Source organism: Nostoc sp. DedQUE05 (genome assembly GCF_034530955.1).
Lineage (GTDB): Bacteria > Cyanobacteriota > Cyanobacteriia > Cyanobacteriales > Nostocaceae > Nostoc.
The window spans coordinates 1-45,443 of the sequence record NZ_JAVRCB010000059.1 but is presented as its reverse complement, the minus strand read 5'-3'; the positions used below and the strand labels follow the sequence as shown (position 1 = coordinate 45,443).

At 41.2% G+C, this 45,443-nt stretch carries 47 protein-coding genes; 24 read left to right on the top strand and 23 right to left on the bottom strand.

Annotated elements, in window-relative coordinates:
* Positions 1-419: 419 nt before the first annotated feature.
* Positions 420-1,007 carry a DUF1997 domain-containing protein gene (locus RMZ42_RS30940; RefSeq protein WP_322663547.1) on the top strand — a complete coding sequence of 196 codons (588 nt, stop codon included), beginning with the start codon at positions 420-422 and terminating at the stop codon, positions 1,005-1,007.
* Between the two features lie 281 nt (positions 1,008-1,288).
* On the opposite strand, the gene RMZ42_RS30935 is transcribed toward RMZ42_RS30940, so the two are convergent.
* The 4 genes from RMZ42_RS30935 to RMZ42_RS30920 form a co-directional block, all read right to left on the bottom strand.
* Positions 1,289-1,945 carry a ribonuclease HII gene (locus RMZ42_RS30935; protein WP_322675009.1) on the bottom strand — a complete coding sequence of 219 codons (657 nt, stop codon included), beginning with the start codon at positions 1,943-1,945 and terminating at the stop codon, positions 1,289-1,291.
* A gap of 8 nt (positions 1,946-1,953) precedes the next feature.
* Entirely contained in the window at positions 1,954-4,095 is a 2,142-nt protein-coding gene (locus tag RMZ42_RS30930; protein WP_322675008.1) for an Rne/Rng family ribonuclease, read from the bottom strand.
* 937 nt (positions 4,096-5,032) lie between these two features.
* Positions 5,033-7,714 (bottom strand): TIGR03960 family B12-binding radical SAM protein, encoded by a 2,682-nt coding sequence (locus tag RMZ42_RS30925; protein ID WP_322675007.1) that lies wholly within the window; start codon positions 7,712-7,714, stop codon positions 5,033-5,035.
* A 152-nt stretch (positions 7,715-7,866) separates the two neighbouring features.
* Positions 7,867-8,196 (bottom strand): STAS domain-containing protein, encoded by a 330-nt coding sequence (locus RMZ42_RS30920; RefSeq protein WP_322675006.1) that lies wholly within the window; start codon positions 8,194-8,196, stop codon positions 7,867-7,869.
* 471 nt (positions 8,197-8,667) lie between these two features.
* On the opposite strand from RMZ42_RS30920, the gene RMZ42_RS30915 reads away from it, so the two are divergent.
* The gene (locus tag RMZ42_RS30915) at positions 8,668-8,868 is read left to right on the top strand and encodes a hypothetical protein (RefSeq protein ID WP_094349495.1); all 201 of its coding nucleotides are present in this window, start codon (positions 8,668-8,670) and stop codon (positions 8,866-8,868) included.
* 649 nt (positions 8,869-9,517) lie between these two features.
* On the opposite strand, the gene RMZ42_RS30910 is transcribed toward RMZ42_RS30915, so the two are convergent.
* Positions 9,518-9,883, bottom strand: a complete 366-nt coding sequence (locus RMZ42_RS30910) for a hypothetical protein (RefSeq protein ID WP_322675005.1) — start codon at positions 9,881-9,883, stop codon at positions 9,518-9,520.
* Positions 9,884-10,177: 294 nt separating this feature from the next.
* Here RMZ42_RS30910 and clpS point away from each other — a divergent pair, with 294 nt between their 5' ends.
* From clpS to RMZ42_RS30880, 6 genes are all read left to right on the top strand, one after another.
* Positions 10,178-10,459, top strand: a complete 282-nt coding sequence (gene clpS / locus RMZ42_RS30905; RefSeq protein WP_012410249.1) for an ATP-dependent Clp protease adapter ClpS — start codon at positions 10,178-10,180, stop codon at positions 10,457-10,459.
* A gap of 78 nt (positions 10,460-10,537) precedes the next feature.
* The gene (locus tag RMZ42_RS30900; RefSeq protein WP_322675004.1) at positions 10,538-11,362 is read left to right on the top strand and encodes a type II CAAX endopeptidase family protein; all 825 of its coding nucleotides are present in this window, start codon (positions 10,538-10,540) and stop codon (positions 11,360-11,362) included.
* A gap of 171 nt (positions 11,363-11,533) precedes the next feature.
* Entirely contained in the window at positions 11,534-12,466 is a 933-nt protein-coding gene (locus RMZ42_RS30895) for a S1 RNA-binding domain-containing protein (RefSeq protein ID WP_322675003.1), read from the top strand.
* Positions 12,467-12,614: 148 nt separating this feature from the next.
* Positions 12,615-12,806 carry a DUF2281 domain-containing protein gene (locus RMZ42_RS30890; protein ID WP_322675002.1) on the top strand — a complete coding sequence of 64 codons (192 nt, stop codon included), beginning with the start codon at positions 12,615-12,617 and terminating at the stop codon, positions 12,804-12,806.
* 164 nt (positions 12,807-12,970) lie between these two features.
* Positions 12,971-13,210 (top strand): antitoxin, encoded by a 240-nt coding sequence (locus tag RMZ42_RS30885; protein WP_298911707.1) that lies wholly within the window; start codon positions 12,971-12,973, stop codon positions 13,208-13,210.
* A gap of 9 nt (positions 13,211-13,219) precedes the next feature.
* Positions 13,220-13,624, top strand: a complete 405-nt coding sequence (locus RMZ42_RS30880) for a type II toxin-antitoxin system VapC family toxin (protein WP_322675001.1) — start codon at positions 13,220-13,222, stop codon at positions 13,622-13,624.
* 63 nt (positions 13,625-13,687) lie between these two features.
* Here the strand turns inward: RMZ42_RS30880 and RMZ42_RS30875 are convergent, their stop codons facing one another.
* The 3 genes from RMZ42_RS30875 to RMZ42_RS30865 all read right to left on the bottom strand — a co-directional run bounded on the left by RMZ42_RS30875 (position 13,688) and on the right by RMZ42_RS30865 (position 17,400).
* Complete coding sequence (locus RMZ42_RS30875) at positions 13,688-14,326, bottom strand: pentapeptide repeat-containing protein (protein WP_322675000.1); 639 nt, start codon at positions 14,324-14,326, stop codon at positions 13,688-13,690.
* Positions 14,323-15,720 (bottom strand): DICT sensory domain-containing protein, encoded by a 1,398-nt coding sequence (locus RMZ42_RS30870; RefSeq protein ID WP_322674999.1) that lies wholly within the window; start codon positions 15,718-15,720, stop codon positions 14,323-14,325. Before RMZ42_RS30870 ends, RMZ42_RS30875 begins: the two co-directional genes overlap by 4 nt.
* Before the next feature lie 87 nt (positions 15,721-15,807).
* A complete protein-coding gene (locus RMZ42_RS30865; protein ID WP_322674998.1) occupies positions 15,808-17,400 on the bottom strand; it encodes a photosystem II high light acclimation radical SAM protein in 1,593 nt (530 codons plus the stop codon).
* Between the two features lie 589 nt (positions 17,401-17,989).
* Between RMZ42_RS30865 and RMZ42_RS30860 the strand changes: the two genes are divergently transcribed.
* The 4 genes from RMZ42_RS30860 to RMZ42_RS30845 all read left to right on the top strand — a co-directional run bounded on the left by RMZ42_RS30860 (position 17,990) and on the right by RMZ42_RS30845 (position 20,484).
* Complete coding sequence (locus RMZ42_RS30860; RefSeq protein WP_322674997.1) at positions 17,990-18,385, top strand: DUF1830 domain-containing protein; 396 nt, start codon at positions 17,990-17,992, stop codon at positions 18,383-18,385.
* A 152-nt stretch (positions 18,386-18,537) separates the two neighbouring features.
* Entirely contained in the window at positions 18,538-18,999 is a 462-nt protein-coding gene (locus RMZ42_RS30855; RefSeq protein ID WP_322674996.1) for a DUF4079 domain-containing protein, read from the top strand.
* 117 nt (positions 19,000-19,116) lie between these two features.
* Complete coding sequence (locus RMZ42_RS30850; protein WP_322674995.1) at positions 19,117-19,683, top strand: hypothetical protein; 567 nt, start codon at positions 19,117-19,119, stop codon at positions 19,681-19,683.
* Positions 19,684-19,710: 27 nt separating this feature from the next.
* Positions 19,711-20,484 carry an ABC transporter ATP-binding protein gene (locus RMZ42_RS30845; protein ID WP_322674994.1) on the top strand — a complete coding sequence of 258 codons (774 nt, stop codon included), beginning with the start codon at positions 19,711-19,713 and terminating at the stop codon, positions 20,482-20,484.
* 89 nt (positions 20,485-20,573) lie between these two features.
* Here the strand turns inward: RMZ42_RS30845 and RMZ42_RS30840 are convergent, their stop codons facing one another.
* Positions 20,574-21,347, bottom strand: coding sequence for a response regulator transcription factor (locus RMZ42_RS30840; RefSeq protein WP_094349507.1), 774 nt, complete (start codon positions 21,345-21,347; stop codon positions 20,574-20,576).
* 593 nt (positions 21,348-21,940) lie between these two features.
* Here RMZ42_RS30840 and RMZ42_RS30835 point away from each other — a divergent pair.
* Positions 21,941-22,189, top strand: coding sequence for a DUF6761 family protein (locus tag RMZ42_RS30835; RefSeq protein ID WP_099102685.1), 249 nt, complete (start codon positions 21,941-21,943; stop codon positions 22,187-22,189).
* Positions 22,190-22,535: 346 nt separating this feature from the next.
* Here the strand turns inward: RMZ42_RS30835 and grxD are convergent, their stop codons facing one another.
* The 8 genes from grxD to RMZ42_RS30795 form a co-directional block, all read right to left on the bottom strand.
* Positions 22,536-22,859: a Grx4 family monothiol glutaredoxin gene (gene grxD / locus RMZ42_RS30830; RefSeq protein WP_094349509.1), complete on the bottom strand. Its 324-nt coding sequence runs from the start codon at positions 22,857-22,859 to the stop codon at positions 22,536-22,538.
* 112 nt (positions 22,860-22,971) lie between these two features.
* Positions 22,972-23,229, bottom strand: coding sequence for a BolA family protein (locus RMZ42_RS30825; protein WP_289795312.1), 258 nt, complete (start codon positions 23,227-23,229; stop codon positions 22,972-22,974).
* A 205-nt stretch (positions 23,230-23,434) separates the two neighbouring features.
* Positions 23,435-24,043, bottom strand: coding sequence for a hypothetical protein (locus tag RMZ42_RS30820; RefSeq protein ID WP_322674993.1), 609 nt, complete (start codon positions 24,041-24,043; stop codon positions 23,435-23,437).
* Between the two features lie 659 nt (positions 24,044-24,702).
* Positions 24,703-25,458, bottom strand: a complete 756-nt coding sequence (locus RMZ42_RS30815) for a 1-acyl-sn-glycerol-3-phosphate acyltransferase (RefSeq protein WP_322674992.1) — start codon at positions 25,456-25,458, stop codon at positions 24,703-24,705.
* Between the two features lie 112 nt (positions 25,459-25,570).
* Entirely contained in the window at positions 25,571-26,056 is a 486-nt protein-coding gene (tadA, locus tag RMZ42_RS30810; protein ID WP_322674991.1) for a tRNA adenosine(34) deaminase TadA, read from the bottom strand.
* A 175-nt stretch (positions 26,057-26,231) separates the two neighbouring features.
* A complete protein-coding gene (gene grxC / locus RMZ42_RS30805; RefSeq protein WP_069070140.1) occupies positions 26,232-26,546 on the bottom strand; it encodes a glutaredoxin 3 in 315 nt (104 codons plus the stop codon).
* Positions 26,547-26,828: 282 nt separating this feature from the next.
* Positions 26,829-27,569 (bottom strand): class I SAM-dependent methyltransferase, encoded by a 741-nt coding sequence (locus RMZ42_RS30800; protein WP_322674990.1) that lies wholly within the window; start codon positions 27,567-27,569, stop codon positions 26,829-26,831.
* Positions 27,570-27,915: 346 nt separating this feature from the next.
* On the bottom strand, positions 27,916-28,488 hold the full coding sequence (locus RMZ42_RS30795) for a DUF981 domain-containing protein (protein WP_322674989.1): 573 nt from the start codon (positions 28,486-28,488) through the stop codon (positions 27,916-27,918).
* Between the two features lie 356 nt (positions 28,489-28,844).
* On the opposite strand from RMZ42_RS30795, the gene glpX reads away from it, so the two are divergent.
* The 4 genes from glpX to RMZ42_RS30775 all read left to right on the top strand — a co-directional run bounded on the left by glpX (position 28,845) and on the right by RMZ42_RS30775 (position 32,704).
* A complete protein-coding gene (gene glpX, locus RMZ42_RS30790) occupies positions 28,845-29,882 on the top strand; it encodes a class II fructose-bisphosphatase (RefSeq protein ID WP_322674988.1) in 1,038 nt (345 codons plus the stop codon).
* Positions 29,883-30,122: 240 nt separating this feature from the next.
* Positions 30,123-31,409: a glutamyl-tRNA reductase gene (locus tag RMZ42_RS30785; RefSeq protein WP_322674987.1), complete on the top strand. Its 1,287-nt coding sequence runs from the start codon at positions 30,123-30,125 to the stop codon at positions 31,407-31,409.
* A gap of 100 nt (positions 31,410-31,509) precedes the next feature.
* Positions 31,510-32,070, top strand: a complete 561-nt coding sequence (locus tag RMZ42_RS30780) for a metalloregulator ArsR/SmtB family transcription factor (RefSeq protein ID WP_322674986.1) — start codon at positions 31,510-31,512, stop codon at positions 32,068-32,070.
* Positions 32,071-32,113: 43 nt separating this feature from the next.
* Positions 32,114-32,704 carry a Uma2 family endonuclease gene (locus RMZ42_RS30775; RefSeq protein ID WP_322674985.1) on the top strand — a complete coding sequence of 197 codons (591 nt, stop codon included), beginning with the start codon at positions 32,114-32,116 and terminating at the stop codon, positions 32,702-32,704.
* A 195-nt stretch (positions 32,705-32,899) separates the two neighbouring features.
* Here RMZ42_RS30775 and RMZ42_RS30770 read toward each other — a convergent pair whose 3' ends face one another.
* Entirely contained in the window at positions 32,900-33,682 is a 783-nt protein-coding gene (locus RMZ42_RS30770; RefSeq protein WP_322663497.1) for an ABC transporter ATP-binding protein, read from the bottom strand.
* Positions 33,672-34,805: a branched-chain amino acid ABC transporter permease gene (locus RMZ42_RS30765; RefSeq protein ID WP_322674984.1), complete on the bottom strand. Its 1,134-nt coding sequence runs from the start codon at positions 34,803-34,805 to the stop codon at positions 33,672-33,674. The genes RMZ42_RS30770 and RMZ42_RS30765 overlap by 11 nt, the downstream gene beginning before the upstream one ends.
* Before the next feature lie 232 nt (positions 34,806-35,037).
* Between RMZ42_RS30765 and RMZ42_RS30760 the strand changes: the two genes are divergently transcribed.
* The 3 genes from RMZ42_RS30760 (at position 35,038) to RMZ42_RS30750 (ending at position 37,550) form a co-directional block, all read left to right on the top strand.
* Positions 35,038-35,235, top strand: a complete 198-nt coding sequence (locus RMZ42_RS30760) for a hypothetical protein (protein WP_322640603.1) — start codon at positions 35,038-35,040, stop codon at positions 35,233-35,235.
* A 174-nt stretch (positions 35,236-35,409) separates the two neighbouring features.
* Complete coding sequence (locus tag RMZ42_RS30755) at positions 35,410-35,667, top strand: cytotoxic translational repressor of toxin-antitoxin stability system (RefSeq protein WP_251959737.1); 258 nt, start codon at positions 35,410-35,412, stop codon at positions 35,665-35,667.
* A gap of 296 nt (positions 35,668-35,963) precedes the next feature.
* Positions 35,964-37,550, top strand: a complete 1,587-nt coding sequence (locus RMZ42_RS30750) for a glucose-6-phosphate isomerase (protein ID WP_322674983.1) — start codon at positions 35,964-35,966, stop codon at positions 37,548-37,550.
* 224 nt (positions 37,551-37,774) lie between these two features.
* On the opposite strand, the gene RMZ42_RS30745 is transcribed toward RMZ42_RS30750, so the two are convergent.
* Entirely contained in the window at positions 37,775-38,434 is a 660-nt protein-coding gene (locus RMZ42_RS30745) for a Nif11-like leader peptide family natural product precursor (RefSeq protein ID WP_322674982.1), read from the bottom strand.
* A gap of 676 nt (positions 38,435-39,110) precedes the next feature.
* Here RMZ42_RS30745 and RMZ42_RS30740 point away from each other — a divergent pair.
* A complete protein-coding gene (locus RMZ42_RS30740) occupies positions 39,111-39,428 on the top strand; it encodes a hypothetical protein (RefSeq protein WP_322674981.1) in 318 nt (105 codons plus the stop codon).
* Positions 39,425-39,787, top strand: coding sequence for an aspartyl protease (locus RMZ42_RS30735; RefSeq protein ID WP_322674980.1), 363 nt, complete (start codon positions 39,425-39,427; stop codon positions 39,785-39,787). Before RMZ42_RS30740 ends, RMZ42_RS30735 begins: the two co-directional genes overlap by 4 nt.
* A 79-nt stretch (positions 39,788-39,866) precedes the next feature.
* Here the strand turns inward: RMZ42_RS30735 and RMZ42_RS30730 are convergent, their stop codons facing one another.
* The 3 genes from RMZ42_RS30730 to RMZ42_RS30720 form a co-directional block, all read right to left on the bottom strand.
* Positions 39,867-41,327, bottom strand: coding sequence for a DUF1802 family protein (locus RMZ42_RS30730; protein WP_322674979.1), 1,461 nt, complete (start codon positions 41,325-41,327; stop codon positions 39,867-39,869).
* The gene (locus RMZ42_RS30725; RefSeq protein ID WP_322674978.1) at positions 41,324-43,237 is read right to left on the bottom strand and encodes a P-loop NTPase fold protein; all 1,914 of its coding nucleotides are present in this window, start codon (positions 43,235-43,237) and stop codon (positions 41,324-41,326) included. Before RMZ42_RS30725 ends, RMZ42_RS30730 begins: the two co-directional genes overlap by 4 nt.
* 63 nt (positions 43,238-43,300) lie before the next feature.
* Positions 43,301-43,990: a hypothetical protein gene (locus RMZ42_RS30720; RefSeq protein WP_322674977.1), complete on the bottom strand. Its 690-nt coding sequence runs from the start codon at positions 43,988-43,990 to the stop codon at positions 43,301-43,303.
* Positions 43,991-44,321: 331 nt separating this feature from the next.
* On the opposite strand from RMZ42_RS30720, the gene RMZ42_RS30715 reads away from it, so the two are divergent.
* Both RMZ42_RS30715 and RMZ42_RS30710 read left to right on the top strand, forming a co-directional pair.
* Positions 44,322-44,804 carry a hypothetical protein gene (locus tag RMZ42_RS30715; RefSeq protein ID WP_322674976.1) on the top strand — a complete coding sequence of 161 codons (483 nt, stop codon included), beginning with the start codon at positions 44,322-44,324 and terminating at the stop codon, positions 44,802-44,804.
* 90 nt (positions 44,805-44,894) lie between these two features.
* Positions 44,895-45,287 (top strand): translation initiation factor, encoded by a 393-nt coding sequence (locus RMZ42_RS30710; protein WP_322674975.1) that lies wholly within the window; start codon positions 44,895-44,897, stop codon positions 45,285-45,287.
* The last annotated feature ends 156 nt before the right edge of the window (positions 45,288-45,443 follow it).

Here is a 45,443-nt window from a genome sequence, read left to right as displayed (position 1 = left end):
CCTATAGGACTCATATTTGATTTTTGAAAAAAACTCAGTACAGCTTTATTCCTTCTTCCCAGTCCCCAGTCCCCAGTCCCCAGTCCCCAGTCCCCAGTCCCTAGTCCCTACGATTAATTCAGAAATCAAATCAGATTGCTATAGTAGTTTTTTTACTAAATCCCTCTGAAGATTTAAGAGCAATGATATTGGTTTCTACCCAAAACAAAAAGCACATTCTTGTTTTTGTGTCAAGAGTGAAATCCTAATCTTATATTTCTCGAACTCAAGATAGAATGAGCGTAACAACTTTGTGCTAGTGACGTATAGCTGATAAGCAACAATCGTTTTTATAATCAATAAATTTTGTACTTTTCTAATAATCAAAACTAAGTTGTTAAAAAATATTAAAATTAAGAAACAGATATTTTTATTAGCTCATGGCTACCCGGTTTACTGCCTCCCAATCGGTTGAAATAGCTGTCCCAGAGCAGCCTATTCCCATTCAGCACTACTTGCGTCAGCCTCAACGTCTGGTTAAGGCTTTGGTTGACAATAGCCGGATTCAGCAGCTTTCTGAGGAAGTATTTCGCTTGAAAATGCGTCCACTGACTTTTATGTCATTGAGTATTCAACCTACTGTAGACATGAGAGTCTGGGCAGAATCAAATGGAATAATTTATTTGCGATCGCTAAACTGTGAAATTTTAGGTTTCGAGTATATTAACCAGCGCTTTGCTCTCAATTTAAAAGGCTATTTGTCTCCCAAAGAGTTTAGCACTGGCACTCGCCTGCAAGGAAAAGCTGATTTAGAAGTAGTGGTGGATTTTCCACCGCCATTTTCCTTTACTCCTAAGCCGATTTTAGAAGCTACTGGCAATGGTTTGCTCAAAAGTGTACTGTTGTCGGTTAAGCAACGGTTATTGAATCAACTTTTGACGGATTATCGTTACTGGGTGATATCACAAACCAAAGATAGAGGACTTGACAGTGATAGTACTGAATTACCAATCCTGAATGCTGAGTAACTATTTAACTAATTTGTAATTCGTAATTCGTAATTCGTAATTAGAAACAGTTACACAAGGGACTTCCAACAAATAAATTATCCAATCTTGTGGGGTGGACATCTTGTCCGCCCAAGGCTTGGGGCGCTCGTGTCGCCCACCCCACAAAAAGTAGTTGAGTATTTTTTTATTTGGAGTTCCCTAAGTGGATTTAGACCCCCGATGAAAACTTAGCCAACTATAAACGTAGATTCCGTATCCGCAGGAAAAGGGAATTATACCCGAAAATTACGAATTACGAATTACGAATTACGAATTATTTTGATTTGGCAAGGACGAAAAGACTGACGATGTAGGGGCGAAGGCCCGTATTGTTGCAAAGCCAGCAAATGCCGGTGGCTACCATAACCCTTGTTACACTCCAGGTTGTACATAGGGTATTTTAATGCTAAACGCATTATCAGATCGTCACGCCAAACCTTAGCGACAATACTAGCAGAGGCAATAGCGAGCGATCGCTCGTCTCCTTTAACTATTGTTTGTTGCGGCAATAGCAAATCTTTGATTGACTGATTGCCGTCAATCAAGCAGAGCGCAGGCTGTACCTTTAACTTCAGCACAGCCCGCTTCATTGCTAACAGCGTCGCTTGCAAAATATTTATCTTGTCAATTTCGGCAGTAGAAGCAAACCCAATTTTCCAGTCTATAGCCAGCGCACAAATTTGCTGCGCTAACTGAGTTCTCCGAGAACTAGACAACTTTTTACTGTCTTTGATTTTAGCTGCTATCAATATTGGCAAAGCGCGATCTGGTAAGATCACTGCTGCCGCCACGACAGGACCAAATAGAGCACCTCGCCCTACTTCATCCACACCTGCAACCAGCTCTGGAATCCCTAACAAGGTAGAAAACTCCAACCAAGTGGATTGTTCCAAAGGCGTTGGCAATATTTCTACCATAAAGCAAATTAATTATCCTCGATCGCTGAAGAACGACGGCGGCGGCGACGGCTGGCTGTGGCGCTACTATTAGCTTCACTTTCATCTGCAATTTCGTTCGCGGCAGCTTTTGCAGACAAGCGTCCCGAAGGATTCACAGTTAACTCCGATGGTGGTTCAGTTGTCTCTTCGATCAAAGATTTTTGTTCTGGCTCAATAACTTTTGGTGTCAGTATTTTGCTTGCAGTTATTTCAGGTGTTGCCTTTTGGGCAATAGTGATTATTTCAGGTGTTGCTTTTTGGACAATAGTTGATTCTGAGGTTGATTCAATTGGGGTCGTTGGTTTTTGACCGGGCTGAATCACATTAATAATCACAGACTTGGTATTTTTAACCTCTTGCTCTAACTTCACTAAGGGAGATATTCCCATCAAGGCAAATATATCCTGTTCTTGGAGGCTCATTTCTACAGTTCTAATCTCCGGTGGTTCGACCACTGGTTTAACTGGTTCTGCCTTGATAATTTTAGTGCGCTCTACTCTTTCACTCCAGCCTGGTTTACCAAGGGTGGGTGAGGGAATTTCTGGCGCAATTCCTAGTTCTGGTTCTATATCCAGGTCTAAATCTGGCTCGTTAACAAAAGTCAGGGGACTGGGAACAATCCGAGCTTCATCTTTCCCGTTTAGCCCATTGACACCAATTCGACTGCGGCGAGTCCGGGTACGGCGCTTATCATTAAGTTCTTGATAACTAGGATGATTGATCAGATTTAGGTTGCTCAATTCCGAGTCGCCGTCAAATCCTTCCCCAAATCCATCGTATGTTTCTCGTGGTTCCGGGATACGGGCAGATGGCTGACGTGGTTCTCGGTGAGGCAAGGATACAAAACGTTCGCGCTCTGGTGTTTCTGCCGGTATTGGCAATCGGTTTTCGATTTCTCCAGGCAGACGCACAGTATGCCCTAAACCGCCACAGGTGGGGCAAGTTTCACCAAACAATTCATAAATATTTTGACCCTGACGTTTGCGGGTCAATTCTACTAAACCCAGTTCGGTAAGTTGGGCAATCTGGGGACGAGCTTTGTCTGCTTTGAGTGCTTTATTAAAGTGTTCGAGAACTTGTAGTTGGTCGCGTCGCGATTCCATATCGATAAAATCAACGACGATCACCCCAGCGATATTTCGCAGACGCAACTGGCGAGCAATTTCTGTTGCTGCTTCGCAGTTTGTCCACAAAACTGTTTCTCTAGCTGTTGCCGATCGCGTAAACGAACCTGAGTTAACATCGATTACGGTTAATGCCTCCGTCGGCTCGATGATAATGTAACCGCCAGAAGGTAGGTCTACCCTTGGTTTCAGGGCTTCTCTAATTGCAGCAGTGATCCGAAAGTACTCTAAAATTGGGGAGCGATCGCGATGATGGTCAATCAACAATCCCTGCGGTGTTTGACCGCCACTCCAATTCTGCAAGTACTGTTTGACGCGCTTCAAACCAGTACTGGAATCTACCACAATCCGATTGACATCCGCGCCGTACATATCCCGCAATACGCGTTGGATAAAGTCATCGTCTCGGTTGAGCAGTGCTGGGGCACGGGTGGAATGGGCTTCCTGCTGGATAGCCTCCCATTGCTTTTGCAGCAATTCCAAATCTTCCATAATCGCTTCTTCGGGTTTACCTTCTGCTTCTGTACGCACAAGCAAACCCATTCCCGCCGGCTTAACCAAAATCGCCAGCGCTCGTAAGCGGTTGCGCTCACTTTCACTTTTAATCCGTCGAGATAAGTTTACGCCCCGACCGTAAGGCATCAGTACTACATAGCGTCCAGGTAAGGTGATATTACCTGTGAGCCTGGGCCCTTTTGTCCCCGTTGGCTCTTTCATTACTTGCACCAAAACTTTCTGTTGTGGTGTAAGTAGTTCTGTAATTGCCGCTGCGGTACGCTTGAGCTTCAATGGGCCCAAGTCGGTAACATGAATAAAACCGTTGCGCTCTGGGTCGCCAATATTAACAAAAGCCGCATCTATCCCAGGCAATACGTTTTCTACCACTCCTAAGTAGATATCGCCTATTTGATGATGACCCGTAGCAACAACGAGTTCCTGTATTTGATCTTCAGAAAAAACCGCAGCAATTTGGTGCTGCTCCGCGATGATAATTTGTTTCGGCATTCAATTTCCTCAAAAATTGGCAGCACTTACAGGTTTGAGGTTTGTTATATCAAGTCCGGTTAATTACTTAATAATTCAAAACTAATTGCGTGTCCGCGTCAGTTTTAATTACCAATGTTTTCTCGGTTTGATATTATACTTTCGCTGCCCTCGCAACCCTCAAAAGGCGCTACTGATAATAAAAATCGCAAATCTGAGCTTCTAAGTTAAATAGCTATTGGCGCTCTTAAGAGCGTTTTTACGGCTGATTATTCCAGAACTGCTGCATATCGTTTAAGCTATTAAATCAACCGTTCGTGGTTGATTTGTGATGCAATACTCTCAAATCTTGAGAGTTCTGAGTTGAAGTTCTAAATCCTGAGTGAGCATTGTAACTCAGGATGTTTTCTTTGAGAGTAACCTACTGAATTCGTTAAGAAAAAGAAACTATTTCTATTTTCCATTCCCTGGATTTATCTTAGGGTTATACTCAGCAGCCACAGTTGCTACCTTGCCTTGAGCCGCTCTAAACTAAGACAAGCACCGCTTGGCGCGTCTCGCGAACGTCTACAAGTAGGCAGAACCGACAGCAGTTGCTTTAACTCTAAAAAAGTAATGCACTAGCTCTTGGGCACTACGTGGATTAGACATTCAGCAGTTGTTTAAAAAGGATGAATTTAGAGAAACTAACCGAGCCTGCTGTTAGTTACTGATTCACAAGGTAGCTACATAGAGAGTGTGCATTCTTTAATCTGCTTTTTGTTTGTCTAGGATTTTATCCTAGAAGTTGCACTCTAATATCTTTGCTTTCGCCCCCTGAATACAGGGTAGTGAACCAGCTAATTCAATGCAGCGCCAGAAAATTTCTCTTCACCCTATTCTAACGCAACCTTGCTAAAAATCAATTCCTGTGAGCTGCCATCTATAGGACAACTACTAGCAAGTTGCCCTACAGGGATTATACCCCTAAAATTAGCCGATTGCGGTGGATGTGCAGGAGTTGAAATTCTACACCAGCCACTGTCTCTAGCATAAACAGGATTTGTTCGGGACGCAACAGCAAACCGTCCTGGCGATAGCTACCTAAATAACGGATTACAGATGACATACATTCTGCAATGCTATTGTGGGTTTCTACTAATTCCAGTTCAAATAAGCGATCGCGCAGATTTATTAACTGGCTCTTGCCTGATTTAGTTGTTTGCTCGTACCAAAGTTCCTCTTTTGCTTTGATTGTATCAATCCAGGTTTGCCATTGTATGGGTGTTGTTTCTGCTAGTGCTGCTACAGTAATTAAATACTCTGCGGACTCTAGCAGTTGGGTAGCGGCACTAGCTTTTAAATCTATTTGCTCCACATTATATATAGGTATGTCTGTGGGCATTTCACTAGCCAACTTTTCGCGGAAAGTATCAACTTCCACTGGCACAGTTAACTCAAAATCTGCAATTTCACCGCTGCTAGTAGCCCCTAGAGCCAAAGCGGTTGCTAGAGAAATCCGTGGCATTGGGTGAAACCCACCAGTAAAAGCAATTGGTAAGCCGGATCGCCGCACAACTCGGTCAAACAGACGGATTAAATCAAGATGGCTCATTAAAGCCATATTACCTTGTTTCCCAAACCAAACTCGCAGTCTTTGCGCCTTAGTTGTGTTGGGGACAAATTCGCCAGCAAATTTTGGGATAGCAGGTGATTCAATCACCACGTTGTGCCCAAAATCGGTGCCACAGACGCCACAATGAGAACAACCTTCAAAAGAGCAGTCTGGTACGATTGCAGCTTCTAGAGCGCGTTGCAAGTCTTCTTGGAGCCACTTTTTGTCAATCCCGGTATCAATATGATCCCAAGGTAGGGGAATATCGAGAGAGTGGGGAGTGCTGAGTGAGATGTTCTCCTCTGCTTCTGTGCTTTTTTGCGCCTCTATATGAAATAAATTCCATTCGCCATTTTCTACTTGGCGGTATTTCCAATCTAAATCAGCTTGGGCGATCGCAGATCCCCAAGCGCTAAAAGCTCGATCTAAATTTTCATACCAGGAATCCATACCTGCACCCAATTCCCACGCAAGGCGGACTACTTTGCTCAAATTGCGATCGCCTCGTCCTACAAAATCTTCCATTGCCGAAATGCGGACATCGGTAAAATTTACCTTCACTGCCTTGATTCGGCGGAATTCTTGCCGCAACAGGTTTTGTTTGCGCTTAAATTCAGCCGTAGAAACTGAGTGCCACTGGAATGGTGTATGGGGCTTGGGCGTAAAGTTAGAAATCGTCAGGTTAAAGTTTAGAGGTTTTCTGCCCTTGCCTCGACATTCTCGCTGTAGCCAGCTTACCGTTTCAGCAATGCCCAAAACATCAGCATCCGTTTCACCCGGCAAGCCAATCATAAAATACAACTTTATTTTATCCCAGCCTTGCTCCCAAGCGGTTTTCACCCCTCGCAACAATTCTTCATTTGTCAACCCCTTATTCACAATGTCTCGCATCCGCTGAGTACCAGCTTCTGGAGCAAAAGTCAGTCCACCTTGGCGCGTACCTCCCAGGATGTTGGCAATATTCTCATCAAATCTGTCTACCCGTTGGCTTGGTAGAGTCAGAGAAATGTTTTCATTTTTTAAGCGATTTTTGATTTCCATCCCCACTGCTGGTAGGGACAAATAATCAGAACAACTCAAAGATAGGAGGGAAAACTCATTGTAACCAGTTGCCCGCATACCCTGTTCAATTGCTTCTACAACCTTATCGGGTTCTACATCCCGTGCTGGTCGAGTCAGCATTCCTGGTTGACAGAAGCGACAGCCACGAGTGCAACCACGCCGAATCTCAATACTCAAGCGGTCATGCACCGTTTCTACGTAGGGAACCAAACCAATAGAATATGCTGGTATGGGAGTTGCAACCCGTCGCAGAATTCGTTTTGGTACGTCTGGGCGCAGAGGGTGAACTGAGCCATCCTCTGCCATGTCGTAAAACTGAGGCACATATACGCCTGGTATCTGTGCCAAATCCAGTAACAGGTGTTCCCGACTTAATCCTGCTTGTTTGCCTTGTTCTAAAATCAAACCAATTTCTGGCAGCAGTTCTTCTCCATCTCCAAGGGCGATAAAGTCGAAGAAGTCAGCATAAGGCTCAGGATTTGATGTCGCTGTTTGCCCACCAGCGAAAATCAACGGAAAGGATGACTGGGTATCGGTAGATTCTCTGCCTCCCTGCCCCTCTGCTCCTCTGCTTTCCTGCCTCTCTCGCCACGTCAAGGGAATTCCAGCTAAATCCAACATTTCGAGGATATTAGTTGCACCCAGCTCGTAACTGAGGCTAAAGCCTAAAATGTCGAATTCTCTTAGCGATCGCTTTGACTCTACCGCAAACAATGGCGTATTAGTTTCCCGTAGTTTGGCTGCCAGGTCTTTTCCTGGGAGGTAGGCGCGATCGCACAATTGACGCGGTTGGGCATTCAAGATGTTATAAAGGATGATGTGCCCTAAATTAGATGCACCGACTTCATATACTTCTGGGTAGGTTAAAACCCAACGTATTGCTGCCGTATCCCAAGGTTTGTGTACCGCTAACAGCTCGTTACCCAGGTAACGTGCTGGTTTTAAAATATCTGACGTTATTAATTTTTCAACTGCAACAACCACTGTGCTATCTTCTAGCTACCTTAATTACAGCTACCTAAACCCAACATTAGCATTGAATTAGGTCTTCTAACAGATTTTATCGTTGCAACTTACAACTCCTTTACATAAAGTCCACTTAATTATTGCCCGAACCTTTGTGCTTTTACATAAAGTTATATTTGAAGCAATTTGGCTTCAGCGTCTAATATTTCAAATACCCTATCTAGTTGCGTCAGTTCAAAAATCATTCTAATTTGTGGGGCAACAGCGCTAAGTTGGCAACTTCTTCCTAAAGTAAGAGCCAGCTTGTGTGTAGATAACAATGCCATCAACCCCGCGCTGTCTAACGATTCTACTGCTGCGAGGTCTACTACCAAGGTGGAAATACCATTTTGCGCCAACGCTGTAGCCATATCTCGTTCAAATTCCAAGGCGTTTGCAGCATTTAAGCACCCTTGGGGGCGAATAACTGCAATTTTGGGATAGTTAAGCACTGCCTGCATAGTTACATCCTATTAAGAATTTTGAAGCGTCAAGCTAAGGATTATTTGAACATAAACTCTATCTTGCTGCATCGACCATACGTCTTAGCTCTCTTTGCTGAATCTTTATTGCTTTAGTATGTCTGTTTAAAGATTGTTATAATTCCAGGTTAAAATGTGTTTATATATACTTTTTTTTTATGTCACTTCAAAAAGAATCAACTATAGACGGCCATAAAGCAGACAAATTATCAGTAACTATGCTGAGAAACCTTGCTTAGTCTATCACTAAAGCTAATTTAACCAAGTTTTAACGTTAGGTTAAATCTGCAACTTTAGCGTTGCTGATGGTATACGGCAAAGTCATAGTGAATTATCTCTCTAACTAATAAAATTGTGATATATATCACTACTAAGTTAGTATTTGGATCGCTCTTTATACTGAGACCGATCTGGGATGATTAGTATCATATTACAGTTGGGTTATTATTTATGAGAACTCAGTACGCTATTCGTAAATTGGTAGAAAAAGCTCTTGACATTAAAAAACTAACTCCTGAGATAGAGAATGAAATCAATTCAGAACTGACGGAACTGGGTTATATTTCTGATGTTGATTACGAAGCCTTAGAATTATTAATGGCAGAGATGGATGCTGGACGAATCCAGTTGGTTCCTAGCCTGGGATTTTAAAATAATTCATAATGACGCTTTCTACCTTGGCGCAGGGTGTCGCAGACAGAAGTTATGTGTAGCTTGCTTCTCTGTAAGAAGACGAGGACTCTCTAATGTAATTCGTAATTAAATCTAGCAGGGGGATAAAAGGCTAGTATTTTTCTATGAGGTTGATTATCTAAATACTTAAAGTGGCGTAAACTGTGCTAAAAAACCTCTACATTGTGCATTCTATCGAAAATCCCCATACAGTTCGCTAAACGCCTAAAAAAATTCCTCCCAATCTGTTTGCTGAATTTGTCTACAAGCGGAATGAACTCGTTGCTAAGGGAGTTGATATCATCAATATGGCTACTGGCTCGCCAGATAAACTGACTTCTAATCATATCCTTCAGGTGATGCATCAGGCGATTGACGACGCTGCTAACCACAATTATCCACCTTACGAAGGGACGAAATAATTTCTGGTGCGAAGGATGTAGTAATCGAATTTCACAGTCTTCAATGTATGAAAGATGGTGGTATTCGCTACAGTTGAGGAAGATGCAGATAATTAGAGACTGGGGACTGGGAAGACAAGGGGACAAGGAAGACAAGGAAGAATTATTCAAGAAGTCTCTATATTGTCTATTCCCAATGCCCAATGCCCAATGCCCCATGCCCCATCCTAATACCCAATCACCAATCCCTCTTGATATGCTTGCCAAAGTTGGTGAATAAACTGATTCAGTTGCTGCTTTGCGACTGAATCAGCTTCAGTTTTTGGTTCTTTCGCTAAAAGTTGGCTTAAGAAGGTAATTACTTCTGTGTCTAATGCTGGGCGAAATAAATTGGCAGGCCAAAGTAAGTCAGATGCATCTCGCAAATCGGTAATTAGGGGTGATTCTTCTATGAAAGTAACCATTAATAAAGGACGCACCCAGCACAACTGGCGGGAAACTACAAATTGAATGACTTCTGCATACAGGTTCCTGTCGCCATACTCTAGAGACACAATTTGTCCCGGTTGAAGAAAATCTAGGCTCATGTCCATCTTGGGCAGGGGCAAGGATTATTTTGCTTGCAACTTCTTTAATCTTAAAAGTGAAAATGCGCTACGTTTAAGAAAAGCTTCTGTAAGATTAGGGTAGCACTCTTACGGCAGCCATGTCTTAGACATGTGCCTTATCAAGTGGCTACGCAAAACTAATACAACCAATCCCTGCCAGCAAAGGTTTTCCTCGCATAGTATCTGAGCAGAAATACTATAGAATAGGTAAACAACTGTTGAGCGATCGCTAAACAGAGACTTTGTTGTAGTGAATTAACGAGAAAAGAGCAAAGAGCCGTGTCAGTTGAAACTATTCAAAAGCCTTCCACAACCCGCAAGCTCGCGCCTCGGTATCGCGTTTTGCTCCATAACGACGACTACAACTCTATGGAGCATGTTGTACAGTCGCTAATCGCCACTGTACCAAGCCTTACCCAACCCCAAGCTGTGAGCATCATGATGGAAGCCCATACTAACGGGCTAGCTTTAGTAATCACTTGCGCTCTGGAACACGCTGAGTTCTATTGCGAAACCTTGATAAGTCACGGTTTAAGTAGCACAATTGAACCTGATGAATAGTCATTGGTCATTGGTCATTGGTCATTGGTCATTAGTCGAAATTTAGAGTATTGGCTCCTGATTAGTGACTTATTTAGTATGAAAAAAAACCTTGTCCGTTTAGCTGAACGCCCTGCCCCTATTAGGCTGGGTGCTTTTATTTTGACTTTACTGTTGCTATGGTTGCCATTGGCTACACCGATATACTTATTAGTTCATAATTCAAACTTAGAAAGTATATTGACATTGGCATTGTTATATGGTGTATTTGTTTTTATCCTGAGACTATGGGGTAAATATGTCTACCAGCAGCCCCAAATTCTGCGGCATTATGGCTTAGAATTCACGCGGCAAAACGGTGTGGATTTACTGCGTGGCTTGGCTCTGGGGATAATTAATATTCTGATACTTTTTGGGGTAGAAAGTTTGCTGGGTTGGTTGGTGTGGCAACAACCGAAAGTTTTTTTGCTGAAAGTTGTTTTAGAGGGTTTACTTGTTGGGTTAGGTGTTGGATTTGCTGAGGAATTGTTATTCCGAGGCTGGTTGCTAGATGAATTACAACGAGATTACAGTCTGCGTGTGGCACTGTGGACAGATGCAACTGCGTTTGCTACATTGCACTTTATTAAACCCTTAGAGGCAATTATTCATACACTGCCGCAATTTCCAGCTTTAGTACTGCTGGGGTTAACGCAGGTATGGGGAAAGCGTTGGCGGAGGGGATGCTTGGGTTTTCCAATTGGTTTACATGGTGGTTTAATTTGGGGCTACTACATTATTAATGTAGGTAAATTAGTGAAATATTCTGGCCAAGTTCCTGATTGGGTAACTGGTGTGAATAATAATCCCCTACAAGGAGTGATGGGGGTTTTGTTAATGAGTGTACTAGCTTTGTGGATACGAGGGCGAACAGTGAAAAGTTAAAAATGGTAGTAAAGCCTACGTAGCGTTTTGACGAATACTAAAACTATTGTTATGCCGACTGTTTCCTGAGTATGCAACAACATGAACAATAGCTAAAGTTTAGCTGTTATTGTTGTGATTACACGCTTACTAAATTGTTTCTATAATGGGTTATGTTAAGCCTACTATGCTATGAGCTTTAGTTTAGAGAGCTTTCAACTCGGCGATATAATTACTGGAAAAATCATTAAGCTGGAGCCTACAGGTGTTTTAGTTGATTTTTATACCGATCAACTAGCTTATGTTCCACTACTAGAGCTATCACTCAATGAGATTCAGTCCCCAGAAGAAGCCCTGCAACTAAATGAAATCCGAGAATTCCTGGTTGTAGGAAATTACGATGGCGAACACAGTATTTTCTTGTCGCATTGTTCACCTGAGACACTAAAAGATAGCGATCGCTTGTATGAGACTGCATTCTATCTGGCTTCTGAAAAATGTGGTCATCCCATAAGTAGAGAAGACCTGATTGTACACACTAAAATTCGTGATGTTCATGGAAACGGAGTCTCAGCAACTATTCAGTGGTTCTTGTGTTCTCTAGAGCATCCACCAACTGTTTCTTTTTCAATTCGCAAACTAGAGATACGAAAAGCATGGGAACGGATACGGCAATTACAGACTGAGGACGTAACAGTATATGGAAAAATTCTTAAAAAGACTTCGAGGGGTGCATTAGTGAAAATTGAAGGTTTATATAGCTCAATTCGTACTTATGTTGATAAGCAGAGGGAAGAATTGGTAGTAGGTGAGGAACTTCCACTCAATATTATAAAAGTGCGAGAGGAGGATAATTACTTAGTACTGCTCCATCACTCTGTTTCAGTCAGACTCAGGCAGTTGCAGGTTGGTCAGGTTGTTAGCGGCATTATACGGAGTATCAAAAACTATGGTGTGTTTGTTGATATTGGAGATTTATATGCTTTGTTGCCGACCTCAAAAATGTTCCATCCATCTGTTGACCATCCAAACCAATTCTTCAAAATTAATGACCATTTAAAGGCAAAGATCATCAAAATAGATCCTGAAAACGGTCAAGTTGTTCTAGAGAGTTGTGGAAGTTAGGTATCACAACACAATTCTAGTGCAACGGACTGCTAAAAGCCTCTGATACTAAGTTTAAGTGCTTATCCGAACCGGATTAAAATGTATTTGACATTTAAACAAATATAGCTGTGATGTTTTTCATAAAAATTGCCAAGGGGAAAAAACAATGATACACCCAGTCATTTTAGAAAAATTAGAAGAACTCCCTGAGTCTCTTCAGACAGAAGTGCTTCATTGCATTGAGTTTTTGATAGAGAAGAACGCTAAAAACTCTACCGAAGAAAAGCAGACAAACAAGCGTCGCGTTGCTGGAACAATGAAAGGAATGTTTATTCTGCCATTGCCTAATGTACTTTGATGAGCCGCTTCAAGATATGAAAGAATATATGGAATGAATAGATTACTATTGGATACTCATGCTTTCTGCAAGCACTAACAGATAGTAAAATCTTAAGTAATTGACATGATATTGTAAAGCAACGCACTGCGGCGAAATAATTATAATTTTAAGGAGATTGCTTGATGCCAAACTCATGCCACGTTTACCTCTTACGGGATGGGCAACATCAAGTCCTAACCATTCCTGATGAATTTGCTCTATCCAGCACAGAAGTTTTGTTACGCAAAGAAGGTAATCGATTAATCATTGAACCTATTTCTTCCGGTTCTCTACTTTCGCTGCTTGCCACTTTGGAAGATATTACAGAAAACTTTCCTAACATAGATGAAGGGTTACTGCCACTCGATGACATCGTGCTTTAATCCTGGCCAATGACCTATCAATACCTGCTAGACACCAACATTATTTCAAATTTGGTAAGACATCCTCAAGGTTTGGTGTTTCAGCGGCTTATAGCCGTAGAGGAAAGCTGCATTTGTACCAGCATTATTGTAGTGTGTGAACTGCGATTTGGCGCAGCTAAAAGTGGCTCTCTCCGTCTTCTTCATCAACTAGAAAGCATTCTTGAAGTGTTACCTATTTTGTCGCTATCGTCTCCCGTGGATCAGCACTATGCAGTAATTCGCACACACTTAGAGCAAACAGGAAGACCCATCGGCCCTAATGACTTACTGATTGCTGCCCATGCTCTAGCCCTTAACCTAACGCTTGTTACAGCAAATGTCCGCGAATTTGAACGCGTACCTGGTTTAAGCGTAGAAAATTGGCTACTTTGAAGGCATACATTGGGGTGCTTTAGTATTTATTATTCATTGCAGTTTGTATAAATTAACCCCTATTCAAAACGTAGCCTCCACAACTGTACCCACCACACACGCTTTATTCAAATTAACACCGCTCAAATTTGTACCTTCTAACTCTGCACAAAGCAAATTCGCTCCCGTCAAATTCGCCCCTGCCAAATTCGCCCCTCGCAAGTCAGCTTCTTCCAAATTTGCTTCACTCAATAAAGCCCCTTGCAAATCGGCGCGGCTCAAATCTGCACCTTTGAGATTTGCCCCAGTCAGGTTTGCACCGCGCAAGTCAGCACCGCGCAAGTCTACGCCTTGCAAGTTGACATTCATCAAATTTGCACCACTCAAGAAAGCACCCACCAATGACACATCACTGAGTCTAGCTCCCATCAAGTTAGCACCACGCAAATTGCTACCTCGCAAGTCAGCGCCTGTTAAATCTGCTTGCATCAGGTTCGCTCCCATCAAGTTCGCCCGCAAGTCAGTTGCTTGGAGGTTGGCTCCCATCAAATTTGCCCCCTCCAAATGTCCACCTTCGAGCTTAGAACCAGCGAAATTAGTGCCGACAAGGGTAGCACCAGCAAGATTAATCCGGCTTAAATCCAGTCGGGAGAGTTCCTCGTCTTCTAAATTTGCCCCTGGAAGTTGTTTGAGTTTTCCTAATTTAATGGCTTCAATATTCATGTAAAGTAACTACCAATCTCTTCACTGATCTTGCTGTGGCTATCCCATTGGGAATCAAGTATCCAGATGCCGGCGCTGAATTTGGGTGTCATCAAGGGTAAGTCGAGTCCCTGTTGTAAACCCATAACTAATAAAGTTAGGGTATCTACAAGTTTAGGGTCAAAGCGCGTAGATTGTTGCTGTCTGCACTCATCTAAAGCTTGAGTAAATATCTGTTCCCGGCTTTGATTTGACGATTTTCGCTCATTGACTCGCCACTGAAAATCTGCCAATAATGCCAAAATCCTCGATTCTAAGGGAATTTCATCTCCAGCTAAACCTGCCGGTTCCCCTGTGCCATTCCACCACTCGCTTTGGTGAGTAATAATTTGGGCAACTGCTCGCAGCCGTGGCATGGTTCGCAATACTTGCGCCCCCGGTACTAAGGGACAAGTTAAGGGACAACTGGGGGCATCTTCTTGGTAGCGTGTGGATATACTATCACTGAGAACGCTTTCTGCTTTTTGTAATGGATCTATGCGATGCAACAAAGCCGCCAAGCGCAATCTTTTAATTTGCCATGCAGGAAGATCCAAAAGCTGGGCGATCGCTTCAGCAAGAACTACTATTTCCGCAGCTGCCATTGGATTGTTGACATCTGCCATATCCATTAGTTGCGCCATTCGCAAAAAGGCTTGAATTTCGTTAGAAACCAAGTTGCGATCTAGGGTTTGTTTCTGAAGTGCTGTAGGGATGGATAAATTATCTTGCCCAGTCTGGAGGTAATCTACTACACGGGAGACAACTGCACCTAAATTTTGGGATCTGTCCATTGACGGTACAATTTGCTGTTTATCGCCTGTAAGTTTTTCTGCCAGTTTTGGGTTGTATTTTTTGATGTGAGCGATCGCTATTTCTGCTGTTTCTTGCACTAACTCTGGCTCAAATGTCCACAAGCCATAGAATTTGCGCTCTAAGTCTGATGTCGGTACTCCAGCGCTGCCATAATCAGCCTCAGATAATTCTTGACAAATTACCATTGCTGTGTATTTAGGCGATAAAATAATTAAGTGCCACTCCTGCGCCACTGGATCGCCTGAATCTAATGCCACTAAGTCTACGTTGGATAACTCGCTGGTGGGATGCTCTCCAAAGCCAGATTCAGCAGCAGCCATAATCGCAATTTGGCAGCTGCACTGGGCGATGTCTGCATATCGATCAGCTTCTTGTAGATACCATTTTCCCTGTTGAAAGGCTGTGATGACTAAGGGTGTACCGTCGTCGGTTAAAATATGGTCTTCTAGAGCGTGGCACAGGGCAACTAGGGTATTTTTGTAGTAAACACCGAATCGAATTGGCCTGGTGGTATGGCGATGAGCTGCTTCCAGCTGTTGTAGGATTGAACCTTCTAACATGGGATTTGATAAAAATAACCGCAGAGGCACTGAGGAAGATAGAGGGAGAAATTCAGAATTTTGAATTTCTTCACATTTTAGTGTTTTCTAGGATACACCTGCTAACTGTTTTTCTTTTGTCTCTAATGGTGCTGTCAGTGCTGCTTCTAAGTCAGCACAACCCAGCTTTTCTTCTAAGATTTTCATGACTTCGCGCCCGAAGTCGTTGGGGTTTTGTTGCCAAGCTTGCAAGCAGACTTCGCCAAAGAATGAACCAAGGGGTTCGGGATTCCAGAGAAGTTTTTTGGCTGTCCACGGCATCAAACTCATTGGATCGTACCCTGGTTTGAGGATGCCTTCTTTGAAAGCGTATTCTTCTAAATGGGTATGGGGTTGTAGTCCAATAAAGAAAATGGCAGGTTCAACTTTATCTGCACCAAAAATCCGTTCTAGTTCGCGGTGGTAAGCGATGGTTTGGCGGATGGTTTCGGGACGTTCGTCAATCACATTAAAGGAGTAGTTGACGGAAACCAAATCATTAAAACCAGCTGCTTTCAAGTCGCGGCAGTTTTGCAAGACGGTTCGCAAGTTATACCCCATCCGCATTTTCCGCACAAGTTCTTGAGAACCACTGGTAATTCCGATTTCAAAATAGTTCATCCCCGTTTTCGCCATCAATTCACACAATTCGGGTGTCAAATTGTCGGCTCTGATATATGCTGCCCAGTGGATATCTGTCATACCAGAATCGACGATTTTTTGCAATAGTTCTACAGCATCGGCGATAAATTTTTTCGCGGGGATGAATTGGGCATCAGTAAACCAGAAGTTGCGAATGCCGCGATCGTATAATTGGCGCATCTCAGCAACTACTTCATCTGCTGGGTTGATGCGTACTTGTTTGCCTTCAACGACAGTGTAGACGCAATAACAACAGTTGTGAGGACAACCACGCTTAGTTTGTACACCTATATAAAAGTCTCGATCTTGCAGGTAATAGTTAAATTCTGGCCAGATGCTTTCGATATAATCGTAGTTACAAGCTGTCTTTTCTATTGGGGTGGGTTGTTCGTGAATTAGCCGTTGACGTGGTTGAGTTTCTCCGGCAACGTAACAACGTTCATCGCGAAAATCTCTGCCACTTAAAAGTTTTTCCAGCAGGGTTTCGCCTTCACCCACAGAAATAATTGTCCCTTGGGGTAAGCTTTTACCCAATTGTTCGTAAAATACGCTGACTGCACCACCACCGACAACTACACGAGCATCAGAATTATATTTTTGGGCACGTTTCAAACCGCGTTTGATTAAGCTCTGGTTTTGCCACAACTCTACATAGTAAGCGATGAAGATTCGCAAACCGCCCAATCCGCCGCGTAGTTTCAATAGAGGATTCTTGGCGTAGTAAAATTCAAAAGCATTTTGCAGCGGGTTGCCACCACGTCCACCAACGGGGGCATAAATTTGAATATCCCGCCAAGAAAATACTAGTAGTGTCGGTTTAAATTCATCAATACAGCGATCCAGAGCCGAACTGTAATCTAAAGGTGGTACTGTTCCCAAATCAAAGATGCGCTGTTCAATATTAGGGAACTGCTTGTGGACATGATCGCTTAGGTAGACAACCCCAATAGGAAAGATGGGGTTACAAGGAAGGCGAACGTAAAGAATTCGATTTTCCATCATCTGTGTATTAACTTCCATCTTGCCAATCTGTGGAGAAAGCGAGAAAAACATTCAGTTTTAAAGTGTGTGCTTGTTTTATTTGGTTTTATTTATCACAATCAGGCTTGACATTTAAGCCGATTATTGATACTCGCTCACCTGCCGTTAACAAGTGCGGAAAACGCTAAAATTGCTGTGCATAAAACATACATGGAATCTATAGAGAGCTTTATGAAGACATTTTTTCATATAGCTTTACCATAACATTGAGTTTATTCATTAAGCGATGATCCCAGCCGATTAATCCTGGGATAGATGAAGCAGCAAAACTCACTTCCTCGCTATGCTAAAAGCAAGGGGATCGTTGTTATGTCAATTCCCTAACAATCTGCTTTAAGAGAATTGAAGCTTTTATACCAGCAAAAAATCTCAAAAACTTTTATTTATAGTATATAATTCCGAAAAAGGTGTGAATAATTACAAAATTTTTATAACTGAAAATATATCTTTAGACAGAAATAATCTACAAAGACTCAGTTGGTATTCGCAGTTACAACAACTGGGGATCAGTGGGTGCTAGGCTTGGCTAGTGTAATGTAAAATTGTGGCGTAAAGCTCCTCAGCAGTTATGGCTCAAATATTAGATCCTCTACCACCTGAGCAATCAGGAAAAATTCTCTGCTGCTACATCAATGCCACGAGCAAAATACAGGTAGCTCGCATCTCCAATATTCCCAACTGGTATTTTGAAAGGGTTGTTTTCCCTGGACAACGTTTAGTGTTTGAAGCTCCACGAAAAGCTCAAGTGGAGATTCATACAGGGATGATGGCAAGTGCAATTTTATCCGATAAGATTCCGTGCGATCGCCTGAAGCTCGAAGAACCCAGTACTAGTGAGTTTGATACAGACTCATCAGATGGAGAAGACCCTATTAATACCAAATTAATGGTGCAGCAAATTAATACAAAAATCGGAGATAGTACAAAACCCTTACAAATCGTTGGTTTAGCCTCGGTTGATTAAAAAAAACAATTTTATCTAAATTTAAGGGTTGCTAATTTAGCAGCCCTTTTTGTTTATTATTTATTGGGAATTGGGGATAGGGCATGGGGCATGGGGCATTGGTTATTCTACTTGTCTCTCTTGTTGCCCTCATCTCATTTACAATCATTCTTATGAATCTGCCTTCATTTCTTTGGTTGTGGAAAATAGCCGCCTGGTCTATGGGGTTGTCCCTGTTAGCATATCTAATGTTAGCAATCACCGGCGTTTGGATGTTTCGGGCGAGAACTTCGCAGCAATTTCCTTTTATTACGCCATTTATGGGCGGTAATAAAGGGATGCGATCGCTCCACTATACAATGGGCATCAGCATGGTAAGTTTAGTGCTACTACTGCTAGCGATCGGCATTGTTGGCACTTTAGGGCACTTTGGTTCTTTAGGTCACTCGTCACACCTAATCGCTGGATTAATAGTGGTAGCACTAGTTTTACTGTCTGCTTTCAGTGCCACCCAAATTAGTGTTAGACGACCTTGGGCTAGACCCTTACACATCGGCGTAAATATTATTCTATTTATAGGATTTGCCTGGGTATCCCTGACTGGTTGGATTGTAGTACAAAAGTATTTACCCTAAAAAATTACGAATTACGAATTACGAATTACGAATTATTAAAGTGGCATACCTTATTTGCAACACTCCAGCTAAGACATAGACCTACCCTACAATGAAGAAAAGCATTGTAATTGAGCCGTGACAGCAAACTCAGCCAATATCTCAACTTCTATTTTTCGTCTGTCTCCTTTGATTCGGATAACGTTGCTGAGTCTATACATAGCACTCACAGTCCCATTACCTTTTTTATCGCAGGTAACAGCTGCATCCGTACCTCCAGAATTATTGTGGATAGGGATTGGCATCGGTTTTGTTGCCTTGTACGCGGTATTAACTGAACAAGTAATGGTAGATGACGAAGGAATTCAGGTTATTTACCCCGCCTGGGTGCCAAGCTTTTTTCGTAAAGGCTGGTCTTTACCTTGGTCACAAGTCAAAGAGTTAAAACCCCGCAGTACTGGGCAAGGAGGACTAGTTTATTACTTTCTCAGCCAGGATGGGAAAGCTTATTTACTACCGATGCGTGTAGCTGGATTTGCCCGTTTAGTGCAAATTGTCCAAGCAAAGACGAGCATTGACACCACAGATGTTCGCCCTTTAGCGCAGCCCTGGATGTACCTGATTTTACTAGTACTCACTCTGCTGCTACTATTAGTCGATGGCTGGGCGATCGCTACAGCCTTAACTAGTACACAATTAACTTAGGTTATTTCTCTGCAATCCTCAGTCCCGTTGAATACAGCAAAAGCCACACTCAGGCTAGAGCAAGTTAATCTGTTTACGAAGCTGAAAACCCAACTTCCCGGCAATCAGCAGGGATACCCCATATTGCAGGATATTTCCTTTGAGGCATCCCAAGGCGATCGCATTGCCATTGTAGGCCCAGTAGGCGCTGGGAAAACTTCGTTATTACGCCTCATCAACCGCCTAATTGAACCCACGAATGGTAAACTCTATCTAGAAAATCAAGAATATCGCCAAATTCCCGTCATCCAGCTACGGCAGATGCTTGTACTTGTATTGCAAGAATCAAAACTGTTGGGGATGACAGTTGGGCAAGCCTTGGCTTATCCTTTAGTTTTGCGTGGTTTGCCCAAACAGACAATTGAGCAACGAGTAAATCACTGGACAGACCAACTACACATTCCCAGTGAATGGTTGGGGCGAACAGAGGTGCAACTTTCTGCGGGACAACGACAACTAGTAGCGATCGCTCGTGCCTTAGTCATCCAACCTAAAATATTACTATTAGATGAGCCAACCTCTGCCCTCGATACTGCTACGGCTTCTCATCTAATGCAAATCTTAACCCAGTTGAGTCAAACTCATCAAACCACGATTCTGATGGTAAATCACCAACTGGAACTAGCCCAGATGTTTTGCACTCGGTTATTACACCTACAACAAGGTCATTTATTCGCAAATCAAACAGCCTCAGAGATAGACTGGATTGAATTACGAAAAAGCCTGATTCAAGCAGCAACTCAAGACGATTTTGGATTTTAAATTTTGGATGAGACAGGAATCAGGAATCGTTTTCTTACTCCCCCTCACCCCAGTACTCAATGCTCAATGCCCAATGCCCAATGCCCCATTCACACTTGACTACTAGTAAGTGTTGAACGTTGATTATTAAATCTCTCTCTAGCTAACTTTGTTGTTTGTGACTGTGAAATATTGGTATTCAAAATTTCCATGTTAAAACGGTATCCAACATTGCGGATAGTTTGAATCAAATTGGGTTGCCGGGGATCGAGTTCAACCTTTTTCCGCAGGGATAAAACGTGAGTATCAATGGTACGAGGGTTATCGATAGCGTCAGGCCAAGCACGACGCAGCAATTCCGATCTACTTAGAGGTACTCCTCCAGCTTGTGCTAAAACGTACAGCAAACTAAATTCCTGGGGTGTTAAGTCAATAAACTCCCCTTGGAAGCGGACGCGGCGCTGAACTAAATCGATTTGCAAAGTGCCATAATCCAAATAAGCTGGTGCAGTAGGTGTGCGCTTCCGGCGAATCAATGCCTCTACTCGTGCCAAAAACTCTTGCATCCCAAAAGGTTTGCTCAGGTAATCATCTGCACCAGCCTTTAAACCTGCGACTATATCAGCTTCACTATTACGGGCAGATAGCATTAAAATTAGAGGTTGCTGCTGACGATGCAACCAACGACAAAACTCAATGCCATCACCATCAGGCAGGTCTGCATCTAAAACTACCAGTGTTGGTTGATGGCTTAAAAATACTTCCCTTGCTTGATAAATACTGGCAGCTTGATGCACGCGGTATTCCAGTTGTTGCAAGTGCCAACCCAACAACGACCTCAAATGGGGATTCCCCTCAATGATTTCTATACAAACCGAACCCACGGCGGCAAGACCCCTTAGCGTCGATGACTTTCAAAGTAACAAGCCCATCTCTAAGGTTTTGTAGCCTTTGTTACTTCAATTGCGATTAACTTTACATTTACTAATAAAATAAGTCGCAATATCTTTAATTTATGCCTTGCCAATAGGCGATTAGAAATATTATTAAATTTTTATTAAATTTATCGAAAGTATTGTTAGACTTATAAAAAGTTCTTTTAACTTAACATTTTGCTTTGAGATGGGTGTAATGTGGCAAATATCTATAACCCAACCAGCTAACCCTACTACAACAGCTTTTCAACTTGATTAAACCTGATGGCAAAAGTGGATTTTTTCGCAAAAACTTAGTACTCCCATCCAGGAATATAACATCAATACAATTGGGCTGTGATTGTGAAAATCAAAAAAATAACTTAAGCAGCTAACTAGAATCGATGTTTTCTGGAATAGGATTAAAGTAGCTTGTAGCTGCTATAAGGGTAATACCCAAAGTAGATGTGTTGACTTTGAATTTATGACAAAGTGAAATTACACTTCACTTTTTAGCGTGAATCATTTACAATTCTCATTCCAAAGAGATTAATACAGCAGTTATGCTCCAAGACACACAAACCATCCGCTATTACCAAAGACTCACCGATGCCTTCATCGAGCTATGGAATCGCGGTTATCGCACGGATGATATGCGGATGTATTTGGATGGATATCTAGCCGCACTGCGACATAGCAACGTCATTGAACCTTTTCTGATTCATCGCCTAGAAGAGGAGGCCAGCCGCTTCTTGTACGATGGATCGAACTTTGCAGTGCCGCAACCACAGCCACAACCCGATTACTACTAAGTACTATTTACCTGGTCATTGATAGTAACCGTTAATTACCGCAGATGATTATAGCATATTATCTGTATTGGTCAACGGGTTGTCGTGGTGTGAAATTTTGGAGATATTGTATTGATTGAACGCATCCCCTCAGCCCTATATTGGTTTTGCCAATTAGACTGAGGGGATTGTTGTTTAGCAATAAAATCAAGTCCAACAAAGAGTATTTTTGCCAGAAACCGATTAAAAAATCCTTGAAAGGGGAAATAAATAGTATATCTCCTGTCAAGGATATAAAAAACGGTATATTGCCTTGATGGCAAAGCGCAAATTCAGCAACATACTCTTTAGTTGGGGTAAAAAGAGCTTAAGAAGCTAATGCTACTTCTACCTTTTCTTGCAATTCACCTTTTTGGTACAGTTCAATCAAGATATCAGAACCGCCAAGGAATTCGCCATTAATATATACTTGGGGAATTGTCGGCCAGCTAGAGTATTCTTTAATACCTTGACGAATTTCCGGGTCTGATAGAACGTCAACCGTCTCAAAGGGAACTCCCAAGGTATTGAGAATCTGCACAACGTTGTTAGAGAAACCACATTGGGGCATTAACTTGTTTCCCTTCATGAAAACTAAAATCTTGTTTTCTTGTAGCAAGCTATCAATTTTGTCTTTGAGTTCTGGTGTCATGGTAATTATGTTTCCTATGTTGCATTAATAGAGTGAGGAGTGAGGAGTGAAGAGTGAGGAGTTAAAAATTCATAATTCATAACTCTTAACTTCTAACTTCTAACTCCTAACTTTAGGAACTTGCTGTTGCTTGCCAAGCTTCGGGAGTGTATGTTTTCACCGCCAAGGCATGAATCGCTTCAGTTGACATAGCTTGACCCAACGCACCATAAACTAACTGGTGCTGTTGCACTAGTCCTTTACCTGCAAAGTGCGATGAAACTACTGTCACTTGATAGTGGTCGCCGCCACCAGTCAAGTCTTGCACCTGAACCTGTGCGTCTGGCAGTCCCGCCTTGATCATTTCCTCAACCTGTTGCGGACTAATCATCGCAATTCCTGAAAAAACTTACTTTTCTATTATTAACAGATATAGAGCAAATGCCTGTGCTAACTTCAGGTTTTGGCAAGGTTGTAGATAAACGCGCCTCTGAGGTGTCTTCTTGAGAACGTTTGGTCAAGGCTACGGCGGATAGCTCTATCCTAGCACTGGGGCGTTGCCAAGCGACTGATTAGGGAGATAGGGAAGATATAATTTATTTTTTTGGGGATGAAGAGGATGAATTACCACCTTCTCTGGGATAGGGAGAATCAACAAAACCCAACTCAAACAACTGTTTATAGGCTTTCTTGCCTAAATCTCGCGTCGGGTTTTGACTCTTAATTATTTGAATTAACAATGGTACAGCTAATTCTGGCTGATTTTGTGCCCGATGTACCAATGCTAGCTGAAAGGTGGCTTCATCTCGCTTTTGGGCTGTTAATAGAGCTTTTTGACGCTGAGAATCAGAAACTCTGTTGTCAATTCCCGAAAAGCTAGAATTTAACTCTTGATAAAAATTAGATAGCTGATTATAAACTTGACGTGCTTCTTGGAGTTTCTTGGCAGCTAAGGTGTAGTTTTGAGCAGAAACGGCTTGTTCTGCGTCTTTTACTAAGCGATCGCCACCTGCAATGCTCAAAAGGCTGTTACTTTCGGTTATAGGGCGGAGGTTATTAGGATTGTTGGGGTCAATGAGTTGTGGTTGGCTGGTAGTGCCTGGTGACTGTGATACCTGAGCATTCACAGGTGATAGCAGGCTAAGGACTGCTATAACTGATAAAACAGTACGGTGCATCAAGGTAACAGCGACAGCAGTGTTCATGGGATCAATTAGTGCGACAACTATATAAAAGAGTTATGGAAACTTCGGGTATCTTAACTCTGTTTTGGTCTTGGACAAAGCAAAGTTACATCCTAAGTATCTCTGATTTAGACTAAAAATCAGTTTAATAGAGTTCCCATTACCCCTGTATACCAACAAACTTATATCGCTGTGATGAGCGATACCTACAAGGAAGTGGATCACCATCTGTCTGACTACCGGCTTTCCTCCCCAATAATTATCTCAGGTTAACTGAGATATTTGGCATGATAATTTTCGCAAGGCACTCACTGCTTGAAGTATTTGCGTAGGCGTAGCCCGCCGTAGGCATCAGACCAAACTAGTTCAAAATAGTGATATCTTCAGTCGGCGCTTCCCAACTTTTATTTAACTGTCTTACAAAATAGTGAAAATATTTATCATCAAGTAATTCAGTAGTTTGCAGACAATTAATTAGCTATTGGCTCAAAAAAATGCCAATTTGGCTGAATATATTATTAATAGAGCGTAATCTATATATACATCCTCAAAGGTTGCAAAATACTACTAATCTTTTGTGACTTACTCAGGATGAATATAGCAGTTAGTAATTAGTGTCAAATATTGGATTTTGCAGTTTCTTAATTATGCACGGTCAATGATTATAAGGTTTGACTACATCAAGAATTAGTAATTTCTGCAAATGCGTGATTAGTAACTTTTGTTTCTTGATGGCTCAATTGTTGCAGTGCCTTTGCTAAATCAGTTGTGAGGTTTTTTGCATCTTGTTTTATACAGCCATTCATGTAATCCGCGACTTTAATTGGGGAGCCAATGTCAATACTCACATCTGTACCCCAATTGGGATAAGGTTGGCTGTAGTTAATTCCAATGGGTATAATTTTCACTCCCAGATCGGAATGACTAGATTCAGCACTCAAAGCAAGACGAGCAATTCCCGGTTTCAACTGGTGAACTTGGCCATCACGAAAAATGTTGCCTTCTGGAAAGATTACCAGGGTTTTTTGCTGCTGAAGTAGCTCTACTCCATGTCGTAGCGTGCGGATTGATGGATGCTTAGAATTTACAGGAAACCCCCCCAAACGTTGGACAAACCAGCCTTGCAAACCTTGGCATTCGTCAACTGTTACCATAAATCGCAAGTCTTGCTTTCTCAGACAAGCGGTAGCATAGGGTACAAGCAATGCATCCCAACGCGCCCGATGGGTAGGCGCGAGAATCACAGGCCCAGTTGTGGGGATATTTTTTTGTCCGGTTATTCTAATTTGTCCAAAGAATAATGGTAATAGGCAGTGACGCCCTAATAAATATGCCAGAGGACTTAACCAAGGAGAAACCCTTGAGGTAGTACCAGCTACCTGATGATTTGCTGGTGTGTGCTGGCAGGTATCGGATGAAGAGTAAAATTCCATCATGACGGATGCAGCTGATTGACGGGTAAAATTTAACGAAAAGTCTGATTAGTTACACCGTAGATTCTCTTGCGTGACTTGTCTGGTACTAGATGGACAGTTTTACCTCTGTCCGTTAGTTTACCTTACGCCGCCTAGCAGCAAACCAAGTCTGTAATTGTTGACGACAAGCTGACTCTAGAATGCCTCCGATTACTTGGAGACGGTGATTAGAAGCAACACTATCAGGGATGTTAATAACTGTACGAATGGCGCCAGTTTTTGTATCGTCTACTCCATATACCAGTAGTCCTAGTCGTGATTGGACGATCGCACCTGCACACATCGGGCAAGGTTCGAGAGTTACATAAAGGGTGCATTCATTAAGATGCCAATTTTGTAAAGTTGTTGCCGCTGTCTTGATAGCGAGAATTTCCGCATGAGCGGTAGGGTCTTTGTCACGCTCTTTTCTGTTTTCTCCTTGTGCTAGCAATTTGCCTGTTGAATCAATGATAACAGCACCTACAGGGACTTCACCCGCATCACCTGCTGTTTTTGCTAATTCTAAAGCATAACTCATCCATTGTTGATGTATAAGATATTCTGTGTATTTAGTTAACATATTCTTATCAATATAAAAACTTCAAAATTCCACACATTTTCTAGGATGAGTATCTCGCCTGTCCGACAATAAATAAAAAGCATATAGCCCACAGACTAGAAGTCTGGGGCTAAAAACAAATCAAAATTCTTAAATTTAGCCTTACCAAGTCAGCCATTGGGGGCTAATTTGATTTCTAAATAGCGGCTTGGGCTAAAAGGGGATCGAGTTGACTTTGTGTGTCTAACTGATAGAGGTCATCGCAGCCGCCAATGTGCTGGTTATTGATAAAAATTTGTGGTACAGTACGGCGACCGTTGGCGCGTTCTGCCATTTTCGCTCTGGCTGCTTCGTCGCCGTCGATTTTGTATTCAGTGAAATTTACACCTTTCCACCACAACAGCATTTTGGCTCGAATGCAGTAAGGACAAGTTTGCCAGGTATAAAGTTCGACGTTGGCTTTGACTCGCTCTGGATGGCGATTTAAGAGGGGATTAAGAAAGTCCAGCATATTCTTTTAGCAAGTTTTTAAATATTCAACTCGATGTTACCCTTTGTCAATTGGCTAAAGAATTGATTACAAAATATGATTAATTTCCATCTCTGGCAGCAGGTAAATCTTCCTACCATTTCAATTTCAATTAATCAAACAATGGGCTTAAGCCTATTATTACAAAATAGGCAAACTTCGACCACGATGTACTAATAACCTTGGTTTTGGCGCAGGCTAGTGGAGACATCATAAATTCGGAGGACGCAAAGACACGTAGATGCAATTGGAATGACAATTAGCTTATTTCTTCACCCATGCACAAAATCCATGATTTATATATAAAAACGTATAATAAAAACAATATTCTTCCCAGGAAATATTATTAAACTTATTTCTGATTTTATTTTTAAAAATGGTGTAAGAAACAAATAGACAAATTTTTAATAAAAAATTTGTTGTTTTACTTAAAAATCTAAACAATCTAGGAAACACTCTGATGTAATTGAGTGTTATAATATACCAAAATACAAAACCAAATCCCTGACCTTCTCCAGGAGAAAATATTTTTACCTCCGAAAAATTTTTCAACATCCTTCCAACTTCAGCAAAAGTAAATCTGTGATAGTCCATTTGATCGTGAAAACTCCAAAAAAATGGGACATAAAAAAATGCCTCTCCTTTTTCCTCCAAAATATTATAAATATTATCTATTGCTTTCCAATATTCTTCAACATGTTCTAATATGGCATTGCAATAGATACCACTAAAAGAATTAGGTTCTATTTTAGTATTACAAATATCATCTACAAGGTCTGGTTTATATTCAGCAATAATATCACTAGACACAATTATATTATTGGGATTTTGATTTAATAAATCGATTTTCTTACGACTTAGTGAATAGCTATTTCTTCCACCAATATCAAGCAATCTATCTTTCGAGACTACTCGCTTTTCATATTCTTCTCTAATATGGGGGTTGAAATCAATTTTTGTTTTAAGACCTTGAAAGAAATCCATTGTATTGATTTTATTTGACACTCAATTTCAATGTTTTGGAGGTTCTTTCAAATTTAAAAGATTGATATAGCAATCCTAAATGAGTTGTGAAAAATATAGATTAGGAAACGAACAGCCAACAACACCATCGCAAAGCGTCTTGTTAGAAAAGAATGCCAAGAAAAGAAAGAAAAAAGAGATATCTAATTTTCACGAATGATTTAGGACTGCTATAGATATTCAGTAAACATTTACACCTTTTTAACACGGAATATTTTAACACGAATGTAGTAAAAACAAGTTTGCTATGTGTAAAGTTACTTATACTTAGCTTTAACTCGCTCTGGGTGGCGATTAAAAAGGGAATTAAAAAATCCGCTTGTATTGCTTACCGCATCGGCGCAGGAACCCATTTTTGGAAACCCTCTAAATGATTCCAGTAAGACAAATATCCAGTCAATGCCCAAATTAGAGCGGCTACTATCAGCACTGCTACGCCAATTAGTCGCCAGGTTCGATTGGTTTTCCAGTAGAGAGTTGGTGCTGCAAAAATACCACCTAATCCAGTTAAAATAAAGCCGATTCCCGATAAAAGCGGTTGCTTTGTCAAATTCAAGTTGATGATACGGATACCCACTACGATCGCAACTGCACCAGCAAAGAAGCCGTAAATGGCGATTGTCAACAAATCCCAACCTTGAGCCAGGGCGATCGCAGCCGCCACAAACAAGATTCCAAATAAAATACTCGTCTCACCGAAGGCAATATTGAAGCTACCCATTATTGGCCAGGTGAAGCTCATGTGTAAACCAGTTGTGAGTGCGATCGCACCTGTAATTCCGAATCCTGGAATCCACTGTTTCTGATTAGAACTATCTATACCACGATACACATAGTCAGCCAGTAGAAATAGCCCAGCTACCATATTGATCAACATGAGTGTGATGTAGTCGATAAACACGATTCACCTCTTAATTTGACAAGCTATTTACTCTGCGCCTCGTTTTTCGGTTTTGAGTGAATTCACCAGCTTTTTTCCTTTATTATTTTATACCTAAAGATAAACACTGAAGAAAAGCAATGTTGTATACATAAACTGCTACCCATTTGTGCAAGTTCTTAACTTAGTTGCTTTTAAACACGCTTTATACTGGAGTAGTTAAGAGTAAAAAATAAAGATGTGCTAACTGGCACTTTTGTAACCAGTTAGCAGTAAAACTTAACTTTCTTCCACGTGTATCCGCCCTTTGGTAGACTTGAAAACTGAAATGGCCAGATAAAGCGGCGGAAATTCAAGCAGTTGAGAGGGCAGACTCTGTGGAAAATACACTTGGGTTAGAGATTATTGAAGTAGTAGAGCAAGCGGCGATCGCATCCGCAAAGTGGATGGGTAAAGGCGAAAAAAACACTGCTGACCAGGTAGCTGTGGAAGCTATGCGGGAGCGGATGAATAAAATCTATATGCGGGGTCGCATTGTGATTGGGGAAGGCGAACGCGACGACGCGCCTATGTTATACATCGGGGAAGAAGTTGGTATTTGTACTCAACCAAATGCCGAAGCTCTCTGTAACCCTGATGAACTAGTTGAAATTGATATCGCCGTTGACCCCTGTGAAGGTACGAACTTGGTAGCTTATGGACAACCTGGTTCGATGGCTGTCTTGGCAATTTCTGAAAAGGGTGGATTATTTGCTGCTCCTGACTTTTACATGAAAAAGTTAGCAGCACCTCCCGCAGCTAAGGGCAAGGTAGACATCAACAAGTCAGCCACAGAAAACCTGAAGATTCTCTCTGAGTGTCTAGAGCGCTCGATTGAAGAACTCGTAGTTGTGGTCATGAAGCGCGAACGCCACAACGATTTAATTAAAGAAATCCGTGAGGCTGGAGCAAGAGTCGCTCTAATTTCAGATGGTGATGTGGGTGCAGCCATTAGCTGTGGCTTTGCTGGAACTAATATCCACGCGTTGATGGGTATCGGTGCGGCTCCTGAAGGTGTAATCTCGGCAGCAGCAATGCGTGCTTTGGGTGGACACTTCCAAGGTCAACTGATCTACGATCCAGCAGTAGTAAAAACAGGTCTGATTGGAGAAAGCAGAGAAGCCAACATCGATCGCTTAAAGTCTATGAATATCAATGACCCCGATAAGGTCTATGATGCTCATGAACTGGCATCTGGTAAAACTGTTCTGTTCGCTGCTTGCGGCATTACCAGTGGTAATCTCATGGAAGGTGTACGTTTCTTCAGCGGTGGAGCAAGAACTCAAAGCTTGGTAATTTCCAACCAATCGAATACGGCTCGATTTGTTGATACAATTCACATGTTTGGTAAACCCAAGACTCTCCAACTGAACTAATTTTTAGGGAATGGGGAATGGTAAAAGTAGAGGTGAAGCATTAGGAAATAAATCTTTCTATAAAATGGAAAAATAGTCAACCAAATGCTTCATCGTTACACTAGTTAGTAGTTAGTATTTAGTGATTAGTTATTGTTTATTAGTTGGAAAAATTATCAACCAATAAACAAAAATTCCCCGTTCCCTATTCTCACTCAATGCCCTATTCTCAACTACCAACTAGTAACTACGATTTAGCAAATGAATATAGCAGTGGTGGGGTTAAGCCATAAAACAGCCCCAGTAGAAGTCCGGGAAAAACTGAGCATTCCAGAACCACAAATTGAAAGTGCGATCGCTCAACTGGCCAGCTATCCCCATATTGACGAAGTTGCAATTCTCAGCACTTGTAACCGCCTGGAAATTTACATTGTTACGAGTGAAGCAGACCAAGGTATTCGGGAAGTAACGCAGTTTCTTGCGGAATACAGTAAATTACCCGTGCTTTCTCTACGACAACACTTGTTTATGCTGCTACATGATGATGCAGTGATGCATGTTATGCGGGTAGCAGGTGGTTTAGATAGTCTGGTACTCGGAGAAGGTCAAATTCTGGCTCAGGTGAAGACTACTCACAAACTGGGACAACAATATAGTGGTATAAAAACCATTTTGAATCGATTATTTAAACAAGCGCTGACAGCTGGGAAGCGGGTTCGGACTGAAACGAGTATTGGTACTGGCGCTGTCTCTATTAGTTCGGCAGCTGTAGAGTTAGCACAGATAAAAGTGGCAAATTTAGCAGCTTGCCGAGTGGTAATTCTGGGCGCTGGTAAAATGTCGCGGCTGCTGGTGCAACACCTAATTTCTAAAGGTGCTGTGGAAATTAGTATTGTAAATCGCTCTCGCGATCGCGCCCAAGAATTAGCAAAGCTGTTCCCTCAACAACCAATCAAAATTCATCCGCTATCGGAAATGATGAGCGTAATTGCCGAAAGTGATTTGGTGTTTACAAGCACTTCAGCAACAGAGCCAATACTTGACCGTGCCAAATTGGAAATGGTTTTAGAAGTTCAGCGCTCTTTAATGTTATTTGATATTTCTGTGCCGCGTAATGTCCATGCGGATGTAAATGAACTGGAAAATGTGCAGGCTTTTAATGTGGATGATTTGAAGGCAGTAGTAGCGCAAAACTACGAAAGCCGTCGGAAGATTGCACAGGAAGCCGAGCGACTTTTAGAGGAAGAAGTGGAAGCCTTTGATATTTGGTGGCGCAGTTTGGAAACTGTTACTACTATTAGCTGTCTGCGAAATAAAGTCGAAACCATCCGCGAACAAGAGTTAGAAAAAGCTTTGTCGAGATTGGGTTCGGAATTCGCTGACAAACATCAAGAAATAATAGAGGCATTAACACGGGGAATTGTCAATAAAATTTTACATGACCCGATGGTGCAATTGCGATCGCAGCAAGATGTTGAAGCTAGACGGCGCTGTATGCAAACTCTGCAAATGCTGTTCAACCTGGATGCAGAGGAACAATTTAGTTAAATTTAACAACAAAATCCTCGGCTTCTGTGAGAAGTTGGGGATTTGAGCTTTTCAATTAGATATACTTCTAATTAGATAGATGTCTAATTAGAAGTAAGTTATGCAACCAGAGCAATTTAACATCTTACTCCGCTTTTTCAAGGCATTAGCGGATGATAGCCGATTGAAGATTGTAGGTATCCTGGCAAATCAGGAGTGCAGCGTTGAAGAATTGGCGGCGCTACTGCAACTGAAGGAACCGACGGTATCTCATCATTTAGCGAAACTTAAAGAGCTAAATTTGGTGACAATGCGTCCTGAAGGTAATAGCCGTCTATATCAATTGGATAGTGAGGCTTTGCAAAGCATTAGCAAGGAAATTTTCACACCTGAAAAAATAGCATCCTTGATAGAGGATGTGGATACTGAAGCTTGGGAAAGCAAAGTGTTGAAAAACTATTTCGACGGTGGATACCTTAAGGAAATCCCCGCTAGTCGCAAAAAGCGTCTAGTAATTCTCAAGTGGTTAGCAAACCAGTTTGATATAGGAGTCAACTACCCTGAACGCATGGTAAATGACATTCTTAAACGCTACCATCCTGACTGCGCCACCCTGCGACGGGAGTTCATTGCTTGCAAGTTAATGCAGCGAGAGAATGGGATTTATTGGCGTACAACATAGATATGAGAGATGAGCAAACCGCACAATCATAGGTTGTATTTTTATGCAGTTAGAAACACAAAAGTTTTCTTATACACCTGAAGAGTATTTAGAACTTGAAGAAAAAGCAGAATATAAAAGCGAATACCGTGATGGAGAAATTGTACCGATGACAGGCGGCACTACAAATCATAATAAAATTGCTTTAAATTTAGCTGCATCCTTAAAAATTACTTTAAGGCGTAAAAATTATGATGTTTATATTGGTGATGTGCGTTTATGGATACCCCGTTATCGTCAACATACATATCCTGATGTGATGGTGATTGAGGGACAACCTATTTATACAGGAACCAGCACAACAACGGTTATGAACCCGATGTTAATTGCTGAAGTTTTATCTAAATCGACTAAAAATTATGACCAAGGCGATAAGTTTCTTTATTATCGCTCTATTCCCGAATTCAAGGAATATATTTTAATTGACCAATATCAGTATCATGTGATGCAATATGTAAAAACTGCGGAAAGTCAATGGTCATTCACTGAACTTGAACATGAATCTGCAATTTTATCACTGCAAACGGTTGATTTTCAAATTGAATTGCGCGACCTTTATGAGCAAGTAAATTTTGCAGAAAATAACGAAGATTAAAAAATAAAGCTCTGATTCACCCCGAATGCTGATTCAGTCAAAAAAATTAACTTGAAATTGTTTAGCGATTACTCTAATCTAAACACCATTAATAGTGTTCACTTTAACTTTGGACAAGTCACAGTATTTATGTACTTTTATTTGTCCAAAGTCCGATCGCTAAATACATTGCATAAACAGAAAGTCAATCACACTCTATTTTCCCAAATAAGCTTCTAAAACTTTGGGATTAGTTTGAATTTCTGCTGGCGTACCGTCAGCTAAATTTTGCCCTTCGGCAAGTACCCAAACACGATCGCACAAGGACATAACCACATCCATATTGTGTTCGATAATCAAAAAGGTCATGCCATCTTGACGATTCCAAGTGATAATGCGATCGCAAATATCATCAATCAGTTTCGGATTCACCCCAGCCGCCGGTTCATCCAACAAAATCAACTTGGGATTAGTCATCAGCGCTCGCCCCATTTCTAGCAGCTTGCGTTGTCCACCAGACAAGCCACCTGCGTAATCGTGTGCTTTTTTGGCCAAGCCTACTGACTCTAACAGGAACATTGCCCGCTCTTGCAATTGCTTTTCTTCCTTAGCGACGATGTGCGGTTGCAACTGCACCTGCCAAAAATTTTCACCCGTTTGTTTTTGCGCCGCCAGCAGCATATTTTCTAACACCGATAACCGCGAGAGAGTCCGTGCAACCTGAAAGGTGCGGATTACTCCCTGCTGCGCGATTTGATATGGTTGCAAATTGTGAATCGGTTCGCCGTCAAAAATCACTCGTCCCTTATCTGGGCGGATGAAGTTTGAGAGTAAGTTAAATAAAGTAGTTTTGCCAGCACCATTGGGGCCAATCAAGCCCGTAATGCTGCCTTTAGCAACTTCGATTCTGGCCTCATTAACTGCTTTGACACCACCAAAGCTTTTAGAAAGTCCAGTGGCTGCCAAAAGGGGAAGTGGGGATGAATAGTTATTTACCAAGGGTGAGTTCCTCTTTTTTCCCTAAGATACCTTGAGGACGCCAAATCATCAGTACCATCAAAATTAGTCCGATTACCATGATCCGAAATGCACCCAAACGCGCTTCATCAAGGGTAACGATTCGGGGTAAGACTTCCCGCGTTAGTGCATCGTAAGCAAAGAAAATTACCGCACCTAAGATTGTGCCCACATTATTCCCAGAACCGCCTAAAATCACCATAATCCAAGTGTCAAAGGTGATCTGCGGTTGAAAATTATCAGGGTAAATGGCTCCCAGTTGCCAAGCGAAGAAAGCACCAGCGATACCCGCGATCGCACCGCCTAACATGAGAGATTGTAATTTATACCAAAAGACATTTTTTCCCAGCGCTTTGGGAATTTCTTCATCTTCGCGGATAGCTTTGAGAATTCTACCCCAAGGCGATCGCACCAAAATTTCTAAGCGCCAGTATACAAATGCTAAAACCAAAAGCAACACCAGCATTAAACCTGCTTTTGGGTTGTAGTTATACAATCCGATTACCCCAGAAATATAAATCGCTGCCGCCAAAAGTGCTAACACAATTCCCACACCCAAGCGTGATGCAAATTCTTGCTTGCTAGTCGTCCTTTTGCCCAAATCAGTAGTTCGAGATATTTGAGTGGTGCGAATCCATTGCCACAAAGTAAAGAAAGTGACAGCAGCCAGTAGCGTTAAAAGCCCAATCATTATTAATCTGACAAACAAACTTGGTTCTGTGGATAGGGGTATGGGATAACTTTGCACACCAAACGCCCCAGAAACCCAAGTGTCACCCACAGGTAATTCCTGATTATTTACCACCAAACGAATTAATTCGCCCGTACCAATGGTGACAATTCCTAGATAATCTTCTCGTAAGCGGAGAGTTACAAAACCAATTATCAAACCCAACAAAGCAGCGACAATTGCCCCAACCAGTGCTGATACAAGTAAGGGTACGCCCTTTAAGCTTAACAATACCGTTGTATATGCTCCCAGAGTCATGAAAGCAATATGACCAAAGTTAATTAATCCCGTAAAGCCCCACTGTAAATTCAGTCCTAGTGCGAATAGAGCAAAAAGCGCCGTAGAAATTGCTAAGAAAATGAGATAGTCAACCATATTAAATTATTTGGGAATTGGGAATTGGGCATTGGGCATTGGGCGTTAGGAGTGCTGAGTGCTGAGTTAGGAGTTAAGAGTTTTGTTTATCTCCTTGTCCCCTCATCTCCCCTGCTCCCCTGCCCCTCTGCCCCCCTCGTCGGGCGAATAAATTTTAGCGTAGCTTGAGCGTAGCTAATTTTATGGGAATACTATTTATTGTTGGTGTTTGGTGGTAGGGAATAATTGACGTATGAATTTGCTGCGACTTAGAATGCATCACTTAATTGAGCAATTAGGCGATGACGATTTGCAAGACATTTGGAATGTTCTCGAAGCTTTACATTATGACTTTTATATGCTCAAAGCGATACAAAAAGTCAAGCGATCGCAGCAACCGTGGGATATCTTAACCCATGAAGAAGCGATCAGACTGTTGATGTTTTTCTGATTCAGCAGCGCTTTTGATAGCATAAGTTTGGCGTAAATAAGCCACCCATTTGAAATGTCTAAAACCCTTACGCAATAGTAATTACGAATTACGACTTACGAATTACGAATTACGAATTACGCAAAGCGGTACTAGTGCCAGTGGCCCCTCAAGTTTTGGTGAAGGTAACGCCCAGTGAGTCTGGAAATGCGCTATGCCAGGTCTTTTTTGCTAGACCTGAAGAATTTAGAACCTGCCGCCTACGAGCGGGTACATGATTTTGTTTTTATTGAATTAGCCCAAAAGTGGCAGTTGAGCGATCTAAAAGAACTGCGACAGCTTGATAGTGAAGGCATTTTTCACCGCTTCACCCTAGACAATTATCTGATTGGTATAGAAATTAGGGGTGAAATTGTGAAATTTCTGCGTGTCATCCCTATGCCAGATGTTTAAAGTCAAGAGTCAATCAATTTTGGATTTTGGAATTGCGGATTTTGGATTTGTTCCACCTACGTTCGCTTTCTTGGCACGTTCGCGGTAGCGTCTGGTAAAGAAGTGCGGGGCATCAACCGAAATAATTTTTAATCTAAAACTTGTACTGAGCGGAGTCGAAGTATCTAAAATTTAAAATCTAAAATTGGCACGGTCAAAGGAACACTGAAAACTGTAAACTGTATAAGGCTAGGCAGGGATCGCTATAACCTTACATTAAACTGGTTTTTGAAAAACACTTTATTTGAGATTTCCCTATGGATGCTAGGGCACTTTGGCAACGATACCAAAACTGGTTATATTTCCACGAGGGATTGGGACTGTACTTAGACGTGAGTCGGATACGGTTCGATGATGCCTTTGTGGAATCGTTGCAGCCGAAGTTTGACAAGGCGTTTGCGGATATGGCTCAACTAGAGAAGGGTGCGATCGCAAATCCCGATGAGAACCGCATGGTTGGACACTACTGGCTGCGAAATCCTGATTTAGCGCCAGCTCCAGAACTTACACAAGAAATAGTTCAAACCCTAGAACAAATCGAAGCTTTTGCGGAAAAAGTCCAAACAGGTGCTATCCATCCTCCCAGAGCCAGCCGATTCACGGATATTATCTCCATTGGCATTGGTGGTTCCGCTCTTGGCCCCCAATTCGTTGCGGAAGCTCTCGCTCCTGATTTCCCGCCGCTGAAACTTCACTTTATCGATAACAACGATCCCGCAGGTATCGATCGCGTTCTCAATCATCTACGAAATAGCCTCGCCAGCACTTTGGTTTTGGTGATCTCCAAATCTGGGGGAACACCGGAACCGCGCAACGGCATGATTGAAGTTAAAAAAGCTTATGCCGGACACAATTTGGAGTTTGCCCAATATGCGGTAGCAATTACCAGCGTTGATAGCAACCTCGATAAGCTAGCCAAAGATGAAGGTTGGCTGGCGAGATTTCCGATGTATGACTGGGTAGGAGGACGCACCTCAGAAATGTCTGCTGTGGGGCTAGTACCAGCAGCATTACAGGGGATTGATGTTCGCGCTATGCTAGATGGCGCCAAAGAGATGGATGACGCTACCCGCGTCCCAGATGTAAAAAATAACCCAGCAGCTTTGCTTGCTTTGTCTTGGTACTTTGCAGGCAATGGAAAGGGCGAAAAAGATATGGTTGTTCTACCTTACAAGGACAGCTTATTTTTATTCAGTCGCTATTTGCAACAGCTGGTGATGGAATCCTTGGGTAAGGAAAAAGACTTAGACGGCAACGTTGTCCATCAAGGTATCGCCGTTTATGGCAACAAAGGCTCAACAGATCAACACGCTTATGTCCAGCAGTTACGCGAGGGTGTAGCGAATTTCTTTGCTACCTTCATCGAAGTGTTGGAAGATCGTCAAGGCCCATCCACTGAAATAGATCCAGGAGTTACATCAGGCGATTATCTTTCCGGTTTTCTCCAAGGAACCCGACAAGCGCTTTATGAAAATCACCGCGATTCCATTACAGTCACGATTCCCCAAGTTAATCCTCGAATTGTAGGGGCATTAATTGCTTTGTATGAACGTGCTGTTGGTTTATACGCTAGCTTAGTCAACATCAATGCCTACCATCAACCTGGCGTAGAAGCTGGCAAAAAAGCTGCTGCCTCCATTCTCGATTTGCAAACACGAGTCGTAGCAGTTCTACAAAAAGAAAAAACTCCCCTTTCTCTTGACGAACTTGCCGAGAAGGCAGGCGCATCAGAACAAGTTGAGGCAATTTACAAGATTTTGCGTCACATCCATGCCAATCAGCGGGGTGTAGTTTTACAAGGCAATCTTCAGAAACCCGGTAGTTTGACCGTTTCTGCTAGCTGATAGCTCTAATCTAAATCTTAGATTTTGTCCAAAATTGTTGTCTCAACAACAATTTTTTATTGTGAAGCATCCTAAATAGAAGATATATCTTCTGTCTAGGATGCTTCACTGTATAATTCGTAATTCGTAATTCGTAATTCGTAATTCGTAATTAAGTTTGATCGCTCAATATCGTTCGTCTAAATGTTGCTTTCTTCTCTTCCTTTGCCTAATTACGAATTATTTTAATTATGAATTGCCATCAGGCGTTGATTAAAGTAACTCTTGGGTAAAAAACAGCGATCGGGTAAAAAAGGATTGTTGAGATTTTGACATAAGAAAGTGCTGGGTTTATCCCGATGACAAAATGGTGGCACGATTCCCCAATGTTCTGCTAGCCAAATCCAGTATCCTGTTTCAATTCTGCCGTAGCTTGATACTGTGAGAATTTCTCCAACGCTGTTGTTAATAGATACTAAATCTGATGATGATTTGATGTCAATTAATAGCCATGCTAACTCATCTATAGAAAAGTAATAGCCATTTTCGGCAGCGATGTCGATGAACTGTTGTGGCTCTTTAGCTATTAGTAATTCTTCTTTGAGAGATGGCGTTTTTTGGGCAATATCGAAAAGATCCCAAATCTGTCTTCTCGTAACTAGAAACCAGGCAAGTTCTTCTGCGGTCAAATTATAACCGTTTTCTCTTGCTAACTTGAGAAACGGCTCAAGGCTATCTGTTTCTGCTAGTTGACTTTTCAACTGGAAAGTTTGCTCTACTAGTGACAAGAAATCAATAATCTTTTGCCATGTCACTTTGTCAAAGTTTTTGTTAAATTTTATTTTTTCTTTCCAATAAATGTATTTATCTTCTTTAAGAAAGAAATTCCAAATTTGATAATACATGGGTCATCTTGCCTAAGTTGTAAACTTGGTAGAGGTTTATGATTAATGAACACCAGTGTAGTAAGTATAATGTGTTTCTTCGACAGTACTAAATTTTTATCTCATGTAAATGAAGTTACACAGTAGTTAAGTATAAAATTTTTGTAAAGTTTGTAACTATAAATAATAGTTACTGAGAAAAAGATGAAAGATTGCGATGCCTTGTGGTGGGTTGCAACTAAGATTTTTATTGCTTCTCATAAAATAAAATTAAGTCAATAAATAGTATTAATTATTCATGAAGTAATTAATTGTAAAGCAATCTGTAGTTTAGTTATTTTGAAAAAAACTGCATATTTCTACGGAGAAGAAAGCTAAGTATAGCGTATTGTAGAGAAGGTAAGAGGTTAATTGAGGTTTTTTTTATAGCCATCTAAATAATAAAATTACATAGAAAGTCCCAGCGCTCGCCTGTATCTTCCTATTAACTAAAGTTAAGGCAGCACTAAAAAATGGGGTTAGTGAATTATTAGGTTTGTATCTCAACTTTAAGATAAATGCGATCGCACTTCAGTTATTTTTAAACGAACCGCCAATACGCAGAGAAGGCAGAGAGAAGAAAAGAGATAGATTGTACTCGCCTTTATATTTCTGTAAAATAAAGTTAAGACAGCATTAACAAATAGGGCTAATTACTATGGCTGAATCAACTGCAAAACAACCTGCACGTCGAGGCAGAATCTTTCCAGAACGAATTTTACCACCCGAAGAACTTGCTAGACGCAAAGCTGAAGATGAGGCATTTTATCATCGCTGTCGGGAAATTTTTGAGCGTGTACGTCCCGATTTGATTAAGGAACACTACGGCTGGTATATTGCAGTAGAGCCAAATAGTGGTGATTACTTAATTGATGTGGATAAAATGCAAGCTCATAAAAAATCCCTTGAAAAATACTCAAATAGTAGACATTGTGTATTCTGTTTAAATGAAACGGGAACAACTGGCACAATATGATTCAGGGGGACTTTGGAGATAATGGGCAACTATTTTTTGAAATTGATTTGATTACATCTGACGGATTAGATTTGTCTGTAGATGCTATGTTGGATACTGGTTTTACAGGCTTTCTCGCTATTAATAAACAAGATTTAGAGGGTCTAGACTGGTTTTATATTGGTGAGGAATCTCTACGAACTGCTAAGGGAGAATCAAGATTTGATATTTATTTAGGCAAGGTGATATTAAACGAAGAAGAGTATGAAATTAACGTTTATGTGGGCAATGAAATTACGGAAGTATTGTTAGGCTCAGAATGGCTAAAAATTCTGCCGTTGGTGGTGAATTATCAGGCTGGTATATTAACTTTAGGATAACTGCGATCGCAGTTATTTTTAAATGAACAGCAAATACACAGATAAAGCATAGGTAAAAAATAAACTTATTTCACTATCTTTAGTTAATAGGTAAATTGCGGAGAAAGTAAAAGCGATCGCTCTTCCAATCACTACCTTTAATTCGTCCTAAATAGCCTGTTAAAGGTGAGGAAAGCTCAATCAGAATTTCGTGCATTTCTGGTGTTTGTATTCGCTGTGGCGGATGTGAGCCGAAATACGCACCATGTAGAGCTTCAACACCAGCAGATTCTATACCTGAATTTTCTAAATAGTTTTTGACAAGCTGGGTAATGTGCGATCGCAACTTTATAGATTGTTCAACTTTATAAATATAAGTATTAATTTTATCTTCAGCTAAACCAAAGGGAGGTTGTTGCAAACACTCTTTTAGTTCTAACAAATTGATAGAATTTTTGTAGTGTACTTGCAGTTCAACTAACTTTTGTAATGTTTCAGGACGAATTACACTCATTTGATTATTTTTAGTAGTTAAAAGAGCATCAGAAGTTAATTCACCAGCAGCCACAATTATCTTGAGACAACTATCATATTTTTCTTGAAGATGATTTTTACCTAGTTGTATTAGTTGTCCCGGTGTTTTACTGGGAACATTTTCACTTTTGGTAGCTTTACATTCTCCTACTACTGGATAAGGATACTCACAATAAAAATCTACTCCTCCAGCGCCTCCTAATTTGTCAGGGTCTAGGTTTGCTTTAGGATTAGTGTTAGAACAAGAAAATCCTAGTTTTATCAAACTTCTACGAACTAGCCTCTCAAATTCATTACCATCACTAGAATTGCCTACATCAGCAATCTTCTTAATCCAAACTAAATCTGAATCAAATCTTTGATTAGAATGAGCGCTACTCCAACCTAAAAATAGTTTGATATCGTCGTCTAATTGTTTAGCTGCTGGTTGGCTAATGGTTAGGGATGCGATCGCACTCTGCAATTCTTCTAGTTCAGGATGTAGCAGGGGTTCTAGCTTTTCTAATTGGCGTTTGCGTTGGGCGAAGGTGCGATCGTTCAATACTGGTAAATCAACAGATACCTTCAACGGATCAGGTAAACCTATAAACTGGCTTTGTGGATTCACAGCTATTTCAATTGGCTCAGACAACAAATAGACACGCAAATAAGCAAGAAAGATATGCTTCCTTTGCAGCAAAATCTCTTGTAATCCTTTTGTTGTCCAAATATTTAATTGTGACAAAGCTTTTAACGATTCTGAGTTATTTACGATTTGGCACAGTTCACACTTACCCCAAGATTGAATACAAACTGTTTCCGAACTTATTTGAGTAATACTTTTCTGTGTAACCGTCAATAAATTTGACTTGTAGTATTCTTCATTGGGTAACACATTGGTTGAGTTTTCAGACGGATAGAGAGCAAAGGAACGCCCCGGATGAATAAATGTCCGGGGTAGAGCTATAATTATTCGACCCTGTAGCAAACCTTCAACATCGGGAGAAGGTAGACATAAGGCAGTATTGAGCAAAATTAGATTACTCATAAACCAAGTTTAATCATTAAATTATCAAGCATATCATCTAGTTGTTTGGTTACATTTTGATTTTGTATAGGCTGAGTTTCAGCAACACATTCCTCATTTATTAAGCCACTGGGAATTTGACCAGATGGATCGCTTAGAATTTCACGTATTAAGTAGTTATCAACTGCAATTTTGTGTTTAACTATAAACTGAGAAATTTCCTCTTCACTAATTTCATAATCTTTGCAAGCTTGTTTAACAAATAAAATAGCTAAAAGAGGCTTAATATCCTCAATATTAAGCTTTACAAATTCTCCTCCTAAATTTTTAGAAAGTAGTTCATCTAAATGTTCTTTTCCTTTCGTATTAGGTTTCACATCTTTAGCACGAACTAAGCAGCCACGAGTCATATCAAATTTTTTATAATCTATTAACCTTTTCAATGCAGCACTTACAAATTTATTGCTAGATTCTTGCACAACTGCTACTACTATTTTGACAACTCTTCCGTCTTCCTTACCAATAATTCTAAAGTTGAGGTAGCCTTTGTCTACACTTTTGACTATAACTTCCTCAACCTCATCAATTTTTACTCTCTCTACAGTTGCGCCTTTCAGAGTTAATAAACAAAAACTTATAGCATCAGCTATGGTATTACTGTCTTCAAAGTAATTTTCTATTGTGTTATCAAGTGCTGCAAGTTCTTTATTAAAAGCTTGTTCAATTTTATGTAGTGGAGCTGGATCTACTGGTGGTCTTAAAATACCGGGTAAACTCCAATTATTTGTACACCACTGTAAAACCTTTCTAATTATTGGTTTTTCTTTACCAAGCTCTCGTAAATTATTTTCATCAAAAGGATAAACAGGATGAGGCGGAGTTAAGTTATTCGTATCATAAAAATCTTTCAGCCAGTGTGAAACAAGAGTTACTACATCATCACTATTAAGATGCCTTAAATCAAATTTCTTTTCACCAATTCTATCAATAACTGAATCTGCTTGTGGTACAACTTTAACTTGTTGCGTCCAAGTTTCATCGAACATAGCTAGAATTAATACCCCACGTTTAATTCTGCTGTATATATCTTTTGCAAACAGAGCAATAACCTGTGCTCTTGTAAAACCCTGTTCATTACAATTGAGGCTTTCTAACTCATCAAAGCAGATGACTATTGTCCTGTAATCACCAATTAAGTCTAAAATTTGGCATACTGTTTGGAATGCTTCAGCTTCTTTATCGTCTTGGCTAGTATTTGGTAATCCCATAGAGTCCGCTTGTGACTGTGCTAAATCTCTGCCAGCAAGCCAATTAGTTGCAAATGAAACTTTATCTAAAGAAAGTGTCCATAGGATAGCCTGAATCAAATAAGGATTTTCAATATTTGACTTAAGTTTCAGTACTTTAGCAGTCAAGGCATCAACTATCTTGGGATGTTGAGCTAAAACGCCAGGAAATCGCTTCATTAACTCTTGAGGAGTGTAGCTTGACTTATATACCTCATTGACTAAAGTAGTTGCGATCTCTTGCCATTGCATTACACTTTGATTACCAGCTTGTTTTAGACTAGATGTCAATGTGTTTAGAAATTTAGAATGTATTTTGTTTAAGTCACCATAATCAACTTCGCTCATATAGACAAAAAAACTATCACCTTCATCCTGAATATGGTGACGAATCCGACTCATTAAGTGACTTTTACCCAGTCCTTTTTCAGCTTTAATAGTTATACCAATAACTGAACGTTTTCCTGTGCTGATTTGCTCTATTGCCTGATAAACAGCATCTGATGCATGAGCATTTATGGAAGGAACATCAGGAAAAGTTTGGTTCCAGATATCATAATTTCTGACTACTAGTGATCTATCAAATGGGTTATGACTTGTAATAGCTTTGTTGATGTCTGAGTATGAAGAGAAAGAATTAATCATGATTGTGCATCTTCTGAAAATAATTACTAAAAAATAAAAGGGGAAAAAACCGAGTAACTTAGTTTAAAAATTGAGGCGTTTAGCATAACAGCGCAATCCACTGACTTTAGTAGTAATAGAATCTTCAATCTTGTCGGGGGCACTATCTTCTATGCTTCCACCCTGAAGTTGCAAAATGTCCTTCTCCTGAATTTCTAGCAGCCATGTGTTGAAATCTTCACGACTAACCCGATCGCCTATTTCTCTCCTGATACGATAAATTGGCACAAGATCATCTAGGTTATAGTTTTGGTTCAGCTTGTCGTAGACTTCCAACGCCACAGATTTAAACTCGTCGTAAGATGCGATTCCTTCTCTTCGAGACGCTACGCGAATAGAAAGCTCGGCTAACGCACTCTTCCCATTAACTGGTACATCTGCACCAACTACCGCAACATCTATCTGACTAATCCACTTCACCAATGCATTCGCCACCCAAGTGCTAACAGTTGTCTCTTCAAACTTAAAATCGCCACTTTTCAAACCCTCGCCCAATACCTCTAAACCCTTGGGAGATATCAGAGAATATCCCTTTTTGGAAATTGCGATCGCACCCTGCTTCTGTAATTCCTCGAATATGCCCTGATAATCTGCCACCTTCTGGCTTTTGGCTACAATTCGCTTAGTGAGTTGACCCTTCTTAACTTCCTGCTGCGTTCCTCCCAAATCCCACAAAGCCAAAAGAAGACGAGTGCTAGTATTTTTTGATGTCATATTGAGTGTACTTTTTGACAAAAAGCATCATAGTAACTGTATCTTTCTAAGATATTTACATAGAAAAAATAACCGAGAAATTGCTGAATATTTCAGCTAAATAGATTTAGAAAAAATCAACAATATATTTCTTTGGGATGAATGCAGTTTCTCTCAAAGGCAGGATGGAAGACTTGAAAAAACCAATCATCATGAAAGTGAAACGCTGTAGCTGGTGCAGTTACAAATTAAGTGAAATATGTTTTTTCAATCCCAGGTGAAATAACAGGATTTCTAACTTGGTTTTTGCAACAGCAAGGCTTTTAGCAAATACAGGTGATGAAGAAATCCAATGAACACAATATATAAAGAACGTAAAATAGTTTCGCGTCTATTTGCAGTGCTGCTTTCGGCATTGCTAATGGTACCCTTGCTGAGTAGCTGTGGAGGCGGTTCCCAAAAAGCTTCAGCACCACCACCTGTTGATGATACCGTCGGTAGAACAGTGAGCGATCGCCAAACCGAAGCGAAGAAGGGCTTGTCTACAGGACAGAAAGTTGCTATTTTGGCAGGTGCTGCTGGACTTTATTACCTCTACAACCAACATAAAAATGCTCCCCAAGAAGGAGCGCAAGGTAAGTACTATCTTTCCAAGAACGGACGTGTATATTACCGTGATGCTGAACATCGCGCTCACTGGGTAACGCCACCAGCAGAAGGAATTCGAGTACCGGAATCTGAAGCACAAAAGTATCGGGAATTCCAAGGCTATAACCGGAGTGCTACAGGTCGCGATCTAACTGGTATAACTTCATCCGCAGCTCCAGCACTCTAGATCGGCGAAGCGTGTGTACAAAGCGGGTTTCCTGGAGGATAACGCCGATCGCGCCCGTCGGAAACACGAACTTAAATCAGGAGACAGATTATGGTAAATGAATTTTTCCGAAAGGCGAAAGACTTACTTTTGGGATCGAACAGCGATCAAGCCGATCAAGATGCCGAATTCCGCGATCGCAATGTACGTCCAGCTAGCGAAGATCCCTACGGCGATCCCGCAGACCCAGCATCTTACGGCAATGTTCGCCCAGCTAGTGAAGACCCCTACGGCGACCCCGCAGATATCTCGTCTTACGGCAATGTTCGCCCAGCTAGTGAAGACCCCTACGGCGACCCCGCAGATATCTCGTCTTATGGCAATGTTCGCCCAGCTAGTGAAGACCCCTACGGCGACCCCGCAGACACAGGGGAATTTGGTGATGTCCGCCCAGCCAGCGAAGACCCCTACGGCGACCCCGCAGATCAAGATTACCGCCGTTAACGCAAAACCAATCTGGTGATATTGGTTTTCATAAGGTGATGAATTTTGGAATAACAAATAAGGCAGTGGGATTAGAACCTACTGTCTTTTATTTTGGCTGCTATCCCTCTTCTGTCACTTTCCGACATAAGCAAGTAGTAAATAACTGAAATTATC

Coding starts and splice junctions, on each gene's coding strand:
- RMZ42_RS30940 (WP_322663547.1), top strand. CDS start 420: ATGGCTACCCGGTTTACTGCCTCCCAATCGGTTGAAATAGCTGTCCCA.
- RMZ42_RS30935 (WP_322675009.1), bottom strand. CDS start 1,945: ATGGTAGAAATATTGCCAACGCCTTTGGAACAATCCACTTGGTTGGAG.
- RMZ42_RS30930 (WP_322675008.1), bottom strand. CDS start 4,095: ATGCCGAAACAAATTATCATCGCGGAGCAGCACCAAATTGCTGCGGTT.
- RMZ42_RS30920 (WP_322675006.1), bottom strand. CDS start 8,196: ATGCAGGCAGTGCTTAACTATCCCAAAATTGCAGTTATTCGCCCCCAA.
- RMZ42_RS30915 (WP_094349495.1), top strand. CDS start 8,668: ATGAGAACTCAGTACGCTATTCGTAAATTGGTAGAAAAAGCTCTTGAC.
- RMZ42_RS30910 (WP_322675005.1), bottom strand. CDS start 9,883: ATGGACATGAGCCTAGATTTTCTTCAACCGGGACAAATTGTGTCTCTA.
- RMZ42_RS30900 (WP_322675004.1), top strand. CDS start 10,538: ATGAAAAAAAACCTTGTCCGTTTAGCTGAACGCCCTGCCCCTATTAGG.
- RMZ42_RS30895 (WP_322675003.1), top strand. CDS start 11,534: ATGAGCTTTAGTTTAGAGAGCTTTCAACTCGGCGATATAATTACTGGA.
- RMZ42_RS30890 (WP_322675002.1), top strand. CDS start 12,615: ATGATACACCCAGTCATTTTAGAAAAATTAGAAGAACTCCCTGAGTCT.
- RMZ42_RS30885 (WP_298911707.1), top strand. CDS start 12,971: ATGCCAAACTCATGCCACGTTTACCTCTTACGGGATGGGCAACATCAA.
- RMZ42_RS30880 (WP_322675001.1), top strand. CDS start 13,220: ATGACCTATCAATACCTGCTAGACACCAACATTATTTCAAATTTGGTA.
- RMZ42_RS30875 (WP_322675000.1), bottom strand. CDS start 14,326: ATGAATATTGAAGCCATTAAATTAGGAAAACTCAAACAACTTCCAGGG.
- RMZ42_RS30870 (WP_322674999.1), bottom strand. CDS start 15,720: ATGTTAGAAGGTTCAATCCTACAACAGCTGGAAGCAGCTCATCGCCAT.
- RMZ42_RS30865 (WP_322674998.1), bottom strand. CDS start 17,400: ATGGAAGTTAATACACAGATGATGGAAAATCGAATTCTTTACGTTCGC.
- RMZ42_RS30860 (WP_322674997.1), top strand. CDS start 17,990: ATGGCTCAAATATTAGATCCTCTACCACCTGAGCAATCAGGAAAAATT.
- RMZ42_RS30855 (WP_322674996.1), top strand. CDS start 18,538: ATGAATCTGCCTTCATTTCTTTGGTTGTGGAAAATAGCCGCCTGGTCT.
- RMZ42_RS30835 (WP_099102685.1), top strand. CDS start 21,941: ATGCTCCAAGACACACAAACCATCCGCTATTACCAAAGACTCACCGAT.
- grxD (WP_094349509.1), bottom strand. CDS start 22,859: ATGACACCAGAACTCAAAGACAAAATTGATAGCTTGCTACAAGAAAAC.
- RMZ42_RS30825 (WP_289795312.1), bottom strand. CDS start 23,229: ATGATTAGTCCGCAACAGGTTGAGGAAATGATCAAGGCGGGACTGCCA.
- RMZ42_RS30820 (WP_322674993.1), bottom strand. CDS start 24,043: ATGAACACTGCTGTCGCTGTTACCTTGATGCACCGTACTGTTTTATCA.
- RMZ42_RS30815 (WP_322674992.1), bottom strand. CDS start 25,458: ATGATGGAATTTTACTCTTCATCCGATACCTGCCAGCACACACCAGCA.
- tadA (WP_322674991.1), bottom strand. CDS start 26,056: ATGTTAACTAAATACACAGAATATCTTATACATCAACAATGGATGAGT.
- grxC (WP_069070140.1), bottom strand. CDS start 26,546: ATGCTGGACTTTCTTAATCCCCTCTTAAATCGCCATCCAGAGCGAGTC.
- RMZ42_RS30785 (WP_322674987.1), top strand. CDS start 30,123: ATGAATATAGCAGTGGTGGGGTTAAGCCATAAAACAGCCCCAGTAGAA.
- RMZ42_RS30780 (WP_322674986.1), top strand. CDS start 31,510: ATGCAACCAGAGCAATTTAACATCTTACTCCGCTTTTTCAAGGCATTA.
- RMZ42_RS30775 (WP_322674985.1), top strand. CDS start 32,114: ATGCAGTTAGAAACACAAAAGTTTTCTTATACACCTGAAGAGTATTTA.
- RMZ42_RS30765 (WP_322674984.1), bottom strand. CDS start 34,805: ATGGTTGACTATCTCATTTTCTTAGCAATTTCTACGGCGCTTTTTGCT.
- RMZ42_RS30760 (WP_322640603.1), top strand. CDS start 35,038: ATGAATTTGCTGCGACTTAGAATGCATCACTTAATTGAGCAATTAGGC.
- RMZ42_RS30750 (WP_322674983.1), top strand. CDS start 35,964: ATGGATGCTAGGGCACTTTGGCAACGATACCAAAACTGGTTATATTTC.
- RMZ42_RS30745 (WP_322674982.1), bottom strand. CDS start 38,434: ATGTATTATCAAATTTGGAATTTCTTTCTTAAAGAAGATAAATACATT.
- RMZ42_RS30740 (WP_322674981.1), top strand. CDS start 39,111: ATGGCTGAATCAACTGCAAAACAACCTGCACGTCGAGGCAGAATCTTT.
- RMZ42_RS30735 (WP_322674980.1), top strand. CDS start 39,425: ATGATTCAGGGGGACTTTGGAGATAATGGGCAACTATTTTTTGAAATT.
- RMZ42_RS30730 (WP_322674979.1), bottom strand. CDS start 41,327: ATGAGTAATCTAATTTTGCTCAATACTGCCTTATGTCTACCTTCTCCC.
- RMZ42_RS30725 (WP_322674978.1), bottom strand. CDS start 43,237: ATGATTAATTCTTTCTCTTCATACTCAGACATCAACAAAGCTATTACA.
- RMZ42_RS30720 (WP_322674977.1), bottom strand. CDS start 43,990: ATGACATCAAAAAATACTAGCACTCGTCTTCTTTTGGCTTTGTGGGAT.
- RMZ42_RS30715 (WP_322674976.1), top strand. CDS start 44,322: ATGAACACAATATATAAAGAACGTAAAATAGTTTCGCGTCTATTTGCA.
- RMZ42_RS30710 (WP_322674975.1), top strand. CDS start 44,895: ATGGTAAATGAATTTTTCCGAAAGGCGAAAGACTTACTTTTGGGATCG.